Source organism: Ensifer sp. Root278, assembly GCF_001429285.1.
Taxonomy (GTDB): Bacteria; Pseudomonadota; Alphaproteobacteria; order Rhizobiales; family Rhizobiaceae; genus Ensifer.
The window spans coordinates 165,059-222,154 of record NZ_LMJJ01000012.1; the positions used below are offsets into that span (position 1 = coordinate 165,059).

The window sequence follows — 57,096 nt, forward strand, 5'->3', positions numbered from 1 at the left end:
TGCCGGCGGACCTTCGTCGAAGCCGACATAGACCGTGGCGTTGGAACCGGACCCTGCCGGCAATGTCACGTCGGCCTTGGTGAAGACGAACTGCGCCGAACCGGTCGAAGGAATTTCGACCGCATGCTGCGTCAGCTCGGAATAGAGCGTCTTGTCGTCGTCGGTCGCAGCCACGCGGATCGGCATGGTGATCTTGCCGGGACCGCCGGCGGGACCGCTGACGACGCGGCCCTGGACCACGACAGTAATGGTTATCGCGCTCTCGCTCTGTACGCATTGGCGCGTCGTGTCGGCAAGAGAGGCTTGGTAGACGAGCTTCGACGGGTCGTTTTTGGCACCCTTGGCGTAGCTGGTGAACACATTTGTGCCGTCACGCAGGACGACCTGCGGGCATGCCGCCTGGACGACGGCTGGCGTCGGAGCGGTGGCGCTGCCGCCCGCATCGATCGCTCCGCCGGATTGCGTCTTGTTGCAGCCGGCGAGGACCGCGAGAAAAGATATTGCGAGAACAGGCCGGGATACTTTGCCAAACACGTTGAACAACCTCTGCTGGACCGGTTGAAACTCCTTGACCGAAATCTCGGCCGGAAGACCTTTCATGGCCTTCGGGCATCGTCTATAGCAGCGACAAACTGAAAAATCGATTGGGTCGGCGTGTCCCTTCCGAATTTTCCGAAACCTGATCTACGGTCGGAAATTGCGTCGGTGACAAGAATAGATGCAGACTTTGTCAAGGACTGACGCAATAAGACGGGCAAACCGCGGCGCCGCTTTCTAGGGTCGTCGCGATCGGCAGGTGGGACGAAGGACAATCATGGTGAAGTATATCTCGACGCGCGGCGAATCCGCTCCTCTCGGCTTCTGCGACGCGCTGCTTGCCGGTCTTGCGCGCGATGGCGGTCTTTATCTCCCCAAAGAATGGCCGAAGTTTTCCAAGAAGGAAATCCGCGGCTTGCGCGGCAAATCCTATCAGGAGATCGCGTTCGCCGTCCTCGAGCCCTTCACCAACGGCGAGATCCCGGCGGCCAAGTTCCGCGAAATGATCGACGAAGCCTACGCCACCTTCCGCCACCCGGCCGTGGCTCCGCTCGTCCAGACCGGCCCGAATGCCTTTGTCATGGAGCTGTTCCACGGCTCGACGCTCGCCTTCAAGGACGTGGCGATGCAACTGCTTGCGCGGCTAATGGACTATGTGCTGGCCGAGCGCGACGAGCGCGCCACCATCGTCGGCGCGACCTCGGGCGACACCGGCGGTGCGGCGATCGACGCCTTCGCCGGCCGCGAACGCACCGACATCTTCATCCTCTTCCCGCACGGCAAGGTTTCGCCGGTGCAGCAGCGACAGATGACGACGTCGCAGGCATCAAACGTTCACGCCATTGCCGTCAAGGGCAACTTCGACGATTGCCAGAACCTCGTCAAAGCCATGTTCAACGACGGAGCCTTCCGCGATCGCGTCAAGCTTTCGGGTGTCAACTCGATCAACTGGGCGCGCATCATGGCCCAGATCGTCTATTATTTCACCACTTCGGTCGCGCTCGGCGGGCCGGATCGCAAGATCTCCTTCACGGTGCCCACCGGCAACTTCGGCGACATCTTCGCCGGTTACGTCGCCAAGCGCATGGGCCTGCCGATCGACAAGCTGGTGATCGCCACCAACGAAAACGACATCCTCGCCCGCACGCTGAAGACCGGGCGCTACGAGATGCGCGACGTCAAGGCGACCACTGCACCGTCGATGGACATCCAGATCTCGTCGAACTTCGAACGGCTTCTGTTCGAGGTGAGCGACCGTGATCCGGGCGAAGTGCGCGCGGCAATGGACGGCCTCAAGCAGTCCGGTTCCTTCACCATTCGCGATAAGGCGCTGAAGGCCATCCGCAAGGAATTCCGCGCCGGCCGCGCCTCGGAGAAGGAAGTGGACAAGACGATCGCCAAGACGCTGGAAGAAACCGGCTATCTTCTTGATCCCCACAGCGCTGTCGGCGTCTTCGTTGCCGAGAAGTACGAGAAGCCGTCTGCTCCCATGGTGACGCTCGCCACCGCCCATCCGGCGAAATTCCCGGACGCGGTAAAATCGGCCAGTGGTATTGACCCGGCGCTTCCGACGTGGCTTGCTGACCTGATGAACAGGGAGGAGCGTTTCGATATCCTGGATGCGGACCTGAAGAGCGTCGAGACCTTTATCGGCGAGCGCACCCGTCTCCGGGGGTAAGAACGAGAAGAAACGTATGATGAAAGTTGAGTGCACCCGGCTCCCTTCCGGGTTGACGGTGGTAACCGAGCAGATGCCGCATCTCGAAAGCGTGGCGCTCGGGGTGTGGATCAAGTCCGGTTCGCGTAATGAAACCCTGGGCGAACATGGCATTGCCCACCTGCTGGAGCACATGGCTTTCAAGGGCACCGCGCGGCGCACCGCCCGCCAGATTGCCGAAGAAATCGAAAATGTCGGCGGCGAAGTCAACGCCGCCACGTCGACCGAGACGACGTCCTACTATGCGCGCGTCCTCAAGGACCATGTACCGCTGGCGGTCGACATTCTCGCCGACATCCTCACCGAATCCACTTTCGACGACGAGGAGCTGCGGCGCGAGAAGCAGGTGATCCTGCAGGAAATCGGCGCTGCCGACGACACGCCGGATGACGTGGTCTTCGACCGCTTCGCCGAGACCGCCTATCGCAACCAGACCGTCGGACGTCCGATCCTCGGCACCCCCGAGACGGTCATGTCGTTTTCCGCCGGCCAGATCCGCCACTATCTCGGCCGCAATTACACGACCGACCGCATGTTCGTGGTCGCCGCCGGCGCCGTCGAACACGACGCGTTCGTTCGCCAGGTCGAGGAACGCTTCTCCTCGCTGCCGCGCACGCCGATCGCGACCCCGGTGCTCGAAACCGCCCGCTACACCGGCGGAGAAAGCCGCGAGACGCGCGACCTGATGGACGCGCAGGTCCTGCTCGGCTTCGAAGGCAAGGCCTATCACGCCCGCGACTTCTATTGCTCGCAGATCCTCGCCAACATCCTCGGCGGCGGCATGTCCTCCCGCCTCTTCCAGGAAGTGCGCGAACATCGCGGCCTCTGTTATTCGGTCTATGCCTTCCATTGGGGCTTTTCCGACACCGGTATCTTCGGTGTGCACGCGGCAACCGGCGGCGAGAACCTGCCGGAACTGATGCCCGTCATCGTCGACGAACTGCGCAAGTCCTCGATGAACATCGAGCAGCAGGAAATCGAGCGGGCCCGCGCCCAGATCCGTGCACAATTGCTGATGGGCCAGGAAAGCCCGGCCGCCCGCGCCGGCCAGATCGCCCGCCAGATGATGCTCTACGGCCGCCCGATCCCCAACGAAGAACTGATGGAGCGCCTGTCCGGCATTACCATCGAACGCCTGACCGATCTTGCCGGCCGGCTGTTCTTCGATACGACGCCGACGCTCTCGGCGATCGGCCCGCTGGAGCAGCTTGCCCCGATGGGCGACATCCTGTCGACATTGACCGGCAAGGCCGCCGTACCGCACGCCGTCGCCAGCTAAACAGGCCCAGATCATTTCATGGTTTCATCGAAACCGTGAAATGATCTTGCCTTTTCGAGGCGACCGCATGTCTCCTTAAATCGACCTCGACTTAAGGACAAAGACATGCAGAAAATCAAAGTGCTACAGCGACCTTTGCGCGTCTGACAAGACGCGCGGCGCTGTAGGCAACTCCTGGCGGAAAGCGTTTGCCACTTTTCCTGAAATTGCCCCGGGCCGCCGAGGACGCAAACACCATATCCAAATGGTGAAGTCTTTGCGCCTTTTCGCAAATTCGGATTCGATTTGCGCGCAAAGTTGTGCAACGTTTCGGTTTGGACAGCGCAAAGGCGCGCTGCCGGGCGGATGATAAAAGGTCCCCGCACGCAAACTGGACGGCCTCGGAGGCAGCTATGACACGATCGGTTTTTCGGTTCCTGTCGCGGCAGCCGGAGGCGATCGAAATTGCCGACCAGAATTATCTGCTGCGGCTCCCGCGCTATGCCGATTATCGTCAATGGTACCAGCTCAGAAGCGAGAGCCGCGCCTTCCTGGAGCCTTGGGAACCATCCTGGCGTACTGACGAGATGACAGAGAGTTCCTTTCGCAGCCGGGTCATCCGCAACGAACAGGAATATTCGTCCGGCCAGGCCGTGCCGCTCTTTCTTTTCCACAAGCCAGACGAGACGCTGCTCGGGGGGCTGACCATCGGCCACATCCGCCGCGGCGCCGGGCAAAACTGCATGATCGGCTACTGGATGGGCGCGCGCCACGCCGGCAAGGGCCATATGTACGCGGCCCTGAGGCTCGCTATTCCCTACATCTTTTCGACCCTTGAGTTGCACCGTATTGAAGCAGCCTGTATTCCGGACAACTCAAGAAGCATCCGGCTCCTTGAAAAGGCCGGTTTTGAGCGTGAAGGCTACTTAAGACAGTACTTGAGAATCAATGGCCAGTGGCGAGACCACGTGCTCTTTTCTCTCCTGTCCGACGATGCCCTACCGAACAGGAATATGCCCCTTTGATGCCTCTAGCCCGCTCGCCCTTCGCTTGGTCAGCCTCGAAGCTGGCAGCGTTTCTAATTGCGCTCACGACGTTTTTCTGCGCGCTCGGCGGTGCGGCCCAGGCTCTGGAGCCGGTGAAGATTTCGCGCGAGGACACCGCGCTCGACCTGACGGCAACGACCGAGATCTACAGCGGCCGTAACGAGGCCTTCCAGGTCTCGACCGCGCCCGGAACCGACGGCATCGTGCGCCGCATCGAAGTGCGCTCCAGCAGCGAAGACCATCAGGGCGACTGGGCGGTGTTCGCGCTCGCCAACGTTTCGGCCGAACCGCTCGACCGCGTGATCGTGGCGCCGCATTTCCGGCTGGTGAATTCCAAGCTCTTCTGGCCGGATCTCGGCTCCAAGCGCATCCTTTCGATTACACCCAGCGAAGGCTTCGCGCTCAGCCGCGAGCCGAGCGACGAGGCGGACGTCTTCCGTATCACGCTGGCGCCGGGCGTCATCATCACCTTCGTCGCCGAACTCGCGACGCCGGAGCTGCCACAAATCTATCTGTGGGAGCCGGACTCCTACAAAGACACGGTCAACGCCTTCACACTCTACCGCGGCATCGTGCTTGGCATTGCCGGCCTGCTCGCGGTGTTCCTGACCATTCTTTTCGTCGTCAACGGAACCTCGATGCTGCCGGCAACGGCGGCGCTCGCCTGGGCGGTTCTCGCCTATATCTGCGTCGATTTCGGCTTCCTGTCGAAGCTCATCAGCGTCACCGCAGGCGACGAACGAATATGGCGAGCGGGCACCGAGGTCTTCCTCGCGGCGGGCCTCGTGATCTTCCTGTTCACCTATCTCAATCTCAACCGCTGGCACCAGCATCTGGGTTACGCCACACTCGCCTGGATCCTGGGCCTCGGCCTGCTTTTCGGCGTCGCCGTCTATGATCCGGCAATTGCGTCCGGCATCGCCCGCCTTTCCTTTGCGCTGACGGCAACCGTCGGGATCGTGTTGATCGCCTATCTCGGCTTCAACCGCTACGACCGCGCAATCCTTCTGGTGCCGGCCTGGCTGCTCATACTCGTCTGGCTCTTCGGCGCGTGGCTGACCGTCACCGGCCAGCTCGCCAACGACATCGTGCAGCCGGCGCTCGGCGGCGGTCTCGTCCTCATCGTGCTCCTGATCGGCTTCACCGTCATGCAGCATGCGGTTGCCGGCAGCGGCTACCAGCAGGGCCTGTTCTCGGATCTCGAACGCCAGTCGCTCGCGCTCACCGGCTCCGGCGACACCGTCTGGGACTGGGACGTCGCCCGCGACCGCGTGGTGACCATGCCCGATATCTCGACGCAGCTCGGCTTGTCGCTCGGCAGCATGCACGGCCCCTTGCGCAACTGGTTGCCGCGGCTCCACCCTGATGACCGCGACCGCTTCCGGGCGACGCTCGACGTGCTTCTGGAGCGCCGCCGCGGCAAGCTCAATCATGAATTCCGCGTGCGCGCCGAGGACGGCCACTATCACTGGCTTTCCATTCGCGCCCGGCCAGTGCTCGGCGCCAACGGCGAAATCATCCGCTGTGTCGGCACTATCATCGACATCACCGAACAGCGCAATTCCGTGGAGCGTCTGCTGCACAACGCGCTGCTCGACAATCTGACCGGCCTTCCGAACCGCCAGGTCTTCCTCGACCGGCTGCAGGCGATCCTGCTGATGGCCGACGGCAGCAATTCGGTGCGCCCGACGGTGCTCGCAATCGACATCGACCGCTACAAGCAGGTCAATGATCTCCTGGGCATCGCCGCCGGCGACAACATCCTGATCGCCTTGACGCGACGGTTGCGGCGGCTCCTGCGCCCGCAGGACACGCTTGCCCGCCTCGGCGGCGACCAGTTCGGCCTGATCCTGATGTCGGAGCGCGATCCCGCCAAGGTCGCGGATTTCGCCGACGCGGTGAGCAAGGCGATCATGGTGCCGCTCAACTACGGCAACCGCGAAATCAACCTGACGGCTTCGATCGGCCTCGTCTCCTGGCTCGACCAGGAGCAAAGCGCAGCAGGCCTGCTCGACGATGCCGAGCTCGCCATGTTCCGGGCAAAGAAGGAAGGCGGCAACCGTGTCGAGCCCTTCCGCCCTGCTTTCCGTACTTCTGGATCGGACCGGCTTCAGCTCGAAGCCGATCTCAAGCGGGCGATCGAACGCAAGGAGCTCTCGCTGGTCTATCAGCCGATCGTCCGGCTGAATGATGCGGAGATCGCCGGTTTCGAAGCGCTGATGCGCTGGGATCATCCGAAGCGCGGCAACATCTCGCCGACCGAGTTCATTCCGATTGCCGAGAATTCCGACCTCATCAACCAGCTCGGCATGTTCGCCTTCGACAAGGCAACGAGCGATCTGACGGAATGGCAAGTCCAGACCGGCGACCTGCCGATCTTCGTCTCGATCAACCTTTCGAGCGCGCAGCTGCTCAACAACGAGCTCTATGACGACGTCCGCGCAATTCTCACCAAAAACCGCTGCGATCCGGGTAAAGTGAAGATGGAACTGACGGAATCGCTCGTGATGGAAAATCCCGAGCAAGCCCGTCTCGTCCTCGAAAAGCTGAAGGAAGCCGGATTGAAACTGGCACTCGACGACTTCGGTACCGGCCATTCGTCGCTTTCCTACCTCACCCGCTTCCCCTTCGACACGATCAAGATCGACAAGGCGCTGGTGCGCGACCCGAGCGACAAACGCGGCATCCTGCTGCGCTCGGTGATCACCATGGCGCGTGAGCTCGACATGCAGGTGGTGGCCGAGGGTATCGAATCCGAAGACGATGCAATCCAGCTTTCACAGATGGGCTGCGACTACGGCCAGAGCTTCCTCTTCGGCCCGCCGATCGGCTCGGAATCGATCCAGCGACTGTTGAAGGAGCGCTTTCCGCTGATGAAGCGGGCGTGAGTTCGGCAACACGACGCCGCTCAGCGCGAAATCGCCATAAGCCCGTCGGCTACAGCCCGGCGGGCTTTTCATTTCAACATGAATGATTGAAGAACGCCGGCTAAGACGGCGATCAGGCGTGGCCTGCGTCCACCGAGAGCATCGCGGCCGACACGCCCATCAGCGCCAGCGCCCGGTCGTATTTGTCGTCCAGCGCCTTGTCGAAGATCAGTTCCTCGCGTGCCGGGCTCGTGAGCCAGCCGTTCTGGGTGATTTCCGCCTCGAGTTGCCCCGGACCCCAGCCGGCATAGCCGAGCATCATCGTCGCCCTGACTGGCCCCTCCCCGCGCGAAATGGCGCGGACGATATCGAGCGTTGCCGTCAGGCAGATGTCATCGCTGACCGGAATGCTGGAATCGCTCAGATAGTCGTCGGAATGCAGCACAAAGCCGCGCCCAGTCTCGACCGGCCCACCGGCCTGAATCTGGAAATCCCGTGTCATCTGCGGAAGCCGGATCGCCTCTTCCTCGTCGAGAATATCGAGGTGGAGCAACACGTCCGGAAAGGTCAGTTGTTGAGGCCGATTGAGCACGAAGCCCATGGCGCCGTCGTCTGAATGAGCACAGATGAAGATGACCGTGCGGGCGAAATTGGCATCAAACATTCCCGGCATGGCGATCAGGAATTGACCGTCAAGGAAACCTCGCTCCCGTCTCTTCTGCGCCATCGGAGTCGACATCATGGGAACAGCCTACCAATTCACCGCGAAATGAAAAGCGCCTCAGCGTCGCGGCCGGGAAATATTGCACGCACGACGTTCACTTCGCCGTGTCCGATCAAGCGATTATGATCGTTGCTCTCTTCGCAGCGTCTGGAGCAGCATCGGCAAAAGCGATATTGCTTCCGACATGATCCAGCGCTCCACACATCAGAACATGGCCCAGTTCATTGGCGCGGCAAGCCTCATCGCCGCTTTTTTTCTTACCGTCGCTGCACAGGCGGCCACCAGCGACTGGGTGACCTCTCCAGGCGGCATGATCCGCCTCGTCGCAGCCCAACCCAGGCAGGATGGTACGATCCCCGCAACGCTCGAAGTCAAGCTTAACGCTGGCTGGAAGACCTATTGGCGCGAGCCCGGCGCAAGCGGCATCCCTCCGCAGGTGACGATCGATCCGGCGAGCGGCGTCGTACTCGAGAAGGTCGGCTTCCCCGTGCCGAAGACGTTCGACGATGGCGTGGTGCGCTACGTCGGCTACGACAAGTCGGTCGCTTTCCCGCTGACGCTGAAGCGCGTCCAGGGCACGGGCGACGTGACCATTCGCGCCTCGGTGTTTCTCGGCATCTGCGAAGACATCTGCATCCCGGTCCAGGGCGAGTTGACGCTGGCGCTGAAGCAGGGCGACTTCGACAATCCGCTCGACAGCGCGCGCATCGATGACGCCGTTGCCGCCCTGCCGGAAGCGCCGTCCAAGGACTTTGCCGTCACGGCGAGCCGCTATGATGCGGCAAAAACCGTGCTGCACCTCTCCGTGCACTTGCCTGATGGCGCGGACCATCCGGAGCTGTTCTTGGCCGGCCCCTCCGGCGTTTCTTTCGGCAAGCCCGAGATCGCGATCGAGGGCGAGGCGGGCCTCAGCGCAGCCGTCCCGGTTCGCCTCTCCGGCAAGGACAGGGAACTCAAGGGCAAGCCGATCGTTGTCACCATACGGGCCAAGGGCCGCAGCATGGAGACGACCCTTGCCTTTGACTAGGCCGCATCTATAGTCCGCCGAGTTCTCCGACGAGTGCGGAGAAGCGAAGACGCAAGCAACGCAAGGAGAGTGCCGTGACCATTGCCGTCGGAGACAAACTGCCAGCCGCAACCTTCAAGGAAAAAACCGCCGACGGTCCGGTGGAGGTCACCACCGATCAGCTCTTCGCGGGCAAGCGCGTCGTGCTCTTCGCCGTTCCAGGTGCCTTCACGCCCACCTGCTCGCTCAACCATCTGCCAGGTTACCTCGAAAACCGCGACGCGATCCTTGCCCGCGGCATCGACGATATCGCCGTCGTCTCGGTCAACGACCTGCATGTGATGGGTGCCTGGGCAACCGCATCCGGCGGCATGGGCAAAATCCACTTCCTTTCCGACTGGAACGCCGCTTTCACCAAGGCACTCGGCATGGACATCGACCTGTCGGCCGGCACGCTTGGCGTCCGCTCGAAGCGCTATTCGATGCTGGTGGAAGACGGCGTGGTGAAGTCGCTCAATCTCGAAGAAAGCCCGGGACAGGCGACCGTTTCCGGCGCTGCGGCGATGCTCGAGCAGCTCTGAGCGCAGAAGTATGTGCAAATGGAAACGGGCCTCAACGGGCCCGTTTTTCATTTCACGAGAAGAGAGTCCGGACGGCGCCCCTTCTTGTAGGGTTCCATGCCCTTGCGGGCGAGCTCGTCGGCGCGCTCGTTTTCCGGATGGCCGGCGTGGCCCTTGACCCAATGCCAGGTCACCTTGTGTCGGCGGTTGGCTTCGTCCAGCGCCTGCCAGAGTTCGCCATTCTTCACCGGCTTCTTGTCCGCGGTTTTCCAGCCGTTCTTCTTCCAGCCGTGGATCCACTTGGAGATGCCGTCCATCACATATTTGCTGTCGGTATGCAGATCGACCTCGCAGGCGCTCTTCAGCGCATCGAGCGCCGAGATCGCCGCCAACAATTCCATGCGGTTGTTGGTTGTCTCGGCTTCGCCGCCGGAGAGTTCCTTTTCCACCTCGCCGTAGCGCAGCACGGCGCCCCAGCCGCCCGGCCCCGGATTGCCGGAGCAGGCGCCGTCCGTGAAGATGTCGACGTGTTTCATGCCCGGCCCTCTTCGCGTCTCAGGCCGTATTCAGCGCTCGAAGCGATGGCGCGGTGGAAGCGGATCTTCGTCAGATATTCGAGCGGATCTTTCTTGACCACGAGCGCGCCGGCAGGCGTCATCAGCCAATCATAGAGCCGCGTCAGGAAGAAGCGCAGCGCCGAGCCGCGGCAGAGCAGCGGCAGGGCGTCGACCTCCGCCGGCGTCAGCTTGCGCACGCTCTCGTAGCCCGAAAGCATCGCCATGCCCTTGGTGATGTTGTAGGAGCCGTTTTTCTCGAAGCACCAGGAATTCAGGCAAACGGCAACGTCATAGGCGAGATAGTCGTTGCAGGCGAAGTAGAAGTCGATCAGGCCGGAAAGCTGGTCGCCGAGGAAGAAGACATTGTCCGGGAAGAGATCGGCGTGGATGACGCCATCCGGCAAGGACTGCGGCCAATGACGTTCCAGATGCTCGAGTTCCGCCGATATCTCGTCCTTGAGACCCGACTGCACCTCGTCGGCGCGCGCCTCGGAATTGACCCAGAGTGGCCGCCAGCCGCCAACCGAAAGCGCATTGGTGCGCTTCAGCGCGAAGCCTTCGCCGGCAAGATGCATGGCGGCAAGCGCCTTGCCGACCTCGTGGCAGTGTTTTGCCTCGGGCTTCCTCAGCCACATGCCCTCGAGGAAGGAGATGACGGCGGCGGGGCGGCCGGAGAGCTCACCGAGCAGCTTGCCATCGGCCCGCGGCAGCGGTAGCGGGCAGGACAGGCCGCGGTCGGCCAGATGGTGCATCAATCCCAGGAAGAATGGCAGGTCATCGGCGTTCACCCGCTTTTCGTAAAGCGTGAGAATGTAGGAGCCCTTGGTCGTGTGCATCAGGAAATTGGAATTCTCGACGCCCTCGGCGATCCCCTTGTAGGAGGTCAGCTGGCCGACGTCATAGGCGGTGAGAAAACGGGAGAGATCGTCTTCCGTGATATCGGTGTAAACTGCCAAGGGCTTCCACTCTCAAGAAATGCGGGCAAGAAATGTGATTATTCGCCGTTGACGAAGGCCATATCGGCTGATGTCAGCGGCACATGGCGGATCTCGCGGTTGACGAGGAAGTTTTCGTTTTCCTCGACCGTATCGGCAAGTTCCACCTTCGCGTCGTAACGTTCGCGGAATGCCTCGATGATCTCGTTGACGATCACTTCGGGCGCCGAGGCGCCGGCCGACAGACCTACCGTCGAGATATCGCCCATCGCATCCCAGTCGATTTCCGATGCACGCTGCACCAGCACGGACTTCTTCGCGCCGGCCCGCAGCGCCACTTCGACCAGTCGCTTGGAATTGGAAGAGTTGGGCGCGCCGACGACGAGGAACAGGTCGCAGCCCGGCGCTGCCTGCTTCACCGCCTCCTGACGGTTGGTGGTGGCGTAACAGATCGAATCTGCAGCAGGCGCCGTCAGGTTCGGAAAGCGCTCGTGCAGCCGCTTGATGACGCCGGCCGTATCGTCGACCGACAGCGTCGTCTGGGTGACGAAGCCGAGATTGTCCGGGTCCGGCGGCTGGTAGACGTCGGCATCTTCGACCGTTTCGACGAGCGACACGGCGCCTTCCGGCAACTGCCCCATGGTGCCGATCACCTCCGGATGACCGGCATGGCCGATCAGCACGACGTGCCGACCGAGGCGGTGATGGCGCATCGCCTGCTTGTGGACCTTGGAGACCAGCGGGCAGGTGGCGTCGAGATAGAAGAGATTGCGGGCGTCAGCATCCGCAGGCACCGATTTCGGCACGCCATGGGCCGAGAAGACCACCGGCTGCTTGCGGTGCTCCGGCGGGATCTCGTCGAGCTCTTCGACGAAGATCGCGCCCTTGGCCTCAAGGCCCTCGACGACATAGCGATTGTGCACGATCTCGTGGCGGACATAGACGGGCGCGCCGAACTCCTTCAGCGCCAGGACGACGATCTGGATCGCCCGGTCGACGCCGGCGCAAAAACCGCGCGGCCCGCAGAGGCGAATGGTGATCGGGGATTTTGCTGCCGCTGATGATGCCATGGATCAGAATGCCAATAGAAGGAAAACAAGCGCTGCGATCGCCGGGCCGCCCTGGATTAAGAGGATGCGCGGCTTGACCGACCACGCGCCATATATAGCGGCAACGATCACGCACACAAGGAAGAACACCTTCAGCTCGAAGGCAAAGGACGGTTCCGACTGGATCAACGACCAGAACAGGCCGGCCGCGAGAAAACCATTGTAGAGACCCTGGTTCGCCGCAAGGACAAGTGTTGTCTCCGCTTGCTCCGGTGTCATGCGGAAGACAGCCCTCCCCCGAGGTCCTGTCCACAGGAACATCTCGAGCACGAGAAAGCCGACATGCAGCAAACCCGTCAACGCAATCAGAGTGTTCGCGATAATCGCCATCCTTGTTCCCCGCTGTCGATCCCTTCAGCAGGGTTAGCACGGCGGCGCCGTCCGGGCTATCGCCCGCGGCGCGCCACGTAAATGCCGCTGACCAGCACCAAAGCTGCCGCCAGCCCATACCAAGTCAGGGCGTATTGCAGATGGTTGTTGGGCAGGTCGAACTGGGTAACGCCGCCGATCGGCAGACCGCCAGGGTTGAGTGTCGCATCGGCATCGACGAACAGCGGCAGCACCTTGTCGGCCGGAAGCCCGACCGACGACGCCATCGTGTCGAGATCCTTCCAGTAGAAGATGTTCTTGGCGAGATCATTGTCCGGAACGAGCGACGACGGCTTTTCGGTGAGCTTCGGTCTTGCAAGACCGTGGACACCTACGAAGGCCGGAAGCTCGCCCGCGAGACGGGTCGACGATTCTTTCTGTTCGAAGGGCACGAAGCCGCGATTGACGAAGAGCACGCGGCCATCGTCGAGCGTCAGTGGCGTGAAGACGTAATAGCCGGTGCGGCCGTTAAAGGTCGCGAAGAAATGCCGCTCCTTGCTGTGATCGAAGGTGCCTGTAACCGTGACGGTGCGGTAATCGATGTCCACCCCATCTGCGAGCATCTTCTCGATGTCGCCAAGCGACACCGGAGGCGCCGACCGACGCTCCTGGATCGCGGTCAGCAGGCCTTCCTTCCAGTGCAGCCGCTGCATCTGCCAGGTGCCGAGCGAGATAAGGATGGCGAAGGCGACGGCGAGCAATAGGAAGGCGCCGAGGCGTCCGAGGAGGCCGCGCTTCTTGACTTCGATCTCAGCCACGGTCGATTTCGCCCGGGCGCGCATTGTTGCGGTACTGCAGGTTGATCAGGACGCCCTTCAGAATGCGTGTCAGCCCGAGGCTGAGGATGGTCGCGAGCGGGATCCACAACAGGAAATGCAGCCACAGCGGTGGGTTGAAGTTGACCTCCGCCCAAAGCGCCGCGCCAACGACGACGAAGCCGACGATCAGGATGACAAAGACCACCGGGCCATCGCCGGCATCGGCAAAGCGATAGTCCAGGTCGCAGCTTGTGCAGGCCGGTTTGACCTTGAGGAAGCCGTCGAACAGCCTGCCCTGGCCGCAGCGCGGGCAAAGCCCCTTGATCCCTGTCATCACCGGGTCCACCGGCGGGAAATGTGCCTTGTCTTCGCTCACGGCTTGATCTCGATTGGCGTGTTGTTGGGGACCATCGTCCAGATTTCTTCCATTTCGGCATTGGTAACGGCAATGCAGCCATTCGTCCAATCGAAGCGCTGCGTCAAAAACGCCAGCCAACCGAAATAATTGGGCTGGCCATGGATCATGATCATGCCGCCGGGATCGACCCCATTTGCGACCGCGGCCTTGGTATCTTCCGGCGCCGGATAGGAGACGTGGATGGACTTGTAGTAGCCGCTTCCCGGATTGCGCCAATCGAGGAGATAGAGCCCTTCCGGCGTCCTCTCGTCGCCTTCCTGCCGCTTGTGACCAACGGGGTTTCCGCCGAGCGCGACCGCATATTCGCGGATCAACTGGCCACCGTGGAAGAGCTGCAAGAGCCGCCGTTCCTTGTGGACGACGACCCTATCCGCAACGTCGGCCGCCGCAGCCGAGACGGAGCCGGCCAGCACCGCCATGACCATGATCGACGCAACCCGCATTTCGCACCCCCGTCGCGTTGCCATCATCACAAGCCACCAAAAGAACAAGGCGGCTGCATGGCTGCAACCGCCCTGTTCATAAAGATCGAGATGCTCGCGCTATCAGCCGTGAGCGATCGGCGCACCCCAGCTGCCCCAGATGTAGATGGAGAAGAAGAGGAAGAGCCAGACGACGTCAACGAAGTGCCAGTACCAGGCAGCCGCTTCGAAGCCGAAGTGCTGCTTGGGCGTGAAATCGCCGCGCAGGGCACGGATGAGGCAGACGAGCAGGAAGATCGTGCCGACCAGAACGTGGAAGCCGTGGAAGCCGGTCGCCATGAAGAAGGTCGCGCCGTAGATCGAGTCCTTGAAGGCGAACGGAGCGTGGGCGTATTCGTAGCCCTGAACGAAGGAGAACAGCACGCCGAGCGCGACCGTCAGCATCAGGCCCGAGATCAGGCCCTTGCGGTCGTTGTGCAGGAGCGCGTGGTGTGCCCAGGTGACCGTCGTGCCCGAAAGCAGCAGGATGACGGTGTTGTAGAGCGGCAGGTGCCACGGATCGAGCACTTCGATACCCTTCGGCGGCCAGACGCCGCCGGTGAAGGTGGCGCGGGTTGCCTGGATGGCTTCGCCCGGGAACAGGCTCGCATCGAAGAAGGCCCAGAACCAGGCCACGAAGAACATCACTTCCGAAGCGATGAACATGATCATGCCGTAGCGCAGGTGCAGCGACACGACACGGGTGTGGTGGCCTTCATGCGCTTCCTTCACCGTGTCCGACCACCAGCCGAACATGGTGTAGAGAACGATGATCAGACCGGCGAGCAGGATCCAGACGTTGGCGAGCTCGAGGCCGAAGATCTTCAGCGAGCTGCCCGCGAGGTAGCGCATGTAGCAGATGCCGCCGAACGCCATGACGAAGGCGCCGATCGAGGCAAGCAACGGCCAGGGGCTCGGGTCGATGATGTGGTAGTCGTGATTCTTCTGATGCGCACCGGCCATGTCAGTAATCCCCGAAATGTCTCTCTCTTGTCGCCCTTCCGGCATAGCCGAAAAGGACCTCCAGTCAAAGTTTGTTCTCTTCCGTCTTCACCTGCGCCACCGGTTTCGACGGTTCGCGCGGGTAGAAGGTGTAGGAAAGCGTCAACGTCTTGATGTCCTTGGTCTCCACCGCCTTGACGATCTCCGGATCGACGAAGAATACCACCGGCATCTCCATCTCCTCTCCCGGCTGTAGCGTCGTCTCGGTGAAGCAGAAGCACTGTACCTTGTTGAAATAGGCACCGGCCTGCATCGGCGTGACATTGAAGGTCGCCTGGCCCGTCGTCGGCTTCGACGACAGGTTCTTCGCCCGGTACATCACCTGCACAGTTTCGCCGATGCGGATATCGATGTCGCGCTGGACCGGCTTGAACTCCCAGGGCAGACCGCCCGAGGTGTTCGCGTCGAAGGTGACCCTCACCTTCTCGTCCAGGATCACGTCCGAAGCCTGCTCGACGCGCTGCGTCGTACCGTTATAGCCGGTGACGCGGCAGAACATGTCGTAGAGCGGCACGGCGGCATAGGCCATGCCGACCATGCCGGCGACGAAGGCAAGGCAAGTGCCGACGACGACGCGGTTCGAGCGCTGTTTGGGCGTGGTTTCCGATGAATTCGTCATGCCGTCCCGCCTCAGTTGACCATGCCGTTGCCGAACTTGATCAGCGTGACGATGTAGAACAGGACGACAAGCCCGAAGAGGACGAAGCCGAGCGCGATGTTGCGACCGCGGCGCGATTTCTTCTGGGCATCAGTGAGCTTGACGGTTTCCATCAGGCAATACTCCCGGCGTGCAGCCAGATATTGACGATTAGGTGATCCGCCATCAGGGCGGAGAAGATCACGAACAGATACATGATCGAGAAGGCAAACAGCTTCTTGGCGGGCAGCATGCGCTCATCCGTCTCAGGCATGCGCAGCACGCCGATCGAATACCAGATGAAGCCGAGACCGAGTGCCGCTGCCACGAGGCCGTAACCGATGCTCGCGAAACCGAGCAAGGTGGGACAGATACCGATGAGCGCGGTCAGCACGGCATAGATGACGATCTGCTTCTTGGTGGTCGCCTGGCCGCAGACATTCGGCATCATCGGCACGCCGACGGCGCCATAGTCGCCCATCTTGAAGAGGGCAAGCGCCCAGAAATGGGCTGGCGTCCACAGGAAGGTGATCAGGAAGAGAACGATGCTTTCGATCGATACGGCGCCGGTGACGCAGGCCCAGCCGATCATCGGCGGGAAAGCACCGGCCGCACCGCCGATGACGATGTTCTGCGGCGTCGAGCGCTTCAGCCACATCGTGTAGATGACCACGTAGAAGAAGATTGTGAAGGCGAGCAACCCGGCTGCGAGCCAATTGACGGCGAGCCCGAGGATGATCACGGAAAAGGCGGAGAGCGTCAGACCGAAAGCCAGCGCTTCCTGCGGCAGGATCTTGCCTGCCGGGATCGGGCGCTTGGCGGTACGGCTCATGACTGCGTCGATATCGGCGTCATACCACATGTTCAGCGCACCGGAGGCGCCGGCGCCGACGGCGATGCAGAGAATAGCGATGAAGCCGATGAAGGGATTGATGTGGCCCGGCGCGAGCACCAGCCCGGCGAGTGCCGTAAAGACGACGAGGGACATGACACGTGGCTTCAGAAGCTCGAAATAATCGCGCGCAGAGGCTTCGGACAGGCGCGCAACGCCTTCCATGCCGACTGCTTCGTGATTGTCGATGACCGTCATGTCGTGTCCCTGTGCAAGTCCCGGCCGCAATGGCCGTGTGTCGCCGGTTTCCCGGCGGGGTGAAGCCGCCGGAACCGGCGGCTTCTGTTCGTTGCCCGTCACTTGATGCGCGGGAGCTGCTCCCACTGGTGGAACGGCGGCGGCGAAGACAGCTGCCATTCCAGAGTGTTCGCGCCCTCGCCCCACGGGTTGTCGCCTGCGACGCGCTTCTTGGCGAAGGCTTCGAAGACGCCGAAGAGGAAGATCAGCACGCCGACGGCTGCGATGTAGGAGCCGTAGGACGAAACCATGTTCCAGCCGGCATAGGCGTCGGGATAGTCGATGTAGCGGCGCGGCATGCCGGCGAGGCCGAGGAAGTGCTGCGGGAAGAAGATCAGGTTCACGCCAATGAACATGACCCAGAAGTGCAGCTTGCCGACGAACTCGGAGTACATGTAGCCGGTCATCTTCGGGAACCAGTAGTACCAGGCCGCGAAGATCGCGAACACGGCGCCGAGCGACAGAACGTAGTGGAAGTGAGCAACCACGTAGTAGGTGTCGTGCAGCGAACGGTCGAGGCCGGCGTTGGCGAGCTGAACGCCCGTGACGCCACCGACGGTGAACAGGAAGATGAAGCCGATCGCCCAGACCATCGGGGTCGTGAAGCGGATCGAACCACCCCACATCGTCGCGATCCACGAGAAGATCTTAACGCCGGTCGGAACAGCGATAACCATCGTCGCGAAGACGAAGTAGCGCTGCGTGTCGAGCGACATGCCGACGGTGTACATGTGGTGCGCCCACACGATGAAGCCGACAGCGCCGATCGCGACCATGGCGTAGGCCATGCCGAGGTAGCCGAAGATCGGCTTGCGCGAGAAGGTGGAAACGATGTGGCTGACGATGCCGAAGCCCGGCAGGATCAGGATGTACACTTCCGGGTGACCGAAGAACCAGAACAGGTGCTGGAACAGGATCGGGTCGCCGCCGCCTTCAGGCGCGAAGAAGGCCGTGCCGAAGTTGCGGTCGGTGAGCAGCATGGTGATGCCGCCTGCCAGAACCGGCAGCGAGAGCAGCAGCAGGAAGGCGGTGATCAGAACCGACCAGGCAAAGAGCGGCATCTTGTGCAGCGTCATGCCCGGAGCGCGCATGTTCAGGATCGTGGTGATGAAGTTGATCGCACCGAGGATCGAGGATGCGCCGGCGATGTGCAGGCCGAGGATCACGAAATCCATGGCCGGCCCGGGCATGCCCGATGTCGAGAATGGCGGATAGATCGTCCACCCGCCGCCTGCACCATAGGCACCGGCCGGTCCCTCGACGAACATCGACAGGAGCACCAGCAGGAAGGCCGGGATGATCAGCCAGAAGGAGATGTTGTTCATGCGCGGGAACGCCATGTCCGGCGCACCGATCATGATCGGAACCATCCAGTTGGCGAAGCCGCCGATCAGCGCGGGCATGACCATGAAGAAGATCATGATGAGCGCGTGCGCGGTCGTGAACACGTTGAACATGTGCTTGCCGCCGTCGATGGCAGCATCACCCTCGAAGCCGTAGACCATCTGCGCCAGACCGTGGAAGATCTGGATGCCCGGCTCCTGCAGTTCGGCGCGCATGAACACCGAGAGCGTGCCGCCGATGATGCCCGCGAAAATCGCGAAGATCAGGTACAGCGTGCCGATGTCCTTGTGGTTGGTCGACAGGAACCAGCGCTGAAAGAAGCTCAGAGGCTTATGCGCATGGTCTGCGTGGCCATGATCGGAGTGATCATGGCGTTGATCGTGATGAACGGCTGTTCCAGCCATGGGTCGAGCTCCCCTTCCGATTACTGTGCGGCGTTTGCGGCGACGTCGACGGTCTTGGCCGCATCGATGGACGCCATGAGCGCCTTGTTCGCATCGCCGAGATTGGTAGCGGCGGCTGCGAGCCAGGTGTCGTATTTTTCCTGCGAAACAACGCGGATCGCGATCGGCATATAGGCGTGATCCTTGCCGCAGAGCTCGGAACACTGGCCGTAGTACAGACCTTCGCGGTCAGCCTTGAACCAGGTTTCGTTCAGGCGGCCGGGAACGGCATCGATCTTCACGCCGAAGGCAGGCATTGCGAAGGCATGGATCACGTCGGCGGCGGTGACGAGGACACGAACCGTCTTGCCGACCGGAATGACAACTTCGTTGTCGACGGCGAGCAGGCGCGGATATTCCTTCTTGTCTTCCTTGCCGAGGGCGGCGCGATCTTCATCCTTCACCAGCAGGCTGTCGAAGGAGAGCGGGCTTTCGCCGACTTCATATTCATAGGACCAGTACCACTGGTTGCCGGTCGCCTTGACCGTCAGGTCCGGATTGGCCGGCGGCGTGAGCTGCGCGGTCAGGAGCTGGAAGGACGGAATGGCGAGGAAAAGAAGCACGATGACCGGACCGACGGTCCAGACGACTTCGATGGCGGTGTTGTGGCTGGTCTTGGAGGGAACCGGGTTAGCACTCTCGCGGAACTTGACCACGACGATGATCAGCAGGAGGAGAACGAAGAGGGTGATCGGAATGATGAACCACAGGGTATAATGTTCAAACCACGTGATTTCTTCCATGATGCCCGTAGCGGCCGACTGAAAGTTTGTCTGCCAATCGACAGGCTTGTCAGCAAAGGCGCTCGAAGCAAAAAGCAGACAGGCAAGCGCTGCCAGAACTGCATAAGCCTTGTTTTTCACAATATGTCTCCCCAATGCGCTTGATCAGGATCAAACCGGAACGCAGAATCCCTGCGATACTGCTGCGCTTCAAACCACAGTTTGTCCGATGCCGCAACATCTGACCAATCAACCCCATGCGGCATTTTTGCACAAACGCATCTTTTCACACAGGCACCCCTTAGAAGCCGTCACGAATCGACTTATATGACGTCTTCCGCGCCCCTAAAGGCGCGATCGCACGCGGTTCGCGCGGCAACACACGGGATAGGGCGTTAACCCGCCCAATTTCCGCCATATGACGCTGGAATGTGCCCCGCAGGGCTTTTCATTTATTCCCGCGCGCTTCAAGAATAGCCCTGATGATTCGACGTTTTGAGGTTTACATGGGCCTGCCCCTCTTTTCGCGACTGTCGGCCTTCGCCGCCTTCGGCCTTGCCGTTCTCGCTCTCCCCGCTCAGAGCCTGGCCCAGCAGCCCGCCGGAACACCCGGCACGGTCAAGTCCAACCACGGCGCGTGGTCGATCGTTTGCGATCAGCCGGCAGGCGCATCCACCGACCAGTGCGCGCTGATGCAGAACGTCATTGCCGAGGACCGGCCGGAAGTCGGCCTGTCGGTGGTCGTGCTGAAGACGGCGGACCGCAAGGCGAAGATCCTGCGCGTGCTCGCTCCGCTCGGCGTGCTGCTGCCAAACGGCCTCGGCCTCAACGTCGACGGCAAGGATATCGGCCGCGCCTACTTCGTGCGCTGCTTCTCCGACGGCTGCTATGCGGAAGTCGTGCTTGAAGATGAATTGCTGAAGACCTTCCGCTCCGGCGCGACGGCGACCTTCATCGTCTTCCAGTCGCCGGAAGAAGGCATCGGCATCCCGGTCGATCTCAAGGGCTTCGGCGAAGGCTACGACGCGTTGCCCTGACCGGTCGCCGGACCCCACACAAACAAGACACAGGGCCGCGCTTCGAGCGCGGCTTTTTTATTGGCAGGCGCCGGCACAAACGACAAAGCCCGGATCCACGATCCGGGCTTTGTCGTATTCAGAGACGTCGTGCTTTAGATGATGTCGGTTCCGGCGATCTTGATGCCGAAGCCTTCGAGGCCGACATAGTGGCGCTCCCGGGAGGCAAGAAGGCGGATAGAGCTGATGCCGAGATCTTTCAGGATCTGGGCGCCGAGGCCGATTTCCAGCCATTCGTTCTCGCGCGCCTGCGCCTCGTCATGTGCTTCACGATCGTGTTTGCCCTTGCGGGCCGTTTGCGACACGCCGACGCCGACCGAGCCTTCGCGCAGGTAGACGATGACCCCCCTGCCCTCGTCGGCAATGCGCTTCATGACGCGATCGATCTGGCAGTCCTTGCCGAACACGTCGGCGCCGACATTTTCGAGGTGCAGCCGGACCGGGATATCGACGCCGTCGCGAATATCGCCGAAGACGACGGCAAGATGCTGCATCGGATCCCAGGGCAGCGAATAGGAATGACCCTTGGCCGCACCGTAGGGGGTTTCGATATCGAAGGATCCGCCCTGCTCGATCAGCGTTTCCTTGCGCTGGCGGTAGGCGATGAGGTCGGCGACCGAAACCTGTTTCAGCCCATGGGTCTCGGCAAAGCTCGCGACCTGCGGTCCGCGCATGACGGTGCCGTCATCGTTGACGAGTTCGCAGATGACGCCGATCGGCGGCAGGCTTGCGAGCTTGCAGAGGTCGACGGCGGCTTCGGTGTGACCGGAGCGCATCAGAACGCCGCCTTCGCGGGCGACCAGCGGGAAGATGTGGCCCGGGCGAACGAAGTCCGTCGGCCCGACATTGGGGTTGGCGAGGTTGCGCACCGTCAACGTACGGTCATCGGCGGAAATGCCGGTCGTGGTGCCGTGCTTGAAATCGACCGAGACGGTGAAGGCCGTCGTATGGGCAGAATCGTTTTCAGCAACCATGGCATTGAGGTTGAGGCGTTTCGCCTCCTCGCGCGGCATCGGCGTGCAGACGATGCCCGACGTGTGGCGCACGATGAAGGCCATCTTCTCCGGCGTGCAATGCACCGCGGCGACGATCAAATCGCCCTCGTTCTCGCGGCCGTCATCATCGGTCACGACAACGATTTCGCCGGCCTCGAAGGCGCGGATGGCGTCGACGACACGCTTCTGGTCATAGGACATGGTGCTCTTCCCGAAATAGAGGGCGAATTACTTACAGCGCCGCGCGTCTCGTAGACGAGCAAAGGTCGCTGTAACACTTTAAGTTGCTGCATAATTTTGTCCTTAAATCGATTCCGATTTAAGGAATTATGCAGTAAGCCGGCCGGTCTGGCCGCGGTCACGCAGGTAGTGATCGGCGATCGTGCAGGCAAGCATCGCCTCGCCGATCGGCACGGCGCGGATGCCGACGCAGGGGTCGTGGCGGCCCTTGGTGCGGACATCGACTTCTTTGCCATCGCTGTCGACCGAGCGGCGCTCGGTGAGGATCGACGACGTCGGCTTGATGGCAAAACGCGCGATCACGGGTTCGCCGGTGGCGATGCCGCCGAGAATACCGCCGGCATGATTGGAGAGGAAGACCGGCTTGCCGTCGACGCCGATGCGCATCTCGTCGGCGTTCTCCTCACCGGTGATCTCGGCCGCACCGAAGCCGTTGCCGATCTCGACGCCTTTGACGGCGTTGATCGACATCAGGTTGGAGGCAATGTCCTGATCGAGCTTGGCATAGATCGGCGCGCCGATGCCGGCGGGCACGCCCTCGGCGACCACTTCGACGACGGCGCCGATCGAGGAGCCGGCCTTGCGGATGCCGTCGAGATATTCCTCCCAAACCGGCACGATCTCCGGATCCGGCGCGAAGAAGGGGTTGTTGCCCACCTCGGCCCAATCCCAGTTGGCCCGGTTGATCTTGTGCTTGCCGATCTGGACGAGGGCGCCGCGCACGACGAGCCCCGGAACGACCTTGCGGGCGATGCCGCCGGCGGCAACGCGCGCCGCGGTCTCGCGCGCCGAGGAACGGCCGCCGCCGCGATAGTCGCGGATGCCGTATTTCAGATCATAGGTGTAGTCGGCGTGGCCAGGACGGTAACGCTTGGCGATCTCGGAATAGTCCTTCGAACGCTGGTCGGTGTTCTCGATCAGCATGGAGATCGGCGTCCCGGTCGAGATCATCGTCTCGCCGTCCTCGTCGAACATCACGCCGGAGAGCACCTTGACGAGATCATCCTCGCGGCGCTGCGTCACGAAACGCGACTGCCCGGGCTTGCGCTTGTCGAGCCAGGCCTGAAGTTCGGCGAGCGTGAAACGGACGCCGGGCGGGCAACCATCCACCACGCAGCCAAGCGCCGGGCCGTGGCTTTCGCCCCAGGTGGTGACGCGGAAGAGGTGACCGAAAGTGTTATGCGACATGAAGGCTACCGGACCTTAAGCAAGCAACGGCCGTACGTTTTTCGTACACGGATGCCCTCTCTTAGTGGAAAGCCGGGGACGGGGAAAGACTTTTGCGCCTGCCGCCGTCGCTTCGTCACGATGCCAGGCGCAGGCCGCGGTCGGTCGCAAAGGCGAGGAACTTCTCCGCGCTCAACGGCCGGGAGAAGGCATAGCCCTGCAGGACGTCGCAGCCGAGGATGCCGAGCATCTCCGCATGTGCCATCGTCTCGACACCTTCGGCAACGGTCTCGATGTTGAGCGAGCGGGCGATCTCGATGATCGAACGGACCAGGGCCTGCTCCCGCCGCGCGCTCAGAACCGGAACGACGAGCTGCCGATCGATCTTCAGCCGCTTCGGCTTGATCTTCAGCAGGCTGACGATCGAGGTATGACCGGTGCCGAAGTCATCGAGCTCGATATCGATGCCGAGTTTCTTGATACCTTCGATGTTGGTGGCAACGATGTCGTCGCTCTCGTCGAGGAAGATCGATTCCACCAGTTCGAAACAGATCTGGCCGGGCGCGATGCTCAAGCCTTCGAGCGAGGACAGCAGATCATCCTCCTGAAGCCGCTTCGCCGAAACGTTGACGGAGATCTTGGGAACTCTGAGGCCGGCGGCCGCCCAGCGCATGTGGTCGATCAGCGATTTCTCCAGCACGAGGCGATCAAGCGCCGCCATGACATTCAATTCCTCCGCGATGCCAAGGAAACGATCCGGCGTCAGGATGCCCTCACGCGGGTGGTTCCAACGCACCAGCGCCTCCACCCCGCACAGCGCAAGCGTGGTCGCGTCGAACTGTGGCTGATACCAGGGTTCGAACTCGTCCCGTTCGATGCCTTCGAGGATCTCGTCGGCGATCCGCTTGGCCGTCACCACTTCGGCCTGCAACACCTCGGTGAAGAACTGATAACGATTACGGCCCGCCTCCTTGGCCCGGTAGAGCGCGATATCGGCATTGACGAGCAGCTTGCGCGCATCGATCTCCGCGCCACGGCCCACCGCCACACCGATGCTGACACCGAAGCGGCAGGGAAAACCGTTGTAATCGACCGGCTGGCGCATCGCGGCGATGATCCGGTCACAGCGCACCGCCAGCGCCGCCTCGCCCGGCGCACCGGTGACCGCGACCACGAACTCATCACCACCGATGCGGGCGATGATATCGCCGGGCCGGATATTTGCCCGGAGGATTTCGGAAGCGTGGATCAGCATGGCGTCCCCGGCTGCGTGGCCGAGCGTGTCATTGATCTGCTTGAAACGGTCGAGATCGATATGGAGGATGGCGATATCCTCGAGATCACCGGCCCTCGCCAGCCGCTCCAGCGCCTTGTCGAGCATGCGGCGATTTCCAAGACCGGTCAGGGGATCGTGCAGGGCGTTGTGCTCGATCCGTACCCGCGCCTGCTCCAGCTCGGCGTTCTTCGCATCCGCCATCGCCTTGGCTGCCCGCAACTGCTCGGTCATCAGCACGTCTTCGGTGACGTCGAGCGCCATGCCGACGAATTTGCGTGCACCATCCGGCGCCACATGAAGCTTGCCGACCGACCGGATGTGGCGGACGCCGCCAGCCGGCAGAAACACGCGCGCCTGGTGCACATAGGTCTCGTCCGCCGCGATTGCGCGGTTGACCGCGTCCAGCGCCGGCGCCCGATCATCGGGATGAAGCGCGGTGAGCCATGTCTCCTCGTTGGTGGTCCCATCGGTGTAGACGAGGCCGTAGAGCTGGTGCATGCGGTCGTCCCAATAGGTCAGTCCGCTATCGAGGTCCGCCTCCCACATGCCGCATCGATAGGAATCGAGTGCCAGGTCGAGCCGGCGTGAAAGCAGTTCAAGATCCTGCTCACGCTCGTAAAGACCTTTCAGTGCCTGTTCGAGCTCGAGGTTCTGTTGATCGACCTGGGCCTTGGCCGCAGTCAGCCGCTCGGTCTTCATAACGTCGTCTGTGACGTCCCAACTGATGCCGGTGACCTTTGCGCGCCCATCGGCGCCGCGGTGGCTGGATCCGACGTTGCGGATGTGGCGCAAAGTTCCGTCAGACAGCACGACCCGGTATTGCGAGCGATATTCCAGGCCGTCGTCCAGGCTGCGGAACAGCGCGTTGGCGGCGATGCCGATGTCCTCCGGATGCACTGTTGCGCGCCACTCCTCATAGGTCGGTTCCTCCAGATGGACCTCCAGCCCATGCAGGTGGAACATGCGATCGTCCCAGGAGCGCTGCTGCGTTTCGACGTCGATCTCCCAGACGCCGATCTTGGACGCGTCGAGCGCGAGGTTCAGCCGGTGGGAGAGCGTCATCACCTCCCCTTCCCGCGCTTTCAGCTTGGCAATGTTGCGCTGCCGTTCGTTGAAGAGCCCGCCGGTCAAGAGGATCGGGATTACCACGATTGCGACAGCGGCGGCGATCGCCAAGCGAATGGCATCGATGTTTTCGGGAAGCTGGTCCCACTCGCCAACCGGCATGGCTGCGAGCTCCCAAGCGCCACCCGCCAGATCCAGCCGACGCGTCACCGGTGCCTTGCGGAAAAGCGCGTCGTCGCCGAAGAACGCATCCTGGATCCGCTCCTGCTCGGAGATATCCCTGATCGCGAGGTGAACGTCGACGTAGCGATGATCCTTCGTCAGTTCCGGCGTTTCGCTGCCCGCCTCCAAGAGGCGCGCGGCGCGATAGAGCGCCCTTTCATCGATGATGGCCTCGACATAGCCCCAGCGCTCCATCCGTCCCTGGATCTTGGAAAAGACAGGCAAGAAAAGCTCGAAGCCGTTGCGGCCGCTCGGCAAGCGAATGGGGCCGATCATCACGGGTCTCACCGTCGACGATGCGCGTTCTATCGCGTGCCTTGTCGCGCCGAACCTGTTGAAATCGGTGCCGACGAACCATTGCTGGCTTTCACGCGGAAAGGCGATCCGCACAACACCGGCGGGCGCAGCCGAAGCGCGCACCATCTGCGGGTTCTGGAGAAGAAGCTTCGTTGCCATGACGGTAAAATCGTCAGGCGTCATCGCCGGGTGCACGCCGATGCTGTTGGCAAATCCGTTCAGCGCGGCGATGTTGGTGTTTATCTCCGATTGCAACCGGTTGGCGATGAGGTTCAGTTCGTTCTCGACATCGATCCTGAGGTCACTCTGGAAGTTTTCGCGATTCTGCCGCTCATAGACGTACCCGCCGGCAAACACGACGAGGCCGGCGATCGCCGCTGGTATGAGCGATGGTTTCGCAAATCTGGCTGCCGCCCGAATGCGCTGGCGCAGAACGTCGATGATCTTCAATCTTTTCCCCTCGATCCCCAACCAAAGGTAGCGAGCGAACCTTAAGATTGGCTTTCGTCACAAATCCTTGGAAAACCCTATGATTCATGGGGAAATCAATATTCCGCCTCCCCTACTTCGACGCTCCCCCGCTTGAAAAAAACGATGTCGCCGTCCAGTCTTGCGGCGTCGGACAGGCCATCAAAAAACCGGGGCCTGACGGCCAAAAGCCAAGTTACAAGGCAATTTTTGCCACAATCGGGGACCAAGGGTGATGACAAGAATGTTCGCAGAATCGTTGAAAAGGGCAAGAAAGATGCGTTTTGTCATTGCCGCGCTCATGGCCGCCGCCGGCTTGCTTTCGCCTTTGTCCGCTCTTGCGGAAAGCGCCGACGTGGAAGCGACCATTACGGGTGTCGACACCGAACGTCTCAGCCTGCAGCTCGATGACGGCAAGAGCTACCAGGCACCCGAAGAATTCAATTTCGAGGGCCTGAAGGAGGGCGTGAAGGTGCTGGTCTTCTATACCGAAGTCGATGGCAAGCGGGTCATCAACGACCTCGAAATCGTACAGTAAGCAGCGACCCGTCCCTCAGATCACGCAATTCCGGACGGGAAACCGTTCCATACTTTTCCTGGCATTGCTTTGGGGCGGGTTATCGTTCCGGCCGTCAGATCCAGCCGCTGGCACCGCCGGAAATGCGCAGAAGGCGATCCTGCGGGATCGCCGCAGACGCAGCCTCTTCGGCCTCCATTTCTCCAAAGAGCTTGAAAAGCGATCGGATGACACCGCCGTGGCTGACGCAGACGGTCGGCTTCGTCACGTCCTTTAGCCAGGCGGCAACACGCCAGGACAGGATTTCGTAACTCTCGGCATCAGGTCCCGGCGGAATGAAGTCCCACTTCACCGCGCGCCGTTCGGCGATCCTTTGCGGCGCCGAGCGCTTGAGCTCGGGAAGCGTGTGCCCTTCCCAGTCACCGAAGGATACCTCCTTCAGCCGTTCGTCGGTACGGTAGGCGGCGGGATCGAGCCCCATCGCCAGCCTCACGCGCTCCATGGTCTCGCGCGTGCGGCCAAGCGGGCTCGCGACGAAATCGAAATGCGCGGCGTCGGTGCCGAGGATACCGGCGAGTGCTGCGCCATTGCCGGTCGCCTGCTGGCGACCGAAATCATTGAGCGGGATGTCCTTCTGCCCCTGGAGCCGGCTTTCGGCATTCCAGTCGGTCTGTCCGTGACGGATCACATAGATCAGCACAACATGTCTCCGGGCAGCGGGGCCGTCGAACCGGCAAGCCGTGCCGATCAGTCCTTGAGCACGGAGATATCGGGCGCGTCCACCGCCTTCATGCCGACGACATGGTAACCGCTGTCGGCGTGGTGGACTTCACCGGTGACCGAACGCGACAGGTCGGAGAGCATGTAGAGGCCGACGTCGCCGACTTCCTCGATCGTCACGGTGCGGCGCAGCGGCGCGTTGTACTCGTTCCACTTGAGGATATAGCGGAAGTCGCCGATGCCGGAGGCAGCCAGCGTCTTGATCGGGCCGGCGGAGATGGCATTGACGCGAATGTTCTTCGGGCCGAGGTCGACCGCGAGGTACTTCACGCTGGCTTCGAGCGCAGCCTTGGCCACACCCATAACGTTGTAGTTCGGCATGACCTTTTCGGCGCCGTAGTAGGTCAGGGTCAGCATCGAGCCGCCATCGGTCATCAGCTTTTCAGCGCGACGGGCAACCGCGGTGAACGAGTAGACCGAAATCTGCATCGTCTTGGCGAAGTTCTCGGGCGAGGTATCGACGTAGCGGCCGGTGAGTTCGTCCTTGTCGGAGAAACCGATCGCGTGCACCACGAAATCGATCTTGCCCCATTGCTTTTCGAGCGTATCGAAGACGGCGTCGATGCTGGCTTCGTCGCTAACGTCGCAATGGCCGGCCATGAAGCCGTCGATCTCGGCGAGCAGCGGCTCGACGCGCTTCTTGAGCGCATCGCCCTGATAGGTCAACGCAACTTCACCACCCTGCGCGTGGATGGCCTTGGCAATGCCCCATGCGATGGAACGGTTGTTTGCAACGCCCATAATGACGCCGCGTTTGCCCTTCATCAGACCGGATGCCTGAGCCATGGTAAGTCCCCAATACTATTTCCAGCAACGGCCGGCGCCGGTGCCAAAGTTCACAAATGTCATAGACACCCCACCGAACGGGTGCGGCAAATTGTCGAGAATTGCCTATGGCATAGTGGCAAGGGTGGTTCAAGCGCGCCTGAGATCAGGAACTGTTAGTCCCCGTAATATTGGTTCAAAGTGTCAGCGAACTGTCACAAATCGACCGTCACAGATAGAATCCGTCGCGCTGCGACTTCATCAGATCGGTCACCTTCTCATCCGGCGTGTCTTTCAGGACCAGCCGCAGCTCCACCAGGAGATCGCCATGGGTCCCGTAGGTTCCGGGCAGGCCCTGGCCTGCGAGACGGATGATCTTGTCCGAACCGGACCAGGCCGGCACGACGACGGTGACCGGACCAACCGGCGTCTCGATGCGCTCCTCGCAGCCGAGGACAGCACCCTGCAGATCGATCGGTAGGGTCGTGAGCAGGTCAAGGCCACGGGTGCGGAAGGTGCCGCTCTGATCGACCCTGAGCGTGACGACGACATCGCCGCGACTCATGCCGGTGACGCGATAACCCTGTTCCGCCAGGCGAATGGTCTGCCCATCGACGGCACCCGGGGGAATTTGAACCTTCAGGCTCTCGCCATCCGGAAGTTCGACAGTCAGGCGCTGGCGATTGATCAGGTCCCGGATGCTGACAGCCAGATCGACGGTAAGGTCGGGCACCTTCTCGGCGGTCTTTGCTGCGCGGCCGCGGATGCGCCGGACGATGGCTGCGACGAGTTCGGCTGCGGGCGCTGCGGCGCGCTGCATGAGCGGCGTATCCGTCCTGGCGACGGCTTCCGGCTGCGCCTCGGCCGCGGGTTCAGGCTTTACCTCGGCAGCTTGAGCCGTGCGTTCCGGCTCCTTGGCCGCTGTCGGTTTCGGCGCGGGCTTGGGCGATGGGTTCGCCGCCGGCTTCGGCGATGGCCGGGCCGACTTGGCACGTGCTTCGGCGCCGAAGATCTGCGAGATGGCGTCCTCGGCGGTCTCCGCGTCGACGGGCGCCTCCTCCTGCACATTGCCACGCATCTTTGCCTTCATCGCCTCCATGCGACGAAGCTCGGCCTCGCGGCGCGCATAGTCGTAGCGACTCCTGAGCTTCGGATCGCGCAGAAGCTCATAGGCCTTGCCTGCCTCGGCAAAGCGCTCGGCGGCAGTGGGGTCGTCCTGGTTATGGTCCGGATGCACGGCCTTTGCCAGCGAACGCCAGGCCGCCTTGATTTCGTCCTGCCCGGCGTTGCGCCGGACACCGAGGATCGCATAGGGATCACGCATGGCTTCTACCATCTTCTCTGATCGGCGGCCTCTCCTTGATGCCCGCCTTATGCCCCGAATGAAGGCGTCATTGTCGCCCGTCCACTGAGCATCGATGATCTGGAGAACTTGCTAAATAGTGGTTAGCCGCAACGGCGCCACCGGCTCTGGAATGAGCGTCGCGGACGATCGTTCGCACTTTTAGAGAATTGTGGTTAATCGCGAATTTCCGAGCGCTATCTCAGGCGCGCGGGCCGAAGCTCGTCAGATACCAGGCGCCATCGCCGCCCTGGCACGTGCTGCCGTCGAACTTTGCGATGCCCTCGTAGGAATGGCGCGTCGTGGTGAAGCGGCGGCAGAGCATGCCGCTCGCGCGGTCTTCCTGAATGATGCTGATGACACCGGCGCTGCCAGAAGTCGCGTTGGCCCAAGGGATCGGGTTGATGCTACCGCCACCGAGTTCGGCCGATGTCACGGCATTGCGGACCATCACGGCGTCGGAGAGGCCATCGGAGGTCTTGGCGACGGGAACGGTACCCGTCGCGACCGTGCGGTCGACGCCGCTGCCAAAGAAATCGAGGCCCGCGCCCATGCAGCCAGAAAGCACCAGGACCGGCAGGCAAATTGCCGCGCTACGCAGCAAGGCGAAGGAATACCCCTTCTTGGTATCGATCCACTTTGCTATGTCTTGCACGGCAATCCTGTCAGACTCGCTGGAGCCGCACGCTGCTCGAGAAGGTCAACGTACAGGCTCCGACATTTTTGATGCGGAAACACCGGTCGGGTTCATCCCGAAGCATTTCCGCGCCAGACATCACGGCATTGGAAGGCAATAATGGCGGCGAATGAGTTAACAAGCGGTGACTTCACCGAATCAAATGAGCCCTTTTCCCTGTTTGGCACATGGCTGAAGGACGCGGAAGGCAGCGAAATCAACGACCCGAACGCGGTCGCGCTTGCCACCGTCGACAGCGACGGATTGCCGAACGTCCGCATGGTCTTGCTGAAGGGATTCGACGAACGCGGCTTCGTTTTCTACACGAATTTCGAGAGCCAGAAGGGCCAGGAAATCCTTGGCGCCCGCAAGGCAGCCATGTGCTTCCACTGGAAATCCCTGAGGCGTCAGGTGCGCGTGCGCGGTCCGGTCGAGATCGTGACCGACGAAGAGGCAGACGAATACTTCAAGAGCCGGCCGCGCGGCAGCCGCATCGGCGCCTGGGCATCGAAACAGTCACGCCCGCTAGAAGGCCGCTTCGCACTGGAAAAGGCCGTCGCCGAATACACCGCCCGCCACGCACTCGGCGAGATCCCGCGCCCGAGCTATTGGTCCGGCTTCCGCATCCGCCCGACCTCGATCGAATTCTGGCACGACCGCCCGTTCCGGCTGCATGACCGGATGGAGTTCCGTCGCGCAACACCCGAAGGCGGCTGGGAAAAGGTGCGCATGTACCCTTAATTGGCGGCCGTTCAGGCGCCCGCCAAGCGGAATGGGATGCCGGACGCCAGCGCCGAGACGTAACGTGCCCGCTGGAAATGACCATTCAGCGAAATGCGCGGCAACGCATGAAGGCTGAATTTCGCGCGTTCGACGAGCGTGCCGGGCTGGGTGGTGACCGCGAGGGAAAAACCGAGATCGGCGACGATGCGATGATCGCGTGCCGAGACGGCTGGTGCGTCGCCATAGGGATAGGCGAAGGCCAGAGGCTGCCGGCCGGTAATGGCCTCGACACGCTCCGCCGACTGGCGAATTTCTCGCCTTGCGTCGTCGCCGCTCAGGCGCGCGATTGAGCGATGGCTGATCGTGTGCGCGCCGAGGCTGGCCAGCGGGCTTTCGATCAACCGCCGAAGCCCTGTCTGATCCAAAGTCAGCCGTTCGGTAATCGCCAGCGGATCGATGCCGTGTTCGATCGCTACGGCGTTCAGCAATGCAATGGCCGTCGCTTCATCGCGGCTATGAACGACCGCCGCGACACGATTGAAGGCCGTCTGCTTGTCCGCAGTCGTATGCGTTGGCAGCGTCTCGACACCGTGACCGAAGTCGAACCGCAGCGTCTCCTTCGTCGCGAGCACGTCGGCGAGCGTTTCCCACCAGAGCGTATGGGTTCGATCGATGAAGCCCCCAGTGACAAACACGGTGAAGGGTGCGGCATGGCGCTCGAACACGGGCAGCGCATGCACGAGATTGTTCCGGTAGCCGTCATCAAGCGTAAGACAGGCGATCGGCCCGCCTCCGGCGGCCAGCGCATCCGGCAACTGTTCGAGCGGGACGAAGCGATAGCCGTCACGCTTCAGTGTCGTCAAAGCTGCGTCGAGGAATTCCGGCGTGATCTCCAGATGGGCGTTGGGATCGAAGGCACGCGCAAGCCTCGGCCGGACATGGTGCAGCGTGAAGATCGCCCCCTTGCCGCGCGCACCACCCATCAGCCCGACGCGGCTCAGCCCTCCGGCGACCTCCAGTCCGCCGGCGATGGCGGCGCGGCGAACAATTGTCGCGATCGTGCTCTTGATGTTCGGCCCCATGTTTCCCCGCGGCATACAGGCCTGGAAAGTTAACGGCGAGGGCGTTAAACCTTGTTGAACGGAGAGGACATTCATTGGCCATTTACCACGGCCCCGAAAACAGGGCGGGACGCCACATTCCGCCCTAAAGTTGCAACAAAGACACGCACCTTGTCACAAAACGAAACAGCTTTGCGCCCGGCCGACGGCGCTTTCCGACGGGGATCGACATGAAAACTTTGCGCTGCCTCCTGCTTGCGATCTTCGCTTTCGCGCTTGGGTCCGCAACGGCAATCGCCGGAACCGCCTCGCTGGTACTGGATGCGCGCACCGGCAAAGTCCTCTCGGCCGAAAACCCTGACGTGCTCAACCATCCGGCCTCGCTGACCAAGATGATGACGGTCTACATGACCTTCGAGGCGCTGCGGCGCGGCGAACTTTCGTGGGACAGCAAAATCAAGGTCTCGAAGGCAGCCGCCGCCAAGCCACCGATGCGCCTCGGCCTCAAGTCCGGCATGACTATCACGGTTCGCGAGGCCGTGCTCGGCATGATCGTGCGCTCAGGCAACGACGCGGCGACGGCGATGGCGGAAAGGCTCGGAGGCTCCGAGGCCAACTTCGCCCGGATGATGACCGCCAAGGCGCGGCAGCTCGGCATGCGCAAGACGGTCTTCACCAACGCCTCCGGCTTGCCGGCCAGCCAGCAGGTGACGACAGCGCGTGAGATGGCGACGCTTGCCGTCGCGCTGATGCGCGACTTTCCCAGGGAATACCGGCTGTTTGCCACCGAGAGCTTCAGCTTCCGCGGCCGCAAGGTCCGCGGCCACAACAATCTGATGTATCGCTACGAGGGCATGGACGGCATCAAGACCGGCTATACCAACGCTTCCGGCTTCAATCTCGTCAGCGCCGTCAAGGACGGCAATCGCCGGGTGGTCGGCGTCGTGCTCGGTGGGCGGTCGGCGCGCAGCCGCGATGCCAAGATGGCGGCACTTCTCGATCGCCATGTCGGCAAGGCTTCGACTAAGATCGGGCGGCAGCTGGTCGCGTCCACCCGCGGCGGGAAGGTGGTCGAGGTGACGTCGGCCGCGACATTGGACGTTCCAATGCCCTTTGCCGCGCCCCAGCGGACGAAGCAGGATTCCGTTGCCGCTTTGATTGCGGCAACATCCACAGCCGCTATACCTGCGGAACGTCCCACCGAGGTGGCTGAGATCGAAACGACGGCGGCGGCACCGGCTGCAGCTGGCGGTTGGCAGATCCAGATTTCAGCGGCACCGTCTGCCGAGGCAGCCCGCATGCTGCTCGCTCAGGCACGCTCCGAAGCCGGCGCTCCCCTCGCCGGAGCCACACCCTACACTGAAGCTGTCGGCAAGGGCGCCAATGCCATCTACCGCGCCCGCTTCGTCGGGTTCTCGAGCCGTGATGCGGCAGCGGCCGCCTGCGATGCGCTCAAGCAGCGCTCCTATGATTGCATGATGCTGCCGTCACGCGGGTGAGCGGAGGCGGCGACAGAGGCAGCCTTCGTCATGTTTCCGCGATGATCCTGCGGAAACGATTGGCGGGCCACCAGTCACATTGCTCCTCGGTGTAGCCAAGGAGCAATCCCTCCTCGCGCTCATCTTCCGCGGCGCCGCACGATCTCGCCAGCATCCCCGTTGAACCTGAGTTCGTGGCTTGGCGTGGCGGTCTCCGGCGACGGAAATGACAGCTTGAAGACCGCCATGCAATCTTACGCCTGCGTGCCGCCGACCGTGATTTGATCCATGCGCAGATGCGGCTGGCCGACGCCGACTGGCACCCACTGGCCGGCCTTGCCGCAATTGCCGATGCCGGTGTCGAGCTTGGTGTCGTTACCGACCATGGTCACGCGCTTCATCGCGTCCGGACCGTTGCCGATCAGCATGGCGCCTTTCACGGGCGCGCCGATCTTGCCGTTCTCGATCAGGTAGGCCTCGGTGCAGCCGAAGACGAACTTGCCGGAGGTGATGTCCACCTGGCCGCCGCCGAAGGAAACGGCATAGATGCCCTTCTTGACCGAGGCGATGATTTCCTCCGGCGTCCTCTCGCCTGACAGCATGTAGGTATTGGTCATGCGCGGCATCGGCACATGGGCGTAGCCCTGGCGGCGGCCATTGCCGGTGGGCGTCATGCCCATCAGCCGGGCGTTCTGCCGGTCCTGCATGTAGCCGACGAGCTTGCCGTCCTCGATCAGCACGTTGTAGCCGGACGGCGTACCCTCGTCGTCGATCGAGATCGAACCACGGCGCGCCTCGATGGTGCCATCGTCGACGACGGTGACACCCTTGGCGGCGACCTGCTCGCCCATCAGGCCGGCAAAGGCCGACGTCTTCTTGCGATTGAAATCGCCTTCGAGGCCGTGGCCGACGGCTTCGTGCAGCATGACGCCCGGCCAACCGGAGGCAAGCACCACGTCCATGGTGCCGGCCGGCGCATCGATCGCTTCGAGATTGACAAGCGCCTGGCGCAGCGCCTCATCGGCGCCCGTCTTCCAGTTTTCCTCGGTGACGAAATCGCCGAAGCCGCGACGCCCGCCGGTGCCGAAGGAACCACTTTCCTGGCGATCGCCGTCACCGGTGACGACGGAGATGTTGATGCGGGTCATCGGCCTGACGTCATGCACGCGGTGGCCGTCGGCGCGGAGGATGTCGACAACCTGCCAGCTTGCCGCGATCGACGCCGTCACCTGCCGAACCTTGGGATCCTTGGCGCGCAGATAGGCGTCGATCTCCTGCAGCAGGGCAACCTTCGCCTCGAAGCTCGGCTCGCCGATCGGGTTCTCGTCGCCATAGAGCTTTTTGTTGGTGCGCTGCGGCGCGGCCGCATAGGAGCCGGCATAGCCGCGGGTGACCTGCGCCACCGCATCCGAGGCGCGGCGAAGCGCCGACAGCGAAAGCTCGCCTGAATGGGCGTAGCCGACCGCTTCTCCGGCGACGGCACGAAGACCGAAACCCTGGTCGGTGTTGAAGCTGCCGCCCTTCAGACGGCCGTTGTCGAAGGACAGCACCTCGGCTTGCGCATGTTCAAGAAAGAGCTCGCCGTCGTCGGCGCCGGCGAGCGTCTCCGAGAGAACCTTGCGGATCGTTGCCTCGTCGGCATCGAAGAGGCTCATCAGATCGGTGTTCATGGTGGTGCGCTCCCGCGTCGAGAAATTCTATCGCCTCCATTTAGGAAGGCCGCGGGTTCAAGCCAAGGAAAATATCACGTAAGCGATGCGTCCCAGCCTTCGAGGCGCTCCACTTTTTCGACGCCGGCAAAACGGGCAACACGCTCGAGCTCCGCATCGATGCGCTCCAGGCGGCCTGCCGACGCGCGGACGCCCGTCTCGAGCCAGAGCTTGCGCACGTCGAGGCTGCCGCGCTTGCGGTCCGCCTTCATGTCGATGCGGCCAATCATCCGGTCACCTTCGATCAGTGGAAAGACATAGTAGCCGTATTCGCGCTTGGCCTCGGGCACGAAGATCTCGATGCGATAGAAGAAGCCGAACAGCCGCTCCGTGCGGTTGCGGTCGCGCAGCAGCGGGTCGAAGGGGCTGAGCACCCGGACACGGCCCGGCGGTTCGGGAATATTGCCGAGCGCTTGCGGAAAACCGGTGAAGGCGAAGGCGGCGCGCGGGCGGCCACCATCGATCGCCTCGATCAACACTTCGCAAAGTTCATCGCGATGCTCGGCAACCCAGGTCTTCGCCTCGTCGGGGGATACGAGATCCCAGAAGGCGGCGATCTCGCCGTGGGTGGCAAAGCCCAGGCGTTCGAGCGCACTGCGGCAAGCCCAATCGATGAATTCCTGGTGGCTGACGTCGCCATCCTGATGATGCGGCGGGATCACCCGCTCGGTCAGATCATAGACCTTCTGGAAATTCTCACGCCGCGCGATCGCCAGTTTTCCGGTGCGCCAGAGCACTTCGAGTGCGGTCTTCGAGGGGTGCCAGTTCCACCAGCCACCGGATTCGTGCTCGGCTTCCTTGAGGTCGCGCGCCAGCACCGGTCCGCCCTCGGCGATGCGCTGATAGGCCTCGTCACAGCCCTTCTCGAAGCCCTCGCCGCGCCATTTTTGCCAGCGCTCGACGATCGTCTCGCCTTCCCATTTGAAGCGGTGCTTCCAGTAGCGGAAGAAGCTGCTCGGAATGATCGAGGCGTCGTGCGTCCAGTGCTCGAACAGGTCTCGATCATCTTCCAGAAGCGCCGTCAGATGTTCGCGGCGATAGGTCTGGTTGCGAGCAAACAGGATCTGGTGATGGGCGCGCTCGACCGTGGCGATGCTGTCCACCTGCACGAAGCCGATGTCGTGGATGAGCTTCAGCAGCCCCTCCTTGCCGAGCGCGCGGTTCGGAGCGCCGGAAAGGCCCTGCTTGGCGAGGAAGATGCGACGGGCGTCGCTGTTGGAAAGGCGAATCGTCATGGCGATAAGAATAGGCTTTTATTCCCATAATTCAAACTGGAGCAGGATGAGGAAATGTATGCGCCGTGTTCCGCCCGCATCTCGGTCCCGCGCCACCGCATTGCCCTTGTTGCCGGACTTGGCCTATAGAGCACCCCGAAAACGGCGCGGGCCGAAGATAGCGAGGGACGGAATGGACATCCGCTTTACCGATTGCGCGGTCCGCTTCGGCGAGCGGGTGGCCTTGCACCCGTTGAACTTGGCGCTCAGTGAAAAGCGCGTCGGTATCATCGGTCTCAACGGTTCCGGCAAGACCACTTTCGCCCGGCTGATCAATGGCCTGGTCAAGCCTTCCTCGGGTCGAGTGACGGTCAACGGGCTGAACACGGTCGAAGACGATCGCGCCGTGCTTTCCGAAGCCGGCTTTATCTTCCAGAATCCGCAGCACCAGCTGATCATGCCCATCGTTGCCGAGGACATCGCCTTCGGCTTGAAGAACCGCGGGCTTCCTCGCGAGGAAATCGACCGCCGCATGCAAGGCGCGCTGTCGCGCTTCGGTATCGAACATCTGGCACGACGGCGTGTGCACGAGCTTTCGGGCGGCGAGACGCAGCTCGTCGCCATGGCAAGCGTCGTCGTCACCGATCCGAAAATCCTCATCCTCGATGAGCCGACGAACCAGCTCGACCTGCGCAATCGACGCCGCGTCGCCGAAACGATCGAGGGGCTGCCGGAGGATACGGTGGTGATCACCCACGATCTTGCACTCGTCGAAAACGTCGACCGGCTGCTGCTCTTCCACGAGGGGCGGCTTGCGGCCGACGGCGACCCGCGCGAGACGATCCGCCGCTACCATGAGATCGCCGGATGCTGACGAGCCTGCACATCGAAGGCGACAGCCTGCTGCACCGCCTGCCGGTGAGAGTGAAGCTCATTGCACTCGTAGCCCTAAGCATCGTCCTCTTCCTCAGCGGTTCACTGGTGCTGCAGGCGATCGCCTTCGTCCTTGCCGCCGGCCTCTATCTTTCCGTCGGGCTCCCCCTGAAGGAGGCAATCGCGCGCGTCGGCATCGTCTTCCTGACGATCTTCTTTCTGGCCGCGGTCAACCTTTTTCTGCTGCCGGTCGGCGAGGTCGCGACCCTGACGCTGAGGCTGATGGCCCTGGTGCTGTTTGCGGCCGCCGTCACGGCGACGACGACGATCAGCGCCTTCATGGACGAGATCACTGTACTCTTGACCCCTTTCGAACGGCTGGGTTGGCTGCGGGCGGCCGATGTCAGCCTGGCGCTCGGGCTGGTGCTGCGCTTCGTGCCCGACATCTTCGCGCGCTACGAGGCGATCCGCGAGGCGCACCGCGCCCGCGGCCTGCCGATCCGACCGTTGACGATCATCGGGCCGCTGATCATCCTGACGCTCAAAGATGCCGATACCATCGCTGCGGCAATTGACGCGCGCGGATTTCGTCGCCAATAGATGCGAAAAATCTAATACACAGGGAACCGAACGTCATGAACACCAGAGATCTCGTCCTCATCGCCCTCTTCGCCGCGATCGTCGTCGTGCTCGGCCTCATTCCGCCGATCACGCTCGGCTTCATTCCGGTACCGATCACCGCCCAGTCGATGGGCGTGATGCTCGCCGGGTGCATTCTCGGCGCCAAGCGCGGCGCACTCGCCTTTCTGCTGTTCCTGCTTTTGGTCGCCATCGGCCTGCCGGTGCTCTCGGGCGGTCGCGGCGGTCTTGCCGTGTTGGCCGGCCCGTCCGGCGGCTTCATCATCGGCTGGGTCGTCGCCACCTTCGTTACCGGCCTGATTGCCGAGCGCGCGGTGCGCGAGGGCCAGGCGGAAACGCGCCAGTTCATCGGCTTCTTCCTCGCCTCCGTCCTCGGCGGCATCGTCGTGCTTTATGCAATCGGCATGCCCTGGGTTTCGGCGGTTACCGGCACGCCGCTCCTGACCGTCGCCACCGGTTCGCTCGCCTTCATCCCGGGCGACCTCTTGAAGGCAGCGATCGCAACGCTGGCAGCCCGCGCCGTCTACGCCGGCTATCCGCTGCTGCCGGCACGCGCCTGAGCCGATGCCGTTTGCCGCCGCGATCCATAGCCACGCGGACGAACATCCGTATGCCCCGGCCTTCCGTATGGAGGGCCGGGTTTTCACTTTCGATGAGCTGAAGCGCTTCGCCGGACAGCTCGTTGCGGCATTCGACGATTTGGCGGGGGTTGCCGGGCACCGCAGCGTGCTTGGCGCCCGCGCATGCCTGATCGTACTTGAGGCCGGCAATCATCCACTCTTCGCCGCCGCCTTTCTCGCCGCCACCAGCCAAGGTAACTGTGTCGCGCTCATCGACCCGCATCTGCCGGCCGCAACCCGCCAGGCCATGCGCGATCGTCTGTCTCCCGATCTCATCGTCAGCGCCAATGGCGCGGACTTGTCTCTTCACGCTCCGGCAAGCGGCGAGACGCGATCCTTCCGCGAGAGCGACGGCAAAGAGCGAGCGCCACTCGCAGCCGGCAAAGAAAGCGAGCCGTTTCTGGTCGTTTTCACCTCGGGAACGACCGGCGCGCCGAAAGCGATCATCCGTGATCGCGGCTCGTGGCGCAGGAGCCTGGCCACCGGCGCGCGCTTTTTCGGCATCGACCATGGCACCCGCACCTTTGCTCCCGGTCCGCTAGCGCACGGGCTGACGCTCTACGCGCTCGCCGAAACGCTCTGCGCCGGCGCCGAATTCATCGGGGCGGCTCATTTCGACGCAGCGCGAGCGCTGACCATCATCGAGACGGAGAAAGTGCAACGCCTGGTGCTGGTACCGACGATGCTGCGGCGGCTCTGCGCAGCGGCCGCGAACAGACCGCAGGCCTGCGTCACACATATCACGGTCGCCGGCGCCAAACTGACGGCGAGTGACCGCGCTGTCGCCGCACTCGCTTTTCCGAAGGCGGAGGTCATCGAATATTACGGCGCCTCGGAACTGGGCTTCATCAGCGTCGCAACAAAGGACGACACCGCTTCGGCCACCGCCGTCGGCAGCGCCTTTCCCGGCGTTGCGCTAAGCATTCGCAATGACACAGGGGATGAAGTGCCCATGGGCGAAACGGGGACGATCTTCGTTGACAGCGCCCTCATCTCCGACGGTTATGTCGGGCAAAGCGATGGCGCCGGCTTCCGTCGTCTTGGCGAGCTTGCGACGGTGGGCGATATTGGCTTCCTCGACGACGACGGTACGCTTCATCTTCTCGGGCGCGCCGGCGGCATGGTTCTGTCGGGCGGCAACAACATCTACCCGCAGGAAGTGGAGGCGACACTTGTCGCCTACCCTGACGTTCACGCTGCGCTCGTCCTCGGGCTCGATCATCCGGACCTCGGCAGCGAACTCGTCGCCGTCATCGAGCCGGAGGGCAGCATATTTGACCGAGACGCACTTGAGCGTCATCTCGCTGCCCATCTGCCGCGCTACAAACATCCGCGCCGCATCTGGCTCTGCCCGAAGATGCCAATGACGCAGTCGGGCAAGGTGGCGGCGGGCACGCTCAGGCAATGGATCGCGGATGGAAACGATGCTCTCGAACTCATCGACTGAGCCGGCACGCATACCGGTGATCATCGCCGCGCTCCGGACGCCAATCGGCCGGGTCAACGGCACGCTTCGCGATATCGAACCGTCGCAGCTGGCAGCACCGCTGATCGCCCGTATTCTCGGCGACGTCGGGCTTGAAGCGACCGAGATCGACGACGTCATTCTCGGCAATGCCGCAAACAGCGCCGGCAATCTCGCCCGGCTCGCAGCGCTCGAAGCAGGCCTGCCGGTCTCGACGCCGGGCGTGACCGTCGATCGGCAATGCGGCTCCGGGCTGGAGGCGATCGCGCTCGCGGCGCGGATGATCCAGGCGGGTGCCGGCCGCTTCTACCTGGCCGGCGGGACCGAGAGCGCCAGCCGCGCGCATATCCGTCTGAGGCCGCCGCTGGAGCGCGGCGGCGAGCTCGCGCCCGTCAAGCGCGCCCGCATGGCGCCGGACGAGATCGGCGATCCGGACATGGGCGTCGCCGCCGAAAACGTCGCGACCGCCTGTAGGATCTCTCGCGAACGGCAGGATACCTTTGCGCTTCAAAGCCATCGCCGCGCCGTTGAAGCCGAGCTTGCCGGCCGTTTCGTCCGCGAGATCGTGCCGATCGAGACGGCGGCGGGCTTTGTGTCTCGCGATGAGTGCCCGCGTCCGAACGCGTCGATGGAAACACTGCAGCGGCTAAAGCCGGTCTTCGTCGAGGGTGGCACGGTGACCGCCGGCAATGCCTGCCCGATCAATGATGGCGCGGCCGTGGTGCTGGTGACCAGCCTTGCCGAGGCCCAGCGACTTCACGTTCCCTTCATGCTCGAATTCGTCGATGCCGCGACGGCCGGCGTCCATCCCAATCTCCTCGGTCTCGGCCCCGTGCCGGCTATACAGAAGCTGAAAGTGCGGCAACCCGCGCTCGATCCGGCCAAGGTCGATTTCATCGAATTCAACGAGGCCTTCGCTTCACAGGTGCTTGGCAGTCTCGACCAGCTCGATATTGCGGAGGAAAGGGTCAATCTCGATGGCGGCGCCATCGCGCTCGGCCATCCCTATGGCGCATCAGGAGCAATCCTTGCGGTCCGGCTTTTCTCGCAAATGTCGACCGCGCCCGCCGACACCGAAGGACTGGCGATGATGGGCGTTGGCGGCGGCATGGGCATCGTCGCCCTGTTTCGCGCGGTTTGAGCGCGCGCAATTGCGGACGGAAAACCGCTTCGCACTTTTCCTGCAATTGCTTTGGTTCAGACCGTATAGGCCGCCAGCCATTCCCGTGTCGCGGTCGGCAGCGGCAGTGGGGTGTGGCGTTGCGGATCGACCGCCACCCAGACGACCTCCACTTCCGCCACAAGTTGGCCGCGCGCCTCGACCTTGACGGCGAAGCTGATCGAGCTGCCGCCGATCTTTGTTACGTTGACAGTGAAGCGGGCCGGTTCGTCGTAGCGCAGGCCGCGGTGATAGACGCAGGCCGAGCGGCGCACGAGATAGCTCGGCTCGTTCACCACATGCGGGCGGTGGCGCCAGAGACTGGAAAGGGCTGCTTCCGCATGGGCATAATAGGCGGCATTGTGCATATGGCCGTGCATGTCTATATCCCGAAACGGAATACGGATTTCCGTAACGTTCTCCAGCTCCCTGCCGTCCATGCGAGGCTCCCCGACGATGCGCTCCACCCTCGTTAGACAGTTCGGCGACCCCCGGCAAGTGATTGCGGTCGTCGATCGGGAACGCGTCGCACCGGGACCGGGCGACGTCGAAGTAGCGCTGTCGCTTGCCGCCATCAACCCGTCCGATCTCATCCCGGTGACCGGCGCCTACAGCGCCCGCACCACCCTGCCCTTCGTTCCGGGCTTCGAGGGCTTCGGTACGGTGACGCGCGTCGGCGGCGGCGTGACTTCGCTGAAACCCGGCGACCGCGTGGTACCGATCGGCGCCAGCGGCCTCTGGCAGGAGTATCTGCTGCGACCGGCCGAATGGTGTTTCACACTGCCCGACGACATCCGTGAGACCGATGCGGCCACCTGCTACGTCAATCCGCTGACCGCACTGCAACTGGTCGAGGCGCTGCGCGCGCATTTCGGCGCGCTCGACCGGCGCCGCATCGGCGTCACGGCGGCAGGGTCCGCGATCGGCGGGATGCTGATGAAGCTGCTTGCCGGCGAAGGGGCGAAGGCCATTGGCATCGTTCGCAGACAACGCAGCGCCGAGCGGCTTGCAAGCGAGGTTCCCGGCCACGTCGTTCTTGGCGACGAGAGCCGCATACCCGAACTCCGGCTCGACGCGATCATCGACGCCGTCGGCGGTCCGTTTGCCGGCGATCTCATTCTTCGCACCCTCGAACCCGGCGGCGCCTTCATCCAGTACGGGGCGCTGAGCGGCGTGCCGGTATCTCAGGCAGTGATCCAGTCGCGGCCGGATATCCGCTTCTCGTTCCTGTGGCTGCGCACATGGGTACATTCGGCCGGGCGACCGGCGATTGAAGCGGCTTTTGCGAGAAGTTTCGACGGCTTGCGATCAGGCCTCTTCTCCAGCCGGATCGCGGAGATCTATCCATTGAGCCAGCTCGGCGCGGCGCTTGCGCATCAGGCAGATGCGGGCCGCGACGGCAAACTGCTGCTCGATCCGCGCTGTTGAAAATTCCGCCTTTCGACTGCCTCGCCATGGACCTTGCAGGGTGACAGCACTAGGTTTCGCGACATGACCACGTTCCTCTATGAAAATCCGGTCTTTCTGGAACACGAGGTTCCGGAGGGGCATCCCGAACGGCCGGACCGGCTGAAGGCGCTGAACCTTGCGCTCGAACATCCGAACTTCGCCGATCTCAAGCGGATCGAGGCGAAGAAGGCGAGCGAAGATCTCGTTCTGCTCGTTCACCCGGAAGAACACCTGCGTAACGTCAAGCGCGCCATCCCGGAGGAAGGCCTCAACCATTTCGAGGCGGATACCTATGCCAGCCCCTTAAGCCTCGACGCCGCCTTAACGGGCATCGGCGGGGCGACTGCGGCGGTCGACGCGGTCTTTTCCGGCGAGGCCGACAACGCCTTCATCGCGGCGCGCCCGCCGGGACACCACGCCGAGAAAAACAAGGCGATGGGCTTCTGCCTGTTCAACACGGTGGCGATTGCCGCCCGGTACGCCCAGAAGGCCCATGGCGCCGAGCGCGTCGCGATCGTCGACTGGGACGTGCACCACGGCAACGGCACGCAGGACATTTTCTGGAACGATCCGTCCGTGCTCTTCTGCTCGACGCACCAGATGCCGCTTTATCCCGGCACCGGCGCCAAGGACGAGACGGGCGTCAAGGGCAACATCGTCAACGCGCCGCTGTCGCCGAACATGGGCAGCGAGCAATTCCGCGAGGCGTTCCGCAGCCGCGTGCTTGCGGCGCTCACCAATTTCCGGCCGGACTTCATCCTGATTTCCGCCGGCTTCGACGCCCATCACCGCGATCCGCTGGCGCAGATCAACCTCGTCGCCGAGGATTTCGACTGGGCGACGGGACGCCTGCACGAGATCGCCGACCGCAGCGCCGGCAACCGCATGGTCAGCCTGCTCGAAGGCGGCTATGACCTTCAGGGCCTGGCCGAATCGGCCGGCCTGCACATCTCAAGACTGATGAGAGGGTAACCATGAACAACACCACGCAACCGGACGTTTCCGCGCTCTCCTTCGAGCAGGCCGTAGAGGAACTGGAGCGGATCGTCTCGGCGCTGGAGCGCGGCGACGTCGCCCTCGACAAGTCGATCGAGATTTACGAGCGTGGCGAAGCGCTGAAGAAGCATTGCGAGGCGCTGCTGAAGGCTGCCGAAGACCGCATCGAAAAGATCCGCCTCGACCGGGCCGGCAAGCCGCAGGGCGTGGAGCCGCTCGACGCCGATTGAGAAGCGGATTGATTGCTCCGCGGAAACGCTTCGTATCGGATTGGTCCCTAGCCGCCTCAGCGCGCAGGCGCTAGTTATTGATATGACAGCAAGAAACGGGAGCACGCGCCATGTCTTTCTTTCCAGGCCCCGATCCGCTCGCCGGCGACAAACCCGCCTGTGACGCCATCGAACATCTGATCGTTCCGCGCACCAGCGATATCGGCGGGCTGCAGGTTCGCCGCGCCCTGCCGTCGGCGAAGCGGCGCCTGGTCGGTCCCTTCATCTTCTTCGACCGCATGGGCCCGGCGCTGCTGCGCGCCGGCGAGGCGATCGACGTGCGCCCGCATCCGCATATCGGGCTTTCGACCGTCACCTATCTCTTCGACGGCGAAATCAAGCATCGCGACAGCCTCGGCACCGAGATGGTGATCCGCCCCGGCGACGTGAACCTGATGACCGCCGGCCGCGGCATCGTGCATTCCGAGCGCTCGCCCGAAAACCAGCGCGGCCACGCCCGCTCGATCTCCGGCTTGCAAACTTGGCTGGCACTACCCGACCACAAGGAAGAAATCGACCCGATTTTCAGCCACACCGAGGAGCGCATGCTGCCGCATATGAGCGATGACGGCATCAAGGCGCGGGTGGTCCTCGGCAATTTCGAAGGCGCGAAGTCGCCCGTCTCGGTCTTCACCGACACCATCTATGTCGACCTCAACATCGCTCCGGGCAAAAGCGCCCCCTTTGCCGCACAGTGGGAAGAACGCGCGCTCTATATTCTCTCCGGAGAGGCGATCATCGCCGGCGACCACTTTGCCGACAACCAACTGCTCGTCTTCCGTCCGGGCGACGAGATCACGGTGACCGCCGGGCCTGAGGGCTGTCACGTCATGCTCTTCGGCGGTGCAGCACTTGGCTCCGCCCGCCACATCTGGTGGAACTTCGTCTCCTCCTCCAAGGAGCGCATCGAGAAGGCCAAGGAAGAGTGGCGCACCGGCCGCTTCGACATCGTGCCCGGCGACGAGGAAGAATTTGTTCCGCTGCCCGAAAGCTGATCTCGACCGCAAGTAGAACGGCATGAGCGCATAAAACCGCGCAACATTGCCTCATGGCGCTTGAATCGATTTCGATTCACAGAATCATGCGCTAGTCTCTTGGTTGACGACGCAGGAACGCCTAATTTTGCATTCAGCAACGATTGCGTCTAAAGAGCCGCTTCGACGGTACCACCAACTATCGCGCGCCTGACCCCACGGCGCGCATGAGGCATGCAGCGTGACACAACTGCCAACCAATCCGATGCCGGCTACTCCCTTGCTCGACAAGGTGACTTTCCCCGACGATCTGAAGAAGATCGACGACAAGGATCTGCCGCAGCTTGCCGGTGAGGTCCGAGCGGAAATGATCGACGCGGTGTCGCGCACCGGCGGCCATCTCGGCGCCGGCCTCGGCGTTGTCGAACTGACGATTGCCATCCACAAGGTCTTCAACACGCCGGATGACCGGCTGATCTTCGACGTCGGCCACCAGTGCTATCCGCACAAGATCCTGACCGGCCGTCGCGACCGCATCCGGACGCTGCGCCAGGAAGGCGGCCTTTCCGGCTTCACCCGCCGTGCCGAGAGCGAGTACGACCCCTTCGGCGCCGCCCACTCCTCGACCTCGATTTCTGCCGGCCTCGGCATGGCGGTCGCCGCCGATCTCGACGGCAAGAACCGCAACGTCATCGCCGTCATCGGCGACGGCGCGCTTTCGGCCGGCATGGCCTATGAGGCGCTCAACAATGCCGGCGCGCTCGATGCCCGACTGATCGTCATCCTCAACGACAACGACATGTCGATTGCGCCGCCGACCGGCGCGATGAGCGCCTATCTGGCACGCCTTGCCTCGGGCCGCACCTATATGGGCATCCGCGAGGTTGGTAAGAAGCTGACCGCCTATCTCGGCAAGACCGTCGACCGGGCGATCACCCGCGCTGTCGAGCATGCCCGCGGCTACGTCACCGGCGGCACGCTCTTCGAAGAGATGGGCTTCTACCATATCGGCCCGATCGATGGGCACTCCTTCGACCATCTCCTGCCGGTGCTGCGCAATGTGCGCGACAATGCCAAGGGTCCGGTGCTGATCCATGTGGTGACGCAGAAGGGCAAGGGCTATCCGCCGGCGGAAGCCGCGGCCGACAAGTATCACGGGGTCAACAAGTTCGACGTCATCACCGGCGCCCAGGCGAAGGCCAAGCCGAATGCCCCGGCCTATACCTCGGTCTTTGCCGATGCGCTGACGCAGGAAGCCGGTTTCGACGACAAGATCGTCGCCGTCACCGCCGCAATGCCGTCCGGCACCGGTCTCGACAAATTCGCCAAGGTCCATCCGTCGCGCTGCTTCGACGTCGGCATTGCCGAGCAGCACGCCGTAACCTTTGCCGCCGGTCTTGCTTCCGAAGGCTACAAGCCCTTTGCAGCGCTTTACTCCACCTTCCTCCAGCGTGGCTACGACCAGGTGGTGCACGACGTGGCGATCCAGGGGCTGCCCGTGCGCTTCCCGATCGACCGCGCCGGCTTCGTCGGCGCCGACGGTCCGACCCATGCAGGCTCCTTCGACACGACCTATCTCGCCACACTCCCCGGCTTCGTCGTGATGGCCGCCGCCGACGAGGCGGAATTGAAACACATGGTGCGCACTGCCGCCGCCTATGATGCCGGGCCGATTTCGTTCCGCTACCCGCGCGGCGAGGGCGTCGGCGTCGAAATGCCGGAGCGCGGCCAGATCCTCGAGATCGGCAAGGGCCGCGTCGTCAAGCAGGGATCGAAGGTGGCGCTGCTCTCCTTCGGCACGCGCCTTGCCGACTGTCTGCTGGCCGCAGAAGACCTCGATGCCGCCGGCCTTTCGACGACCGTTGCCGACGCCCGCTTCGCCAAGCCGCTTGACCATGACCTCATCCGCCAGTTGGCCCGTAACCATGAGGTGCTGATCACCATCGAGGAAGGCGCCGTCGGCGGCTTCGCCAGCCATGTGCTGCAGTTTCTCGCTGAAGACGGCCTGCTCGACGGCGGCCTCAAGGTCCGCCCGATGGTCATGCCCGACATCTGGATGGAGCAGGCCAAGCCCGAAGCGATGTATGCCGCCGCCGGTCTCGACCGTGCCGGCATCGTCTCTACTGTTTTCAAGGCGCTCGGCCAGAAGCAGGATATCGGCATCGGCGCTGCCGGCTGACACGAACGGCGCCCCGTTTAAAAGCAAAACCCCGGCTCTGGTCGGGGTTTTGCTTTTTGTGGATACCGTCGGAGTTCCCGTCTGCGCCATCGCTGTGTTCCCACGAGACAAAGATCTGCGGGGTTGAACCACTCGGCGGAGGCAACTGGTGTAGCGTGGCGCAGGCGGCGGACGGTAAGTATTCCCCGATTTCTTGGGTTTCCTAGCTGTTAAGCCCAAAGCGGGTCATCGCTCCGAGCGCGAGGGGCTTGCCATTGGGGCGGCAAGTCGCCATGAGAAGCACATGTCAGAAGAACGCCAGAATGAAGAACACAGAAACAGGGTGCGCCTGGATCAGTTGCTGCTCAACACGGGTCTGGTTGCCAGCCGCGCCCGCGCCCGAGACGCGATCCAGCGCGGCACCGTCAAGGTCGATGGCCGCACGGTCACCAAGCCGTCATTGATGTTCGCCGAAAGCGTGACGATCACCATTGATGACCCGGCGCAGGACTATGTCTCCCGCGCGGCGCTGAAACTTGTCGCGGCACTCGATCATTTCGCCCTCGATCCCTCGGGCGAAAGCTGTCTCGATATCGGTGCCTCGACCGGCGGCTTCACCGAAGTGCTGTTGAAGCGCGGGGCAGAGCACGTGGTTGCCATCGACGTCGGTCACGGCCAGATCCATCCGCGCATCGAAGGTGACCCGCGCGTCACCAGCATCGAGGGCCTCAATGCCCGCGCGATGACTGAGGACGACGTCGACAACCGAGAAGTCACCTTCGTCGTCTCGGACGTCTCGTTCATCTCGCTGAAGCTCGCCCTCCCCCCGGCGCTCGAGATGGCGCTTCCCGGCGCGCACTGCATCCTGCTGGTCAAGCCGCAGTTCGAGGCCGGCCGCGATGCAATCAGCAAGGCGGGGCTGCTCAAGGACCCCGACAGCGCGCCGGCCGTTGCTGCCGAACTGGAACATTGGCTTGTGGAGGACATGGGCTGGCAGAGCCTCGGCCTTATCCCCTCGCCGATTGCCGGCGGCGACGGCAATGTCGAATTCCTGCTGGCGGGCAGGAAGCCATGAGCACCGAGACCGTCACCATCAACCGGCTCGGCGCCCAGGGCGACGGTATTGCAGAAGGCCCTGACGGGCCGATCTATGCGCCCTTCACGCTGCCCGGCGAAAGTGTGGCGCTCGCGGTCAACAAGTCGCACGGCACGCTGATCTCGCTGAGGGAACCGTCACCCGAGCGCATCGAGCCGCACTGTCGGCATTTCGGGCCCGATGGTGTCAACGGCACCTGCGGCGGCTGCACGCTGCAGCATGCGTCGGACACGCTCTATCACGGCTTCAAGCGCGATCTGGTGATCGCCGCCCTGAAGTCGAAAGGGCTCACACCCGAGGTGGCGCCGCTCATCACCGCCGAGCCCGGCCAGCGCCGCCGCGCGGTCTTCACCGCCCGCAAGACCGAGAAGGATCTGCTTCTCGGCTTCAACCAGGCGGAAAGCCACCATATCGTCGCGATCTCGGAATGTCCGATCGCGAGCCCGGGTATCGTCTCGAAGCTCGCCACCATTGCCAAAGTCGGCGCGGCCATGGCCGTCAATGCCGAGCCGTTCCGCATCACCGTGCTCGAAACGCTCTCCGGCCTCGACCTCTCGGTCGATGGCATCAAGAAGCTCGACGACCGCGAGCGCCGCCGCACGGTCGAAGCCGTGCTCGGCGAGCGCGGCATCGCCCGCGTCAGCCTCAATGGCGAGATCATTGTCGAGCCGGTGAGACCGGTGATCGATTTCGGCGGTGTTTCCGTTTCGCCACCGCCCGGCAGCTTCACCCAGGCGACGGCGCAGGCCGAAGAGACAATGGCGAAGCTGGTGCTCGACCATCTCGGCAAGTCCAAGCGCGTCGCCGATCTCTTTGCCGGCTGCGGCACCTTCGCTCTGCGCATCGCTCGCAAGGCGCGCGTCCATGCGGTCGAGGGCGAGGACAAGGCGCTGAAGGCGCTCGATTTCGCCGCGCGCAACACGCAAGGGCTGAAGCCCGTGACGATCGAAAAGCGCGACCTCTTCCGCCGCCCGGTCATGGCGCAGGAGTTGAAGGTCTTTGACGCGATCGTCTTCGACCCGCCGCGCGCCGGCGCAGAGACGCAATGTCACGAGATCGCCCGCTCCGGCGTCAAGAAGATCGTGGCCGTTTCCTGCAATCCGGTCACGCTTGCGCGCGACCTCTCGATCCTGACAATTGCCGGCTACCGCATCACCTCGGTGACGCCGATCGACCAGTTCCTCTGGTCGTCTCATGTCGAGGCGGTGGCAACACTGGAGAAATAAGACAAGGCCGAGAAGTCGGCGGACGGCGTCAAGAACACCCCAATGACAAGGGCCCGGTTTCCCGGGCCTTTGTCATGTCAGGCTTGAAGCACTTGCGACACCGATTCACGACAGTGGTCTTATCGCTTTGTTATTGCAGCGTTCTGTCGATGGCCACGCTGAGCTCCGCTCAAGCCGCGCGACGACGGCCACCACTTACCGTCGGCACTTCGCCGAGGTTGAACTGGGCGAGCAGCGCATTGAGCGAAGCGGCTTCGGAGGCGAGACCATGGCTTGCCGCCGTCTGCTCTTCCACCATCGCCGCGTTCTGCTGGGTGCCCTGGTCCATGGTGTTGACGGCCGTGTTGATCTCCTGAAGACCCGTCGACTGTTCGCGCGTCGCCGTGACGATTGCGCTCACGTGCTTGTTGATCTCCTGGACTTCGGCGACGATCGTCTCCAACGCCTTGCCGGTATCGCCGACGAGCGTCACGCCGTTGCGCACCTGGTTGCCCGAGGTGGTGATCAGCGCCTTGATCTCCTTGGCGGCATTGGCCGAACGCTGGGCGAGTTCGCGCACTTCCTGGGCGACGACGGCGAAACCCTTGCCGGCCTCGCCGGCACGGGCCGCTTCGACGCCGGCGTTCAGCGCCAGCAGGTTCGTCTGGAAGGCGATGTCGTCGATGACGCCGATGATGTTGGAGATTTCGCCCGAAGACTTCTCGATCGCGTGCATCGCCTCGACAGCGTTCGCAACGACTTCGCCTGATTTCTCGGCGCCGGCACGGGTGCGGGCAACGAGAGCGCCGACTTCCTCGGCCCGGCGGGCGGAATCCTTGACGGTCGTGGTGATCTCTTCCAGAGCAGCAGCAGTCTCTTCGACCGAGGCTGCCTGCTGCTCGGTGCGGCGGGCAAGATCGTCGGCGGCCGAGCGGATTTCCGTTGCACCGGCATCGATGCCTCGGGCGTTGGCGCCGACAGCGCGGAGCGTGTCGTGCAGCTTGGCGACCGAGTTGTTGAAGTCGGCCCTTAGACGGTCAAGGCGATCGGCAAACGGGTTGTCGATCCGGTAAGCGAGATCGCCTTCGGCCAGGCGGCCGAGGCCGGACGCCAGACCATCGACAGCCTGCTGGATTTCCGCCGCATCCCGCGCCTTCTGCGCCTCGCGCTCCAGACGTTCACGTTCCGACAGCGAACGGTTCGCATCCGCTTCGCTTTCGAGACGGGCACGCTCGACGGCATTCGCCTTGAAGATGGCGACGGCCGCGGCCATCGAGCCGATCTGGTCGGTACGCTCTTCGCCGGGAATTTCGACGTTGTGGTTGCCCGAAGCGAGCTTCTCCATCGCGCCGGTCATCTCCGTCACCGGACGGATGACCAGACGGTTGAGGAAGGTCGCAAGGAAGACCAGCATCACGCCGACGGCCAGGATGGTGGCGATGGTGGCGGCGATGCGGAACTGGTCGATCGCCGAGTAGGCGGCGTCGGCATCAATGACGAAGCCGACATACCATTCGACCGACGGCAGACCCTGGACCGGAACGAAGCTCACCAGCATCGGCTTGCCGCCGAGCTCGGTGTTCATGATGCCGGAGCCGATCGTCGGCGTGTCGATCGGGAAGGCGTCGGTGAGCGACTTTGTGACGAGCTTGGCATCCGGATGCACGAGGATCTGGCCGTCCTTGCTGGCGAGGAAGGCGAAGCCTTCACCGCCGACATCGACGCCCTTGATCATTGCCACCAGCGTATCGAGCGAAAAGTCGCTGGCCGCAACGCCATAGAGCTTGCCATCACGCTTGACCGGGACGGCGGCGCTGATGATCAGCGCGCCACTGGAGGCGTCGACATAGGGCTCGGTCAAGACGCGGGCGTCGGCCTTGACGGCCTGCTGGTACCAGGGGCGCTGGCGCGGATCGTAGCCGGCCGGCATCGGATTGTCCGGCCAGGTGATGAACTTGCCGCTTTCATTGCCGACATAGGTCGACATGAACTCGCTGGTCAGAACGTCGTTCTTCAGGATCGGCTGGATGGCGCTATCGTCCGCGACGTTGCCGGTGGCATCGGCCACCATCGCAGTCAGCGTGACGCGGCCGTTCAGCCACTTGGCGACGCTCTGGGCGGCCTGCGTGCCGGATGAGGCAATGTTCTCCTCGACGGCCTTGGTCGTGGTGCCACGCTGCAGCGTGTCGATGTAAACGGAAAAGCCGGCAAAGGCGCCGACGACGACACAGGACGCGGCAACCAGGATCCGCGTCATGAGGTTCGATCGCTTGGACAAGATGGGCTCCCAATGGGGTGCCGGCGGCTCCCGCCGGACATGAGCTCTCGATGATCTTCGCGCAGCATCCTTCGTCCGCCGGAGGGACGGAGCGCAGACGCCTGCGGGAAAACGTTGAACATGCCAGAAGGCGGAGCCAGCCATGCTTCATGCGGCTGGGGCCTCTCGAAGTGAGGATAGGCCTATCGCGCCCCACGCTAGCGATCGCTATTTAAGAACAAATTAAAATTGATCTATGCAAGTTCGCGATGCCGACGGCAACACGATCTTTACCGTGCGGCGGCTAGAACACCGCCCCCGAAAGCAAAAACGGGTGCACTGCGGCACCCGTTCTCCCACTCGCAAAAGCCTGGAGACTGCTTAGCGGCGCATGAAGGCCTCGAAGGCTGCACGCGCTTCGGCGCTCTTCAACTGCGCCGCGAAATGCTTGGCTTCCTCGTCGATGCGCGCCAGAACGTCGCTGCGGTCGCCACGGACGAGGTCGCGGGCGATGCGAAGCGCTTCCGGCGGCTTTTTGGCGAGACGGGCGGCGAGTGCCAGCGTTTCTTCTTCCACCGCGTCCTGGCCGACGATCTTCCAGATCAGCCCTGCGTCCAACGCACCTTTGGCATCGAGCGGCTCGCCCGCCGCAAGCAAGGCGAAAGCCCGCTGATGGCCCATGATGCGCGGCGCTATCAGGCTCGACGCGGCTTCCGGCACCAGCGCCAGATCGACGAAGGGCGTCTTGAACAGCGAACGTTCAGAGGAGATCGTCAGGTCGCAATGCAGATGGATCGTCGTGCCGATGCCGATCGCCAGGCCATCGACGCCCGAGACGATGGGTTTGGTTGCGGTCGCCAGCGCCTTCAGAAACTCGATCACCTCCATGCCCATGGAGCCACCCATGGCGAAGGCGAGAAAATCGGCCATGTCGTTGCCGGCGGAGAAACAACCATCGGTGCCCAGGAAGGCGGTGGCGCGCACGGCCGGATCGCTTGAGGCAACCGTCAGCGCATTGGTCATCTTCGCGTACATGTCGCGGGTGATGGCGTTCTTCTTTTCCGGCCGGTTGAAGCGGATCACCTGGACGCCGGGATAGGCTTCCGGCCGCTCGATGAGCACGTGGTCGGTCATGACAATTCCTCTCAAGCCAGAACGGCGCGGGCGACGGCCAGGCTGTCGGCGCCGTTGACGACACGATCCTTCAGGGCGGTCGTTTCCGCCAGGAGGTTTTCGGCGGTGAAGCGGCAGAGTGCGATGCGCTGGTCTTCCTTGCCGTCAGCCACTTCGGCCAGACCGCCCTTCGCCAGATAGGCGCCGCTCAGCGTCAGGCCGAACAGGCGCTGATAGGCCGTCGCGCCAGCGAGCGCTTCGGCGAGCTTGCCGCCGGCGACGGCCGCGATCAGCCACTCCGTCGCAGCCGAAAGATCATCCAGTGCCGCATCAAGGCGCGCCGCCGTCTCGCCGAAACCATTCCGGTTCGAGGCGCGCACGGCCTGCGCGATCTCGCGCAGTTCGCCGATGAAGCCGCGCACATGCGCGCCGTCGGAGAGCGGCAGCTTGCGGGTGACGAGATCGATCGCCTGGATGCCGTTGGTGCCCTCGTAGATCGGGGCGATGCGGGCGTCCCGCAGGTAGCGGGCGGCACCGGTTTCCTCGATAAAGCCCATGCCGCCATGCACCTGGATGCCCATCGAGGCGACGTCGACGCCGGCGTCGGTCGAGAAGGACTTGGCAATCGGCGTCAGCAGGCTGGAGCGCTCCTGCCAGTATTTTGCTTTTTCGCCTTCAGCCGCATGCGCCATGTCGACGGCGTGGGCACAGGCATAGGAGATCGCGCGCGACCCTTGCGTCAGCGCCTTCATCGTCAGAAGCGTGCGGGCGACATCGGGATGCTCGATGATCGGGCTCATGCCCTGCCCCGTCCAGCCGGGCGCTTTGCCCTGGGTGCGTTCCTTGGCAAAGGCGATCGCCTTCTGGGTGGCGGCGTCTGCGATGGCGACGCCCTGCATGCCGACGGCGAGACGCGCATTGTTCATCATGGTGAACATGCAGGCGAGACCGCGGTTTTCCTCGCCGATCAGATAGCCGATCGCGCCCTTCTCTGCGCCGAACTTGCCGTCGCCGTAGATCATCGTGCAGGTCGGCGAACCGTGGATGCCGAGCTTGTGTTCGAGCGAATGGCAGAAGAGGTCGTTGCGTTCGCCGAGCGAACCGTCATCCTTGACCAGGAACTTCGGCACCAGGAAGAGCGAAATACCCCTCGTCCCCGCCGGCGCGTCGGGAAGCCGGGCGAGCACCAGATGGACGATGTTGTCGGTGAAGTCGTGTTCGCCCCAGGTGATGAAGATCTTCTGGCCGAAGATGCGGTAGGTGCCGTCGTCGCGGCGCTCGGCGCGGGTCTTCAGCACGCCGAGATCGGAGCCGGCATGCGGCTCCGTCAGGTTCATCGTGCCGGTCCATTCGCCGGAAACCATCTTCGGCAGATAGGTGGCTTTGAGCGCTTCCGAGCCGTGCTTTTCCAGCGCCTCGACGGCGCCCATGGTGAGTGTCGGACCAAGCGCGAATGCCATGGAGCCGGCGTTCCACATCTCCATGGCGGCGACATGCAGCATGTGCGGCAGGTTCTGGCCGCCGAATTCTTCCGGAGCCGTCAGCCCGTTCCAGCCGCCAGCGATCCAATTGTGATAGAGGTCACGCCAGCCATCCGGCGTCTCGACCTTGCCTTCGACGAGACGCGAGCCCTGGCGGTCGCCGACGTCACCGAGGGGCGCCACCTCCTCCGTCGCGAATCGGCCCGCTTCCGACAGGATGGCATCGACCAGATCTTCGCCGAGGTCGCCGAGCGCACCCGATTGCAGCGCGTCGCCCATGCCTGCCACGTGTTTCAGCGTAAACGCGATCTCGTCGACGGGTGCCTTGTACATGATGATCCTCCCAGATAGTCAGGTCGCGCAGGGCGCATCCTCGTTGCGCCGAACACTATTGATTTTTACGTAAACGTCAACGTCAATCCCGCACTCCTTGATGAACGCGGGGCGCTTCCAACTGTAACAAAACTGTCATCAACGGCGCATAGAAGCCAAGGCATAAGGCTTTTGCCAAGGCGTTCAGATGAACCTGATTTCCCCCGAAATACCCGGCATCGTCTGGGCCTATCGTTTCCTGCCAGGCGAAAGCCGCTGCCAGCGCATCGCCACCGACGCTTCGGTCGACAGCCTGCTGACTGGCGAAGGATGGGTCTGGGTTCATCTGGCGCTCTCCGATGCACGCACGCCTGCCCTCATCGAGCGGATCGGCAACCTTCCGCCACTCGCGGTCACCGCGCTGACCAGCCACGACACGCAGGCCGCGATTACGGTTTCGGATGATATCGTACACGGCACACTCGTCGACTTCGAGCGCACCTTCGATGCCGTGACCAAGACGATCGGCTGGCTGCATTTCGCCGTCAGCGACCGGATCATCATCACCACACGCCTGCATCCGCTGCGCAGCATCGACCGCGTCAAGGCGGCGGTGGAGAAGAGCACGAAATGTGCCCGCCCGATCGACCTCTTCGAGATGATCGTGATCGAGTTCCAGCGCACATTGATCTCGCTGGTTCTGGAATTGACCGAGGAACTGAACGTCATCGAGGATCATGTCTATGGCGCCGCCGGACATCGCCAGCAGCCGGGGCTTGCGCCGCTCCGCCGCACGGTGGTGCGGCTTCATCGGCATCTGCGCACGATCCTGGCTTTGCTGAGGCGGGCGGCCGCCTCGGATGAAGACGAGGTGCCCCCCGGTTTCATCGACGTTGCCGAGCGGCTTTCCGACCGGCTCGAGGCGGTCGACCGCGACGTCTTCGCTTTGCAGGAACGGGCACGACTGCTGCACGAAGAAATCGACAGCAAGATCTCCTCGGAAACCAACCGCCACCTCTACATCCTGTCGCTGATGACCGCATTCCTGCTGCCGCCGACGCTCGTGACCGGTTTCTTCGGCATGAACACCGGGGCGCTCCCCTTCGCCGATGGCAGCGGCACGCTCTATGCCGCGCTGTTCATCGCGTTTTCCATGGGCTTTGCCTGGTGGATCCTCAGGCGGATCGGGATTCTTTGAATGTCAGAGAAGAGGCCGGCGGCGAAAGCCCCCGGCCCTGCTCACCCTTAGCTATAGGGCGAATAGCACTGCTGGCGCGGGCCGCCATAGGGCTGATAAGTATTGTCATAGGCCCTGTAGGACCGGTACCGGTTGGCGCACCATTGCACATGGCGGCTGCCATAGACGGGAGCCGGACGCTCGTAGCGCGGAGGCTGGGCGATTGCCCCGCCGATGATCACGCCGGTGCCGAAGGCGGCCATCGGGTACCACCAACCGTTATAGTAACGGTATCCCGGACGGCGGTAGTTATAACCGCGGTAGCCATTGTAGTAGTAATAGTTGCCGCGGCGTTCATACCCCGGCCTGCGATACTGAACGTTCGTCGCGTCGTTCTGCCGCTCGACGCGCGGCGGCGTCGGCATGAACGCCTGCGACGGGGCCGCGGACGTCATCAGGACTGCCACGGCAATGATCGAAGAAAACCACCGGCTCTTCCCGGTCTTCAGCAAAGTCTTCATCAAAACCTCCATAACCGAATCCACGCTCCGCAGGGTGCCGAAAAATCGGGCAACCACGGGAACTTCAGCCTCTGCGTGATTTCACCCGGTTCGCTGCAAACCGGGGATGACCCTCAGCCGGGAAATCCGAAGCCAACCAGCAACGCATAAGTCACCGGTTTTGTTCCATCTTCAGGCATCGCGGCTGCTGCGGATCAGCAGCTGCAGATCGGCAGCAGTGACGGCTTTGGCGCATTCGTTCATCCGCCTGTCGGCGTCGAAGGCATCACGCGACACACCAATATTATGCAAGGCATTGCTCATATACAGCCGGAGGTCGGTATACTTTCGCGCGCCGCTCCAGCACAGTCCGCCTCGGGGGCTGGGATTTACGATACATTAACGATACTGTCGGCAATCTCAGAGAATGGCAAAGCGGTATATCTCCACCACAGGGATGATTCTGCGCCTCGCGACCTTTCTAGGTCTGGCTTTCGCGGCGGCGATCGCACGCGCCGGTGAACTGGAGCCCTGGAAGACCAAGTCCAACGCCATCATCGTCGATGCCTATGAGATGAACAGCATCGACTGGGAAACGATGCTTGCGGACAAGCGCATCTCCGGCTTCATCGCCAAGGCCTCCGACGGCCTGCCCGAAAGCTTCTCCTGCACCGGCGACCACA

At 62.9% G+C, this 57,096-nt stretch carries 54 protein-coding genes and 1 pseudogene (2 of these 55 only partly in view); 24 read left to right on the forward strand and 31 right to left on the reverse strand.

Going from position 1 to position 57,096, the window contains the following annotated elements:
* A protein-coding gene (locus ASE60_RS12340; RefSeq protein WP_057251086.1) for a hypothetical protein crosses the window boundary here: on the reverse strand, positions 1–534 show its 5' portion. The gene continues 18 nt to the left of window position 1, outside the view; 534 of the gene's 552 nt are visible here — the first part of the coding sequence; its start codon is at positions 532–534; its stop codon lies off the left edge, out of view.
* Between the two features lie 280 nt (positions 535–814).
* On the opposite strand from ASE60_RS12340, the gene thrC reads away from it, so the two are divergent.
* From thrC to ASE60_RS12360, 4 genes are all read left to right on the forward strand, one after another.
* A complete protein-coding gene (gene thrC / locus ASE60_RS12345) occupies positions 815–2,215 on the forward strand; it encodes a threonine synthase (protein ID WP_082615823.1) in 1,401 nt (466 codons plus the stop codon).
* A 16-nt stretch (positions 2,216–2,231) separates the two neighbouring features.
* Positions 2,232–3,533 carry a pitrilysin family protein gene (locus ASE60_RS12350; RefSeq protein ID WP_093232076.1) on the forward strand — a complete coding sequence of 434 codons (1,302 nt, stop codon included), beginning with the start codon at positions 2,232–2,234 and terminating at the stop codon, positions 3,531–3,533.
* A gap of 392 nt (positions 3,534–3,925) precedes the next feature.
* A complete protein-coding gene (locus ASE60_RS12355; RefSeq protein WP_057250658.1) occupies positions 3,926–4,537 on the forward strand; it encodes a GNAT family protein in 612 nt (203 codons plus the stop codon).
* On the forward strand, positions 4,537–7,446 hold the full coding sequence (locus ASE60_RS12360; protein ID WP_057250660.1) for an EAL domain-containing protein: 2,910 nt from the start codon (positions 4,537–4,539) through the stop codon (positions 7,444–7,446). Before ASE60_RS12355 ends, ASE60_RS12360 begins: the two co-directional genes overlap by 1 nt.
* 112 nt (positions 7,447–7,558) lie before the next feature.
* Here ASE60_RS12360 and ASE60_RS12365 read toward each other — a convergent pair whose 3' ends face one another.
* Complete coding sequence (locus tag ASE60_RS12365; RefSeq protein WP_057251089.1) at positions 7,559–8,164, reverse strand: YqgE/AlgH family protein; 606 nt, start codon at positions 8,162–8,164, stop codon at positions 7,559–7,561.
* A 169-nt stretch (positions 8,165–8,333) separates the two neighbouring features.
* On the opposite strand from ASE60_RS12365, the gene ASE60_RS12370 reads away from it, so the two are divergent.
* The gene (locus ASE60_RS12370; RefSeq protein ID WP_057250662.1) at positions 8,334–9,176 is read left to right on the forward strand and encodes a protein-disulfide reductase DsbD domain-containing protein; all 843 of its coding nucleotides are present in this window, start codon (positions 8,334–8,336) and stop codon (positions 9,174–9,176) included.
* A gap of 74 nt (positions 9,177–9,250) precedes the next feature.
* On the forward strand, positions 9,251–9,736 hold the full coding sequence (locus ASE60_RS12375) for a peroxiredoxin (RefSeq protein ID WP_057250664.1): 486 nt from the start codon (positions 9,251–9,253) through the stop codon (positions 9,734–9,736).
* Positions 9,737–9,783: 47 nt separating this feature from the next.
* On the opposite strand, the gene rnhA is transcribed toward ASE60_RS12375, so the two are convergent.
* The 13 genes from rnhA to coxB form a co-directional block, all read right to left on the reverse strand.
* Positions 9,784–10,251, reverse strand: coding sequence for a ribonuclease HI (gene rnhA, locus ASE60_RS12380; protein ID WP_057250667.1), 468 nt, complete (start codon positions 10,249–10,251; stop codon positions 9,784–9,786).
* Positions 10,248–11,228: a homoserine kinase gene (locus ASE60_RS12385; protein WP_057250669.1), complete on the reverse strand. Its 981-nt coding sequence runs from the start codon at positions 11,226–11,228 to the stop codon at positions 10,248–10,250. Before ASE60_RS12385 ends, rnhA begins: the two co-directional genes overlap by 4 nt.
* 38 nt (positions 11,229–11,266) lie before the next feature.
* Positions 11,267–12,277 carry a 4-hydroxy-3-methylbut-2-enyl diphosphate reductase gene (gene ispH, locus ASE60_RS12390; protein ID WP_057250671.1) on the reverse strand — a complete coding sequence of 337 codons (1,011 nt, stop codon included), beginning with the start codon at positions 12,275–12,277 and terminating at the stop codon, positions 11,267–11,269.
* A gap of 3 nt (positions 12,278–12,280) precedes the next feature.
* Positions 12,281–12,646, reverse strand: coding sequence for a DUF1304 domain-containing protein (locus tag ASE60_RS12395; RefSeq protein ID WP_057250673.1), 366 nt, complete (start codon positions 12,644–12,646; stop codon positions 12,281–12,283).
* Positions 12,647–12,702: 56 nt separating this feature from the next.
* A complete protein-coding gene (locus tag ASE60_RS12400) occupies positions 12,703–13,467 on the reverse strand; it encodes an SURF1 family protein (protein WP_057250675.1) in 765 nt (254 codons plus the stop codon).
* Complete coding sequence (locus ASE60_RS12405) at positions 13,436–13,819, reverse strand: DUF983 domain-containing protein (RefSeq protein ID WP_057250677.1); 384 nt, start codon at positions 13,817–13,819, stop codon at positions 13,436–13,438. Before ASE60_RS12405 ends, ASE60_RS12400 begins: the two co-directional genes overlap by 32 nt.
* The gene (locus ASE60_RS12410; RefSeq protein ID WP_057250679.1) at positions 13,816–14,304 is read right to left on the reverse strand and encodes a L,D-transpeptidase family protein; all 489 of its coding nucleotides are present in this window, start codon (positions 14,302–14,304) and stop codon (positions 13,816–13,818) included. The genes ASE60_RS12405 and ASE60_RS12410 overlap by 4 nt, the downstream gene beginning before the upstream one ends.
* Before the next feature lie 102 nt (positions 14,305–14,406).
* The gene (locus tag ASE60_RS12415) at positions 14,407–15,285 is read right to left on the reverse strand and encodes a cytochrome c oxidase subunit 3 (RefSeq protein ID WP_057250682.1); all 879 of its coding nucleotides are present in this window, start codon (positions 15,283–15,285) and stop codon (positions 14,407–14,409) included.
* Positions 15,286–15,349: 64 nt separating this feature from the next.
* Entirely contained in the window at positions 15,350–15,943 is a 594-nt protein-coding gene (locus ASE60_RS12420) for a cytochrome c oxidase assembly protein (RefSeq protein WP_057250684.1), read from the reverse strand.
* Between the two features lie 11 nt (positions 15,944–15,954).
* Positions 15,955–16,095, reverse strand: a complete 141-nt coding sequence (locus ASE60_RS34560; RefSeq protein WP_043619862.1) for a hypothetical protein — start codon at positions 16,093–16,095, stop codon at positions 15,955–15,957.
* The gene (locus ASE60_RS12430; RefSeq protein WP_057251090.1) at positions 16,095–17,051 is read right to left on the reverse strand and encodes a heme o synthase; all 957 of its coding nucleotides are present in this window, start codon (positions 17,049–17,051) and stop codon (positions 16,095–16,097) included. The genes ASE60_RS34560 and ASE60_RS12430 overlap by 1 nt, the downstream gene beginning before the upstream one ends.
* A gap of 98 nt (positions 17,052–17,149) precedes the next feature.
* The gene (gene ctaD / locus ASE60_RS12435) at positions 17,150–18,838 is read right to left on the reverse strand and encodes a cytochrome c oxidase subunit I (protein WP_057250686.1); all 1,689 of its coding nucleotides are present in this window, start codon (positions 18,836–18,838) and stop codon (positions 17,150–17,152) included.
* A gap of 20 nt (positions 18,839–18,858) precedes the next feature.
* Entirely contained in the window at positions 18,859–19,740 is an 882-nt protein-coding gene (gene coxB / locus ASE60_RS12440; RefSeq protein ID WP_057250688.1) for a cytochrome c oxidase subunit II, read from the reverse strand.
* Positions 19,741–20,210: 470 nt separating this feature from the next.
* Here coxB and ASE60_RS12445 point away from each other — a divergent pair.
* Positions 20,211–20,636 (forward strand): annotated as a pseudogene (locus tag ASE60_RS12445) (invasion associated locus B family protein); the annotation flags it as partial.
* A gap of 134 nt (positions 20,637–20,770) precedes the next feature.
* Here the strand turns inward: ASE60_RS12445 and ribB are convergent.
* The 3 genes from ribB to ASE60_RS12460 all read right to left on the reverse strand — a co-directional run bounded on the left by ribB (position 20,771) and on the right by ASE60_RS12460 (position 26,387).
* On the reverse strand, positions 20,771–21,871 hold the full coding sequence (ribB, locus tag ASE60_RS12450) for a 3,4-dihydroxy-2-butanone-4-phosphate synthase (RefSeq protein WP_057250692.1): 1,101 nt from the start codon (positions 21,869–21,871) through the stop codon (positions 20,771–20,773).
* A gap of 126 nt (positions 21,872–21,997) precedes the next feature.
* Positions 21,998–23,098, reverse strand: coding sequence for a chorismate synthase (gene aroC / locus ASE60_RS12455; RefSeq protein WP_057250694.1), 1,101 nt, complete (start codon positions 23,096–23,098; stop codon positions 21,998–22,000).
* Positions 23,099–23,213: 115 nt separating this feature from the next.
* Positions 23,214–26,387, reverse strand: coding sequence for an EAL domain-containing protein (locus tag ASE60_RS12460; protein ID WP_057250696.1), 3,174 nt, complete (start codon positions 26,385–26,387; stop codon positions 23,214–23,216).
* Positions 26,388–26,682: 295 nt separating this feature from the next.
* On the opposite strand from ASE60_RS12460, the gene ASE60_RS12465 reads away from it, so the two are divergent.
* Positions 26,683–26,943, forward strand: a complete 261-nt coding sequence (locus tag ASE60_RS12465; protein ID WP_057250698.1) for a DUF1344 domain-containing protein — start codon at positions 26,683–26,685, stop codon at positions 26,941–26,943.
* A gap of 94 nt (positions 26,944–27,037) precedes the next feature.
* On the opposite strand, the gene ASE60_RS12470 is transcribed toward ASE60_RS12465, so the two are convergent.
* The 4 genes from ASE60_RS12470 to ASE60_RS12485 form a co-directional block, all read right to left on the reverse strand.
* The gene (locus ASE60_RS12470; protein WP_057250701.1) at positions 27,038–27,622 is read right to left on the reverse strand and encodes a histidine phosphatase family protein; all 585 of its coding nucleotides are present in this window, start codon (positions 27,620–27,622) and stop codon (positions 27,038–27,040) included.
* A 47-nt stretch (positions 27,623–27,669) separates the two neighbouring features.
* Positions 27,670–28,488, reverse strand: coding sequence for an enoyl-ACP reductase FabI (gene fabI, locus ASE60_RS12475; RefSeq protein ID WP_057250703.1), 819 nt, complete (start codon positions 28,486–28,488; stop codon positions 27,670–27,672).
* A 208-nt stretch (positions 28,489–28,696) separates the two neighbouring features.
* Complete coding sequence (locus tag ASE60_RS12480) at positions 28,697–29,803, reverse strand: DnaJ C-terminal domain-containing protein (RefSeq protein ID WP_057250705.1); 1,107 nt, start codon at positions 29,801–29,803, stop codon at positions 28,697–28,699.
* 208 nt (positions 29,804–30,011) lie between these two features.
* Complete coding sequence (locus ASE60_RS12485; protein WP_057250707.1) at positions 30,012–30,464, reverse strand: RT0821/Lpp0805 family surface protein; 453 nt, start codon at positions 30,462–30,464, stop codon at positions 30,012–30,014.
* A gap of 141 nt (positions 30,465–30,605) precedes the next feature.
* Here ASE60_RS12485 and pdxH point away from each other — a divergent pair, with 141 nt between their 5' ends.
* The gene (pdxH, locus tag ASE60_RS12490; RefSeq protein WP_057250709.1) at positions 30,606–31,226 is read left to right on the forward strand and encodes a pyridoxamine 5'-phosphate oxidase; all 621 of its coding nucleotides are present in this window, start codon (positions 30,606–30,608) and stop codon (positions 31,224–31,226) included.
* 11 nt (positions 31,227–31,237) lie between these two features.
* Here pdxH and ASE60_RS12495 read toward each other — a convergent pair whose 3' ends face one another.
* Positions 31,238–32,290 (reverse strand): polysaccharide deacetylase family protein, encoded by a 1,053-nt coding sequence (locus tag ASE60_RS12495; protein ID WP_112947579.1) that lies wholly within the window; start codon positions 32,288–32,290, stop codon positions 31,238–31,240.
* Positions 32,291–32,499: 209 nt separating this feature from the next.
* Between ASE60_RS12495 and ASE60_RS12500 the strand changes: the two genes are divergently transcribed.
* Positions 32,500–33,768 (forward strand): D-alanyl-D-alanine carboxypeptidase family protein, encoded by a 1,269-nt coding sequence (locus tag ASE60_RS12500; RefSeq protein WP_057250711.1) that lies wholly within the window; start codon positions 32,500–32,502, stop codon positions 33,766–33,768.
* A 233-nt stretch (positions 33,769–34,001) separates the two neighbouring features.
* On the opposite strand, the gene tldD is transcribed toward ASE60_RS12500, so the two are convergent.
* Entirely contained in the window at positions 34,002–35,417 is a 1,416-nt protein-coding gene (tldD, locus tag ASE60_RS12505) for a metalloprotease TldD (RefSeq protein WP_057250713.1), read from the reverse strand.
* Positions 35,418–35,491: 74 nt separating this feature from the next.
* A complete protein-coding gene (locus tag ASE60_RS12510) occupies positions 35,492–36,691 on the reverse strand; it encodes a winged helix-turn-helix domain-containing protein (protein ID WP_057250715.1) in 1,200 nt (399 codons plus the stop codon).
* Positions 36,692–36,863: 172 nt separating this feature from the next.
* Here ASE60_RS12510 and ASE60_RS12515 point away from each other — a divergent pair, with 172 nt between their 5' ends.
* From ASE60_RS12515 to ASE60_RS12535, 5 genes are read left to right on the forward strand one after another with little or no spacing between them, the layout of a single operon-like run.
* On the forward strand, positions 36,864–37,544 hold the full coding sequence (locus tag ASE60_RS12515; RefSeq protein WP_057250717.1) for an ABC transporter ATP-binding protein: 681 nt from the start codon (positions 36,864–36,866) through the stop codon (positions 37,542–37,544).
* Positions 37,538–38,143 (forward strand): energy-coupling factor transporter transmembrane protein EcfT, encoded by a 606-nt coding sequence (locus ASE60_RS12520; protein ID WP_082615825.1) that lies wholly within the window; start codon positions 37,538–37,540, stop codon positions 38,141–38,143. The genes ASE60_RS12515 and ASE60_RS12520 overlap by 7 nt, the downstream gene beginning before the upstream one ends.
* 35 nt (positions 38,144–38,178) lie before the next feature.
* On the forward strand, positions 38,179–38,742 hold the full coding sequence (locus ASE60_RS12525; RefSeq protein WP_057250719.1) for a biotin transporter BioY: 564 nt from the start codon (positions 38,179–38,181) through the stop codon (positions 38,740–38,742).
* A 4-nt stretch (positions 38,743–38,746) separates the two neighbouring features.
* Positions 38,747–40,249: an AMP-binding protein gene (locus tag ASE60_RS12530; RefSeq protein ID WP_057250721.1), complete on the forward strand. Its 1,503-nt coding sequence runs from the start codon at positions 38,747–38,749 to the stop codon at positions 40,247–40,249.
* On the forward strand, positions 40,227–41,408 hold the full coding sequence (locus tag ASE60_RS12535; RefSeq protein ID WP_057251093.1) for a thiolase family protein: 1,182 nt from the start codon (positions 40,227–40,229) through the stop codon (positions 41,406–41,408). Before ASE60_RS12530 ends, ASE60_RS12535 begins: the two co-directional genes overlap by 23 nt.
* A gap of 56 nt (positions 41,409–41,464) precedes the next feature.
* Here ASE60_RS12535 and ASE60_RS12540 read toward each other — a convergent pair whose 3' ends face one another.
* On the reverse strand, positions 41,465–41,866 hold the full coding sequence (locus ASE60_RS12540) for a thioesterase family protein (protein ID WP_057250723.1): 402 nt from the start codon (positions 41,864–41,866) through the stop codon (positions 41,465–41,467).
* Between the two features lie 16 nt (positions 41,867–41,882).
* Between ASE60_RS12540 and ASE60_RS12545 the strand changes: the two genes are divergently transcribed.
* From ASE60_RS12545 to ASE60_RS12575, 7 genes are all read left to right on the forward strand, one after another.
* Complete coding sequence (locus ASE60_RS12545) at positions 41,883–42,854, forward strand: zinc-dependent alcohol dehydrogenase family protein (RefSeq protein WP_057250725.1); 972 nt, start codon at positions 41,883–41,885, stop codon at positions 42,852–42,854.
* Between the two features lie 63 nt (positions 42,855–42,917).
* Positions 42,918–43,847 (forward strand): histone deacetylase family protein, encoded by a 930-nt coding sequence (locus tag ASE60_RS12550; RefSeq protein WP_057250726.1) that lies wholly within the window; start codon positions 42,918–42,920, stop codon positions 43,845–43,847.
* A 2-nt stretch (positions 43,848–43,849) separates the two neighbouring features.
* On the forward strand, positions 43,850–44,101 hold the full coding sequence (locus ASE60_RS12555; RefSeq protein ID WP_057250728.1) for an exodeoxyribonuclease VII small subunit: 252 nt from the start codon (positions 43,850–43,852) through the stop codon (positions 44,099–44,101).
* Between the two features lie 110 nt (positions 44,102–44,211).
* Positions 44,212–45,135 carry a pirin family protein gene (locus ASE60_RS12560; RefSeq protein ID WP_057250730.1) on the forward strand — a complete coding sequence of 308 codons (924 nt, stop codon included), beginning with the start codon at positions 44,212–44,214 and terminating at the stop codon, positions 45,133–45,135.
* A 244-nt stretch (positions 45,136–45,379) separates the two neighbouring features.
* On the forward strand, positions 45,380–47,293 hold the full coding sequence (gene dxs / locus ASE60_RS12565; RefSeq protein ID WP_057250732.1) for a 1-deoxy-D-xylulose-5-phosphate synthase: 1,914 nt from the start codon (positions 45,380–45,382) through the stop codon (positions 47,291–47,293).
* Positions 47,294–47,576: 283 nt separating this feature from the next.
* The gene (locus tag ASE60_RS12570) at positions 47,577–48,347 is read left to right on the forward strand and encodes a TlyA family RNA methyltransferase (RefSeq protein WP_057250733.1); all 771 of its coding nucleotides are present in this window, start codon (positions 47,577–47,579) and stop codon (positions 48,345–48,347) included.
* Positions 48,344–49,594, forward strand: coding sequence for a class I SAM-dependent RNA methyltransferase (locus ASE60_RS12575; protein ID WP_057250734.1), 1,251 nt, complete (start codon positions 48,344–48,346; stop codon positions 49,592–49,594). The genes ASE60_RS12570 and ASE60_RS12575 overlap by 4 nt, the downstream gene beginning before the upstream one ends.
* Before the next feature lie 169 nt (positions 49,595–49,763).
* On the opposite strand, the gene mcpU is transcribed toward ASE60_RS12575, so the two are convergent.
* From mcpU to ASE60_RS12590, 3 genes are all read right to left on the reverse strand, one after another.
* Positions 49,764–51,830: a methyl-accepting chemotaxis protein McpU gene (gene mcpU / locus ASE60_RS12580; RefSeq protein ID WP_244495603.1), complete on the reverse strand. Its 2,067-nt coding sequence runs from the start codon at positions 51,828–51,830 to the stop codon at positions 49,764–49,766.
* Between the two features lie 381 nt (positions 51,831–52,211).
* Positions 52,212–52,964 (reverse strand): crotonase/enoyl-CoA hydratase family protein, encoded by a 753-nt coding sequence (locus ASE60_RS12585; RefSeq protein ID WP_057250737.1) that lies wholly within the window; start codon positions 52,962–52,964, stop codon positions 52,212–52,214.
* Positions 52,965–52,975: 11 nt separating this feature from the next.
* Positions 52,976–54,757 carry an acyl-CoA dehydrogenase gene (locus ASE60_RS12590; protein WP_057250739.1) on the reverse strand — a complete coding sequence of 594 codons (1,782 nt, stop codon included), beginning with the start codon at positions 54,755–54,757 and terminating at the stop codon, positions 52,976–52,978.
* 187 nt (positions 54,758–54,944) lie between these two features.
* Here ASE60_RS12590 and ASE60_RS12595 point away from each other — a divergent pair, with 187 nt between their 5' ends.
* A complete protein-coding gene (locus ASE60_RS12595) occupies positions 54,945–55,934 on the forward strand; it encodes a transporter (RefSeq protein WP_057250741.1) in 990 nt (329 codons plus the stop codon).
* 47 nt (positions 55,935–55,981) lie between these two features.
* Here ASE60_RS12595 and ASE60_RS12600 read toward each other — a convergent pair whose 3' ends face one another.
* The gene (locus tag ASE60_RS12600) at positions 55,982–56,434 is read right to left on the reverse strand and encodes a BA14K family protein (RefSeq protein WP_057250743.1); all 453 of its coding nucleotides are present in this window, start codon (positions 56,432–56,434) and stop codon (positions 55,982–55,984) included.
* Between the two features lie 171 nt (positions 56,435–56,605).
* Entirely contained in the window at positions 56,606–56,737 is a 132-nt protein-coding gene (locus ASE60_RS36045; RefSeq protein WP_255570933.1) for a hypothetical protein, read from the reverse strand.
* Positions 56,738–56,840: 103 nt separating this feature from the next.
* Between ASE60_RS36045 and ASE60_RS12605 the strand changes: the two genes are divergently transcribed.
* Positions 56,841–57,096, forward strand: partial view of a GH25 family lysozyme gene (locus tag ASE60_RS12605; RefSeq protein ID WP_082615826.1) — the start only. The gene runs 896 nt beyond the window's last position; the window shows 256 of its 1,152 coding nt (coding positions 1–256); its start codon is at positions 56,841–56,843; its stop codon lies beyond the right edge, outside the window.

Coding starts and splice junctions, on each gene's coding strand:
- ASE60_RS12510 (WP_057250715.1), bottom strand. CDS start 36,691: ATGACGATTCGCCTTTCCAACAGCGACGCCCGTCGCATCTTCCTCGCC.
- ASE60_RS12530 (WP_057250721.1), top strand. CDS start 38,747: ATGCCGTTTGCCGCCGCGATCCATAGCCACGCGGACGAACATCCGTAT.
- ASE60_RS12410 (WP_057250679.1), bottom strand. CDS start 14,304: ATGCGGGTTGCGTCGATCATGGTCATGGCGGTGCTGGCCGGCTCCGTC.
- tldD (WP_057250713.1), bottom strand. CDS start 35,417: ATGAACACCGATCTGATGAGCCTCTTCGATGCCGACGAGGCAACGATC.
- ASE60_RS12415 (WP_057250682.1), bottom strand. CDS start 15,285: ATGGCCGGTGCGCATCAGAAGAATCACGACTACCACATCATCGACCCG.
- ASE60_RS12590 (WP_057250739.1), bottom strand. CDS start 54,757: ATGTACAAGGCACCCGTCGACGAGATCGCGTTTACGCTGAAACACGTG.
- pdxH (WP_057250709.1), top strand. CDS start 30,606: ATGGCGGCGAATGAGTTAACAAGCGGTGACTTCACCGAATCAAATGAG.
- aroC (WP_057250694.1), bottom strand. CDS start 23,098: ATGTCGCATAACACTTTCGGTCACCTCTTCCGCGTCACCACCTGGGGC.
- ctaD (WP_057250686.1), bottom strand. CDS start 18,838: ATGGCTGGAACAGCCGTTCATCACGATCAACGCCATGATCACTCCGAT.
- ASE60_RS12520 (WP_082615825.1), top strand. CDS start 37,538: ATGCTGACGAGCCTGCACATCGAAGGCGACAGCCTGCTGCACCGCCTG.
- ASE60_RS12545 (WP_057250725.1), top strand. CDS start 41,883: ATGCGCTCCACCCTCGTTAGACAGTTCGGCGACCCCCGGCAAGTGATT.
- ASE60_RS12365 (WP_057251089.1), bottom strand. CDS start 8,164: ATGTCGACTCCGATGGCGCAGAAGAGACGGGAGCGAGGTTTCCTTGAC.
- ASE60_RS12495 (WP_112947579.1), bottom strand. CDS start 32,290: ATGGGGCCGAACATCAAGAGCACGATCGCGACAATTGTTCGCCGCGCC.
- ASE60_RS12595 (WP_057250741.1), top strand. CDS start 54,945: ATGAACCTGATTTCCCCCGAAATACCCGGCATCGTCTGGGCCTATCGT.
- ASE60_RS12430 (WP_057251090.1), bottom strand. CDS start 17,051: ATGACGGTCATCGACAATCACGAAGCAGTCGGCATGGAAGGCGTTGCG.
- ASE60_RS12550 (WP_057250726.1), top strand. CDS start 42,918: ATGACCACGTTCCTCTATGAAAATCCGGTCTTTCTGGAACACGAGGTT.
- ribB (WP_057250692.1), bottom strand. CDS start 21,871: ATGTCCTATGACCAGAAGCGTGTCGTCGACGCCATCCGCGCCTTCGAG.
- ASE60_RS12560 (WP_057250730.1), top strand. CDS start 44,212: ATGTCTTTCTTTCCAGGCCCCGATCCGCTCGCCGGCGACAAACCCGCC.
- ispH (WP_057250671.1), bottom strand. CDS start 12,277: ATGGCATCATCAGCGGCAGCAAAATCCCCGATCACCATTCGCCTCTGC.
- ASE60_RS12480 (WP_057250705.1), bottom strand. CDS start 29,803: ATGGTAGAAGCCATGCGTGATCCCTATGCGATCCTCGGTGTCCGGCGC.
- ASE60_RS12395 (WP_057250673.1), bottom strand. CDS start 12,646: ATGGCGATTATCGCGAACACTCTGATTGCGTTGACGGGTTTGCTGCAT.
- mcpU (WP_244495603.1), bottom strand. CDS start 51,830: ATGACGCGGATCCTGGTTGCCGCGTCCTGTGTCGTCGTCGGCGCCTTT.
- ASE60_RS12420 (WP_057250684.1), bottom strand. CDS start 15,943: ATGACGAATTCATCGGAAACCACGCCCAAACAGCGCTCGAACCGCGTC.
- ASE60_RS12515 (WP_057250717.1), top strand. CDS start 36,864: ATGGACATCCGCTTTACCGATTGCGCGGTCCGCTTCGGCGAGCGGGTG.
- dxs (WP_057250732.1), top strand. CDS start 45,380: ATGCCGGCTACTCCCTTGCTCGACAAGGTGACTTTCCCCGACGATCTG.
- ASE60_RS36045 (WP_255570933.1), bottom strand. CDS start 56,737: ATGAGCAATGCCTTGCATAATATTGGTGTGTCGCGTGATGCCTTCGAC.
- ASE60_RS12555 (WP_057250728.1), top strand. CDS start 43,850: ATGAACAACACCACGCAACCGGACGTTTCCGCGCTCTCCTTCGAGCAG.
- thrC (WP_082615823.1), top strand. CDS start 815: ATGGTGAAGTATATCTCGACGCGCGGCGAATCCGCTCCTCTCGGCTTC.
- ASE60_RS12535 (WP_057251093.1), top strand. CDS start 40,227: ATGCTCTCGAACTCATCGACTGAGCCGGCACGCATACCGGTGATCATC.
- fabI (WP_057250703.1), bottom strand. CDS start 28,488: ATGGCTCAGGCATCCGGTCTGATGAAGGGCAAACGCGGCGTCATTATG.
- ASE60_RS34560 (WP_043619862.1), bottom strand. CDS start 16,095: ATGGAAACCGTCAAGCTCACTGATGCCCAGAAGAAATCGCGCCGCGGT.
- ASE60_RS12360 (WP_057250660.1), top strand. CDS start 4,537: ATGCCTCTAGCCCGCTCGCCCTTCGCTTGGTCAGCCTCGAAGCTGGCA.
- ASE60_RS12355 (WP_057250658.1), top strand. CDS start 3,926: ATGACACGATCGGTTTTTCGGTTCCTGTCGCGGCAGCCGGAGGCGATC.
- ASE60_RS12350 (WP_093232076.1), top strand. CDS start 2,232: ATGATGAAAGTTGAGTGCACCCGGCTCCCTTCCGGGTTGACGGTGGTA.
- ASE60_RS12400 (WP_057250675.1), bottom strand. CDS start 13,467: ATGCGCGCCCGGGCGAAATCGACCGTGGCTGAGATCGAAGTCAAGAAG.
- ASE60_RS12540 (WP_057250723.1), bottom strand. CDS start 41,866: ATGGACGGCAGGGAGCTGGAGAACGTTACGGAAATCCGTATTCCGTTT.
- ASE60_RS12600 (WP_057250743.1), bottom strand. CDS start 56,434: ATGAAGACTTTGCTGAAGACCGGGAAGAGCCGGTGGTTTTCTTCGATC.
- ASE60_RS12570 (WP_057250733.1), top strand. CDS start 47,577: ATGTCAGAAGAACGCCAGAATGAAGAACACAGAAACAGGGTGCGCCTG.
- ASE60_RS12500 (WP_057250711.1), top strand. CDS start 32,500: ATGAAAACTTTGCGCTGCCTCCTGCTTGCGATCTTCGCTTTCGCGCTT.
- ASE60_RS12575 (WP_057250734.1), top strand. CDS start 48,344: ATGAGCACCGAGACCGTCACCATCAACCGGCTCGGCGCCCAGGGCGAC.
- ASE60_RS12370 (WP_057250662.1), top strand. CDS start 8,334: ATGATCCAGCGCTCCACACATCAGAACATGGCCCAGTTCATTGGCGCG.
- ASE60_RS12585 (WP_057250737.1), bottom strand. CDS start 52,964: ATGACCGACCACGTGCTCATCGAGCGGCCGGAAGCCTATCCCGGCGTC.
- rnhA (WP_057250667.1), bottom strand. CDS start 10,251: ATGAAACACGTCGACATCTTCACGGACGGCGCCTGCTCCGGCAATCCG.
- ASE60_RS12525 (WP_057250719.1), top strand. CDS start 38,179: ATGAACACCAGAGATCTCGTCCTCATCGCCCTCTTCGCCGCGATCGTC.
- ASE60_RS12465 (WP_057250698.1), top strand. CDS start 26,683: ATGCGTTTTGTCATTGCCGCGCTCATGGCCGCCGCCGGCTTGCTTTCG.